At 50.8% G+C, this 57671-nt stretch carries 47 protein-coding genes and 1 tRNA gene (1 of these 48 running past the window's edge); 21 read left to right on the top strand and 27 right to left on the bottom strand.

Features of this window, described 5'->3' with window-relative positions; genetic code table 11:
- From KKH67_08930 to KKH67_08910, 5 genes are all read right to left on the bottom strand, one after another.
- A protein-coding gene (locus KKH67_08930; protein ID MBU1319306.1) for a PQQ-binding-like beta-propeller repeat protein crosses the window boundary here: on the bottom strand, positions 1-725 show its beginning. 1951 nt of this gene lie to the left of the window's left edge; 725 of the gene's 2676 nt are visible here — the first part of the coding sequence; the start codon lies at positions 723-725; its stop codon lies beyond the left edge, outside the window.
- Between the two features lie 254 nt (positions 726-979).
- Positions 980-1840, bottom strand: coding sequence for a kinase/pyrophosphorylase (locus KKH67_08925; protein ID MBU1319305.1), 861 nt, complete (start codon positions 1838-1840; stop codon positions 980-982).
- Positions 1837-3495, bottom strand: a complete 1659-nt coding sequence (locus KKH67_08920) for a dockerin type I repeat-containing protein (protein MBU1319304.1) — start codon at positions 3493-3495, stop codon at positions 1837-1839. Before KKH67_08920 ends, KKH67_08925 begins: the two co-directional genes overlap by 4 nt.
- Positions 3496-3551: 56 nt before the next feature.
- Positions 3552-5672, bottom strand: coding sequence for a C10 family peptidase (locus KKH67_08915; GenBank protein ID MBU1319303.1), 2121 nt, complete (start codon positions 5670-5672; stop codon positions 3552-3554).
- Positions 5673-5932: 260 nt separating this feature from the next.
- Positions 5933-6005: transfer RNA gene (locus tag KKH67_08910), tRNA-Thr, on the bottom strand.
- A 160-nt stretch (positions 6006-6165) separates the two neighbouring features.
- On the opposite strand from KKH67_08910, the gene KKH67_08905 reads away from it, so the two are divergent.
- From KKH67_08905 to KKH67_08805, 21 genes are all read left to right on the top strand, one after another.
- Positions 6166-7341, top strand: coding sequence for a hypothetical protein (locus KKH67_08905; GenBank protein MBU1319302.1), 1176 nt, complete (start codon positions 6166-6168; stop codon positions 7339-7341).
- Positions 7342-7348: 7 nt separating this feature from the next.
- Positions 7349-9058 (top strand): peptidoglycan-binding protein, encoded by a 1710-nt coding sequence (locus tag KKH67_08900; protein ID MBU1319301.1) that lies wholly within the window; start codon positions 7349-7351, stop codon positions 9056-9058.
- Positions 9059-9081: 23 nt separating this feature from the next.
- The gene (locus tag KKH67_08895) at positions 9082-9963 is read left to right on the top strand and encodes a HEAT repeat domain-containing protein (protein ID MBU1319300.1); all 882 of its coding nucleotides are present in this window, start codon (positions 9082-9084) and stop codon (positions 9961-9963) included.
- Positions 9964-9965: 2 nt separating this feature from the next.
- On the top strand, positions 9966-10412 hold the full coding sequence (locus KKH67_08890; protein MBU1319299.1) for a DUF1795 domain-containing protein: 447 nt from the start codon (positions 9966-9968) through the stop codon (positions 10410-10412).
- A complete protein-coding gene (locus tag KKH67_08885) occupies positions 10405-11271 on the top strand; it encodes a hypothetical protein (GenBank protein ID MBU1319298.1) in 867 nt (288 codons plus the stop codon). The genes KKH67_08890 and KKH67_08885 overlap by 8 nt, the downstream gene beginning before the upstream one ends.
- A gap of 24 nt (positions 11272-11295) precedes the next feature.
- Positions 11296-14478, top strand: coding sequence for a metallophosphoesterase (locus KKH67_08880; protein MBU1319297.1), 3183 nt, complete (start codon positions 11296-11298; stop codon positions 14476-14478).
- A 58-nt stretch (positions 14479-14536) separates the two neighbouring features.
- A complete protein-coding gene (locus KKH67_08875) occupies positions 14537-15622 on the top strand; it encodes a pentapeptide repeat-containing protein (GenBank protein ID MBU1319296.1) in 1086 nt (361 codons plus the stop codon).
- 171 nt (positions 15623-15793) lie between these two features.
- On the top strand, positions 15794-17251 hold the full coding sequence (locus tag KKH67_08870) for an ATP-dependent Clp protease ATP-binding subunit (protein ID MBU1319295.1): 1458 nt from the start codon (positions 15794-15796) through the stop codon (positions 17249-17251).
- The gene (locus KKH67_08865) at positions 17251-18348 is read left to right on the top strand and encodes an AAA family ATPase (protein MBU1319294.1); all 1098 of its coding nucleotides are present in this window, start codon (positions 17251-17253) and stop codon (positions 18346-18348) included. The genes KKH67_08870 and KKH67_08865 overlap by 1 nt, the downstream gene beginning before the upstream one ends.
- Positions 18349-18379: 31 nt before the next feature.
- A complete protein-coding gene (locus KKH67_08860; GenBank protein ID MBU1319293.1) occupies positions 18380-18820 on the top strand; it encodes a type VI secretion system contractile sheath small subunit in 441 nt (146 codons plus the stop codon).
- Between the two features lie 16 nt (positions 18821-18836).
- Positions 18837-20264 (top strand): DUF5458 family protein, encoded by a 1428-nt coding sequence (locus KKH67_08855; protein ID MBU1319292.1) that lies wholly within the window; start codon positions 18837-18839, stop codon positions 20262-20264.
- Between the two features lie 110 nt (positions 20265-20374).
- A complete protein-coding gene (locus KKH67_08850; protein MBU1319291.1) occupies positions 20375-20779 on the top strand; it encodes a hypothetical protein in 405 nt (134 codons plus the stop codon).
- Positions 20780-20850: 71 nt separating this feature from the next.
- Complete coding sequence (locus KKH67_08845; protein MBU1319290.1) at positions 20851-22569, top strand: hypothetical protein; 1719 nt, start codon at positions 20851-20853, stop codon at positions 22567-22569.
- A 10-nt stretch (positions 22570-22579) separates the two neighbouring features.
- A complete protein-coding gene (locus KKH67_08840) occupies positions 22580-22954 on the top strand; it encodes a GPW/gp25 family protein (protein ID MBU1319289.1) in 375 nt (124 codons plus the stop codon).
- 23 nt (positions 22955-22977) lie between these two features.
- Complete coding sequence (locus KKH67_08835) at positions 22978-24648, top strand: hypothetical protein (GenBank protein MBU1319288.1); 1671 nt, start codon at positions 22978-22980, stop codon at positions 24646-24648.
- Entirely contained in the window at positions 24645-25553 is a 909-nt protein-coding gene (locus tag KKH67_08830; GenBank protein MBU1319287.1) for a type VI secretion system baseplate subunit TssG, read from the top strand. The genes KKH67_08835 and KKH67_08830 overlap by 4 nt, the downstream gene beginning before the upstream one ends.
- A gap of 70 nt (positions 25554-25623) precedes the next feature.
- Positions 25624-27072 (top strand): hypothetical protein, encoded by a 1449-nt coding sequence (locus KKH67_08825; protein ID MBU1319286.1) that lies wholly within the window; start codon positions 25624-25626, stop codon positions 27070-27072.
- A 28-nt stretch (positions 27073-27100) separates the two neighbouring features.
- On the top strand, positions 27101-28018 hold the full coding sequence (locus KKH67_08820) for a hypothetical protein (protein MBU1319285.1): 918 nt from the start codon (positions 27101-27103) through the stop codon (positions 28016-28018).
- 39 nt (positions 28019-28057) lie between these two features.
- Positions 28058-30253 carry a hypothetical protein gene (locus KKH67_08815; GenBank protein MBU1319284.1) on the top strand — a complete coding sequence of 732 codons (2196 nt, stop codon included), beginning with the start codon at positions 28058-28060 and terminating at the stop codon, positions 30251-30253.
- Between the two features lie 33 nt (positions 30254-30286).
- Positions 30287-30820, top strand: coding sequence for a hypothetical protein (locus KKH67_08810; GenBank protein MBU1319283.1), 534 nt, complete (start codon positions 30287-30289; stop codon positions 30818-30820).
- A 133-nt stretch (positions 30821-30953) separates the two neighbouring features.
- Entirely contained in the window at positions 30954-32141 is a 1188-nt protein-coding gene (locus tag KKH67_08805) for a glycosyltransferase family 39 protein (GenBank protein MBU1319282.1), read from the top strand.
- A 43-nt stretch (positions 32142-32184) separates the two neighbouring features.
- On the opposite strand, the gene cysS is transcribed toward KKH67_08805, so the two are convergent.
- From cysS to KKH67_08695, 22 genes are all read right to left on the bottom strand, one after another.
- A complete protein-coding gene (gene cysS, locus KKH67_08800) occupies positions 32185-33582 on the bottom strand; it encodes a cysteine--tRNA ligase (protein MBU1319281.1) in 1398 nt (465 codons plus the stop codon).
- Positions 33583-33681: 99 nt separating this feature from the next.
- Positions 33682-34758, bottom strand: a complete 1077-nt coding sequence (locus tag KKH67_08795; GenBank protein MBU1319280.1) for a M42 family metallopeptidase — start codon at positions 34756-34758, stop codon at positions 33682-33684.
- A gap of 114 nt (positions 34759-34872) precedes the next feature.
- Positions 34873-35904, bottom strand: coding sequence for a D-alanine--D-alanine ligase (locus tag KKH67_08790; protein MBU1319279.1), 1032 nt, complete (start codon positions 35902-35904; stop codon positions 34873-34875).
- Positions 35901-36533: a DedA family protein gene (locus KKH67_08785; GenBank protein MBU1319278.1), complete on the bottom strand. Its 633-nt coding sequence runs from the start codon at positions 36531-36533 to the stop codon at positions 35901-35903. Before KKH67_08785 ends, KKH67_08790 begins: the two co-directional genes overlap by 4 nt.
- A complete protein-coding gene (gene ispF, locus KKH67_08780; GenBank protein ID MBU1319277.1) occupies positions 36526-37068 on the bottom strand; it encodes a 2-C-methyl-D-erythritol 2,4-cyclodiphosphate synthase in 543 nt (180 codons plus the stop codon). Before ispF ends, KKH67_08785 begins: the two co-directional genes overlap by 8 nt.
- Entirely contained in the window at positions 37055-37762 is a 708-nt protein-coding gene (ispD, locus tag KKH67_08775) for a 2-C-methyl-D-erythritol 4-phosphate cytidylyltransferase (GenBank protein ID MBU1319276.1), read from the bottom strand. The genes ispF and ispD overlap by 14 nt, the downstream gene beginning before the upstream one ends.
- Entirely contained in the window at positions 37759-38784 is a 1026-nt protein-coding gene (gene queA, locus KKH67_08770) for a tRNA preQ1(34) S-adenosylmethionine ribosyltransferase-isomerase QueA (GenBank protein MBU1319275.1), read from the bottom strand. The genes ispD and queA overlap by 4 nt, the downstream gene beginning before the upstream one ends.
- 100 nt (positions 38785-38884) lie before the next feature.
- The gene (locus KKH67_08765; protein ID MBU1319274.1) at positions 38885-39421 is read right to left on the bottom strand and encodes an epoxyqueuosine reductase QueH; all 537 of its coding nucleotides are present in this window, start codon (positions 39419-39421) and stop codon (positions 38885-38887) included.
- A 5-nt stretch (positions 39422-39426) separates the two neighbouring features.
- Positions 39427-40452, bottom strand: a complete 1026-nt coding sequence (gene ruvB / locus KKH67_08760; protein MBU1319273.1) for a Holliday junction branch migration DNA helicase RuvB — start codon at positions 40450-40452, stop codon at positions 39427-39429.
- Between the two features lie 111 nt (positions 40453-40563).
- Positions 40564-41145, bottom strand: a complete 582-nt coding sequence (gene ruvA / locus KKH67_08755; GenBank protein ID MBU1319272.1) for a Holliday junction branch migration protein RuvA — start codon at positions 41143-41145, stop codon at positions 40564-40566.
- Complete coding sequence (ruvC, locus tag KKH67_08750) at positions 41129-41641, bottom strand: crossover junction endodeoxyribonuclease RuvC (protein ID MBU1319271.1); 513 nt, start codon at positions 41639-41641, stop codon at positions 41129-41131. Before ruvC ends, ruvA begins: the two co-directional genes overlap by 17 nt.
- Entirely contained in the window at positions 41634-42383 is a 750-nt protein-coding gene (locus KKH67_08745) for a YebC/PmpR family DNA-binding transcriptional regulator (protein ID MBU1319270.1), read from the bottom strand. The genes ruvC and KKH67_08745 overlap by 8 nt, the downstream gene beginning before the upstream one ends.
- Positions 42384-42533: 150 nt before the next feature.
- Positions 42534-46481: a hypothetical protein gene (locus KKH67_08740; protein ID MBU1319269.1), complete on the bottom strand. Its 3948-nt coding sequence runs from the start codon at positions 46479-46481 to the stop codon at positions 42534-42536.
- Between the two features lie 428 nt (positions 46482-46909).
- Complete coding sequence (locus KKH67_08735; GenBank protein ID MBU1319268.1) at positions 46910-48481, bottom strand: T9SS type A sorting domain-containing protein; 1572 nt, start codon at positions 48479-48481, stop codon at positions 46910-46912.
- An 87-nt stretch (positions 48482-48568) separates the two neighbouring features.
- Positions 48569-49228, bottom strand: a complete 660-nt coding sequence (locus KKH67_08730; GenBank protein MBU1319267.1) for a hypothetical protein — start codon at positions 49226-49228, stop codon at positions 48569-48571.
- Positions 49225-51366: a T9SS type A sorting domain-containing protein gene (locus tag KKH67_08725; GenBank protein MBU1319266.1), complete on the bottom strand. Its 2142-nt coding sequence runs from the start codon at positions 51364-51366 to the stop codon at positions 49225-49227. The genes KKH67_08730 and KKH67_08725 overlap by 4 nt, the downstream gene beginning before the upstream one ends.
- A 296-nt stretch (positions 51367-51662) precedes the next feature.
- Complete coding sequence (locus KKH67_08720) at positions 51663-52751, bottom strand: DUF362 domain-containing protein (protein MBU1319265.1); 1089 nt, start codon at positions 52749-52751, stop codon at positions 51663-51665.
- 82 nt (positions 52752-52833) lie between these two features.
- Positions 52834-53682, bottom strand: coding sequence for a DUF3473 domain-containing protein (locus KKH67_08715; protein MBU1319264.1), 849 nt, complete (start codon positions 53680-53682; stop codon positions 52834-52836).
- Positions 53683-53685: 3 nt separating this feature from the next.
- On the bottom strand, positions 53686-54396 hold the full coding sequence (locus KKH67_08710) for a CpsD/CapB family tyrosine-protein kinase (GenBank protein ID MBU1319263.1): 711 nt from the start codon (positions 54394-54396) through the stop codon (positions 53686-53688).
- 1 nt (position 54397) lies between these two features.
- Positions 54398-55522: a hypothetical protein gene (locus KKH67_08705; GenBank protein ID MBU1319262.1), complete on the bottom strand. Its 1125-nt coding sequence runs from the start codon at positions 55520-55522 to the stop codon at positions 54398-54400.
- Positions 55519-57090: a hypothetical protein gene (locus KKH67_08700; protein ID MBU1319261.1), complete on the bottom strand. Its 1572-nt coding sequence runs from the start codon at positions 57088-57090 to the stop codon at positions 55519-55521. Before KKH67_08700 ends, KKH67_08705 begins: the two co-directional genes overlap by 4 nt.
- Before the next feature lie 10 nt (positions 57091-57100).
- Positions 57101-57671: hypothetical protein (locus KKH67_08695; GenBank protein ID MBU1319260.1), on the bottom strand; the 571-nt coding region annotated here is incomplete at its 5' end.

Below are 57671 nucleotides of genomic sequence, written 5' to 3'. Positions count from 1 at the left end.
GAACCGTCGGTGCCATCAAGCATGCCGTAATAATTGTCGTATCCCGCTAAGTACTCATGAGCATAAGCTACATCATCGATGTTATCGTTGTTGACATCTGCGGCGGCGACCGCATTGACAAACATGCTGCCAATTTCGTTGCTCCAGAGCAGGGCGCCGCTTTCTCCATCGACAGCGTAGACATAATCATCAAAGCTGGCGGCGACCACATCCATATTCTCATCGCCGGTAAAATTGCCGATCACAACATCTTCGATTGTTGCGCCGATAGGACAGGTGAAGATCACTGCACCATCCTTGCCATCGAGCGCATGAATCTGTCCATCGGGTGTACCGGTCGCGTTGTAGGAGGCGCCCAACACAACATCCGCGACGCCGTCATTATTGAGATCACCGATTGTCATCGATCGGATACCATCCTGAATCAAATACGACCAAATCGTATCGCCGGTAGCGCCATCAATGGCGAGCACCCGTGAGGGCGTTCCGTAGTAATCGGAACTGTACTCACTGGCGATAACATCTTTGATATTGTCAGCGTTAAGATCGGCGGTTTCGACGTGAGTTACAGTGAGATCAGAGTCGTAGATCCAGATCGGATCGGCCGAGGCGGATCTCGCTCCGGACAGTTCGCCCGATTGAAGCACGCTTGTACCGGCGCAGAGCAACATAAGTGTCAGCACTGCTGCAGAGATGAAGCTAATTCTGGCATCGGTTGGTTTCATGGACTGCCTCTCTTCCAGATTGTGTTACAATGCTTGTGTCGGCCGGAAATGTATGTATGAGAGCCTTTTGATGTGAGCCGGTGGAAGGTATCGTACTCTTGATGCACTTACCTCCGATTATTCGAAAATGCTGCTATATCGATGTGCTCCGCCAATGAAGTAATGACGGGATGCAGTACCATTCTTAATATAGCGACTCCAGAGTTGCAGTCAATGAGAATGTGCAGGTGGGGACCGTTGTCCTCATCCTCATTTCAGCGACGGGACGACCCGCAATCAGCCTTCAACCTGTGCATGATTTCGTTGGAGATTTCCTCTATCGCTCTTCGCGTTACATCGACGACCTGCCAACCTTGACTGCTGCAGAGATTCCTCAGATATGTGATCTCCTGCCGCACATACGATGTGTCCCGGTAGACATCAAGCGCCGCCTTGCCTGCCTCGCTGCCGCCAAAAAACTCCGCCCTGTCTTCTCTCACAAATACGAGAACATCAGGATTCATGGTAACGCCGAAAATCCTGCAACTCTCTATCTCTTCGAGCCTCTTGAGCAACCTGCTCTTCATTTGATCGTTGGGGAAAATCGGAATGTTGGCGACCTTCAGTCCCTCATTGCATGCCAGGTACATGCTAATAGGTGTTTTGCAGGTTCTCGATGGTCCGATGATAACCAGATCGGCTTCACCGAGCTGGTGCCCAAGACCGTCATCGTGTTCGACAGTATACCCGATTGCATCAATCTTGTTGTAGTAGCTGTCATCTATGATATGAAGCAGTCCCGGTTTGTACTCGGGATGGAGGCCGAGAAACTTCTCCATTGTGCTGAGCATAGGTTCGAGAATATTAATGTGCAATATCTGTTCATCGTGAAGGCGGTCATGCAGGTAAGTCCAGACATCGGAGGAGATAATCGAGAAAATGACAAGGCACCCATCAGGAATCTCATCGAGGATATTGTCGAGCTGCTCTCTTGTTCTGGCCGAGCTGTATATCTTTCCAAGCCGGAATTCCCCTTCGTGACCGGAGTACTGGGAGAGGACTGCGTCCATCAGCCTCTTGGCCGTTTTACCGGTACCATCCGAGATGATGATAATCTGCTTAACTTCGTCCCTCATTCGCAGTCGGCGCACGGCGCCGGTCCACCAGTAAATATGTAAGCTATCATATAAACAACATCATCAATGTCAATCTGCCCGCTGCAATCTACATCTCCTATTTCCAGCGGATCGGGGGCTGAACCACCCAGGAAAATATAGGCGATAAGATAAACAACGTCATCTATATCGACGCCACCTTCGCCGGTAACATCGCCGCACGGCCTAGGAGGTTCGATAACCGAGACTGACACCGCGATCGTATCAGAGTTCGGGGGCGAATCTGAGTCAGCCAGCGCAATGATCAGGTAGTAGTCACCAACCCATGTCGGCGTGCCAGTGATAGTACCTACCTGACCACCGGTGAACACACAACCATATGGCGGCTGGCCACCTATTTTTTGCCAGTAGTAAGGCTCCACTCCTCCTACCGCCCAAAACTGGTAGAAATAAGGCTCATTGACTGTGCAGTCCGGAAGTTCGTAGCTTTGAATGTGAAGATCCCCATCGCATGCGTCGCCCGTTCCGTCGGAATTCTCGTCATATTGCTCCGGATTATACGTGTCGGGACAATTGTCACAGATGTTGCCGATTGCATCACCGTCATCGTCGAGCTGAGACGGATTCACAGTGTAGGGACAGTTGTCCTCTTCGTTGGGGACTGAGTCATCATCAATGTCTGGGTCGCATACATCACCCAGCCCGTCGCTATCTGTATCTGCCTGATCAAAATTAAAATCAGAAGGACAATTGTCTTCCGGGCACGTGTTATCAGGATAGCCCGGATCGCCGAAACCATCGCTATCACTGTCGACACAAATGACATCGAGTCCAAAGGTCGTCAGTCCGAAAATCCCCCAGGAGTTGCCGGGTGCAAGTGGTCGCCATCGATACCAGTGGACCTGATAATCCCATGTGTCGTATATGCCATAGTAGTTCAAGGTGCCTTCGTCATATCCGATTCCAGTCACGAAGTGATCGGTTCCGCCGTCCCCGTCAGTGTCGACCAGCAGAACAACAGGTCGCCTGCTATCGATTTCCTCTTTGTAATCATCGAAGGTTAAATCTTCATACATGTCCGATTGCGCATAAGGGTTTGCCTCCGGCAGCACCAGGTCGACATATTCAACGAAACCGAGATTATCATCGCCAAACCAGCTCCATCCATATGCGTTCCAGTAGCTACTCATTGACGTGTGCATGAAGTCAGCCACACAATTGTCCACATGTGCACCACCAGATTCGGATCGATCCGGAACGATGTTCGATCCATTATCTATCGGACATGAGTAATCCTGATAGTGATCGTACCAACTTTGACCACAACCGGGATAATCGCTGTCGTCGGCAATCATTGCCCGCACATCCGACGTCATCGTGCTCGCGTCCCCCTCTACAAGATCAGAGAAACCATTGCCATCCCAGAAACCGACTACCATTCCGACAGCCGTAGGTCCGCAGCCATGATGCCATATATAGGCTGGTACACCTGTTATAACAACTTGCGATCGCGTCGGAGGTCGCAGTCCCGGGTCGGTTCCCGGCAATGGTTCGGGTCCGGACGTGCTCTGCTGAGCATAGAGCCCACTCGACAGAAGAATGATTTCAATAAACTGAGTCAGGAAAAACAGAGTCACAACTCTCGACTTGATCATGTTGTATTCCTCCGGTCTCATTGAAATGAGCCGCCCGATCAATAGTCACATTTGCAGGCCTTCGCAGGGCAGGGAGACTATGGACAGCCTGCGCAAGGCTCCGCGCCGCCAGAGAATATGTACTCTACAAGATACACTATGTCGTCAATGTCGACACCATCGCTACAGTCGACATCCGCAATCTCAACAGGATCGGGAGACGAACCTCCTGAGAAGACATATGACACGAGATGGACGACATCGTCAATGTCGACAGCTAAGTTATTGTCGGCGTCGCCACAGAGAAACTGCAGTTCGTAAATAGATATACTGATCGCTACGGTATCGTAGTTTGGCGGAGTATCAGAATCCTGCATCGCCACCTGTAAGTAGCTCTCCCCCGGCCACGATGGAGTGCCGGTGATCGTGCCGATTTCACCAGCCTGGAATATGGTACCATAAGGAGGCTGGCCGGAAACCTTGGTCCACGTATAAGGTTCCACTCCACCAACCGCCCAGAATTGATATGAATAAGGCTGACCCAGATAGCCGTCCGGCAGGATGTAACTCTGAATATGCATCTCGCCATCGCAGGCGTCACCGACACCGTCGAAATTCTCGTCGTACTGATATGGGTTTTGAACTTCAAGGCAATTATCGCATGCGTCGCCGACATCGTCGCCGTCGCCATCCTGCTGAGCCGGATTGATTACGAGATCGCAGTTGTCGGCCTCGTTGAGAATGCCGTCATCGTCGGCATCGGGATCGCAGACGTTGCCCATGCCGTCGCCATCCACATCTCCCTGTGAAGGATTCGGGTCGTTCATGCAGTTATCGCAGACATCGCCGAGTCCGTCGCCGTCAGTATCCGTCTGATCAGGGTTATATTCAGTCGGGCAATTGTCATCGGAATTGAGCAAGCCGTCGCTGTCTGAGTCGGGCTCCGGCTGAATGCCGATAATAGCGTATTCGACCATCGGATCGCACCCGCTCCAATTGCAGTAGAGGTTGTCGATCGAGTACCATGCTGTATGGCTATCGGCCCATCCATAATTCATGTGGTACTGCTTCGTTTCGCCGACCGTTTGCCAGCCGTCGCAGACGATCGAATGAGTGTTGATTCTGTATTGTATCGGCCTTCCCGCGGAAATCTCTTCGCCAATCAGCGCAAACCAGGAACTGGGTGTATGGGAAGAGCGATTCTGACGGGAAACACCTGAGTCAAATCTGAAGTATGTCGGAAAAACCATCTGAGCATCGGCAGTGTAAGCTCCTGAGGCGCATTTGCCATAATCCATCTCGAATGCAACGCCGACTTCATAGCAAATCTCAGCGACGGCCTCTTTCTGCGCCTGCGTGCAGCTACTACCGCAGACATCAACAACATTGTTCCAGTCATAGAGATCAGAGTAGTCGACCCCCAGAGTGTGACCGGGTGTGCTGCCGCCGCAAGAATTGTCGCCGCTCCAGTAGTAGCTCGAGCTTCCGGAACCAGATGAGGGCCACTGCCAGTAAGCGAGAATCTGCGCTGATGCTGTCGCCACACAGCCTACTATGCATCTGCCACCGTCACCATCGGGACAGAACAAGTTGTATGGGCTCCCCTGATGCCAACTCGTGGTCACCAACGGACCAAGGGTTTCCATCGGAGCTCGGCTGGAGCTCTCCAGGCTCGATGCGAATATATCGGTATCCACGTTCAGACGCGTCCACTCCGCCCCATTTGCTTCACCGAATAATTCCGTGTCCATTCCGGATTGCGACACATCAAGGCTGCCGTAGGTATTCACGAATAGCCGCGCATGATGCTCCAGCACCTCGCGAATCATCGCAGCGAATCCATCGGCGTCTTTCGGATTGAAGCTCGACACTGTAGAGTAGGCTTTTACAGGTGGCAACTCTTTGAGAACAGGCACTATGACATAGCCTGACGGCTCTATGGCGTACACATGCGCAAGCAGCGTGTCATTCATCAGAATGTCATCGACGGAGCTAATCGATGGAGCTGTCCCCCCTGCCCACGAGCCATGGGAATACGTTATTTCCGTAATCCAGTTTTGGCAGACTTGCTGCATTTCAGATGGTGCCGCGCGTTCGGCGTTGGCCACCGGAGTTATTGTGACTGTAAGAATGCAAAATAGGATACAAGAGATGATGCTGAGATTTTGGAGTTCACGTCTCTTTGGCGGGGTTGCTGGTGCGAAGTTGCTGGAGACCATATTTGAAGCTCCTCTCATATACAGGATTATTGCGATCTACTTTAGTCGAGTATATTATCCCACTTGCGATAATTTACCACAAATCTCAATATTGTCAATAACTTAAGAATGGTTCAACCCAAGTGATGGCGCGGACTCTTTCGCATAGACCATCTTGTGGTCGGAGTAAGTCCTCTCGCGCCGAAGAACATCCAAAAGCGATGGACTAAGAATCCAGTTGCTGTCTGATCTGATGCAGGGAAGTCACAGGCAGTCAAAAGAGCCGGCGAAGGGACTTGAACCCCCGACAGGCTGATTACAAATCAGCTACTCTACCATCTGAGTTACGCCGGCCCAAACTATTTGCCCAGCTATTATACTTACGCTGTCGGCACTGTCAAGTCGAATCTGAGCACAAATGGTGAAACACCCCTGACAACTATTTGTTGACTCCTGCCGCAAACATTCTTAACTTTTCTGCCGTTGATTGAACGAGAGACAACTCCGGGGAACCATGGGAAAACCTGCCGCAAGAATGGGCGACACGGCGATGACCTGCAACGATCCGACTGACATGCCGGTCGGTACGGTAATCGGTACAGCGGTGACAGTTCTGATCAACAATATGCCTGCTGCCAAGCAGAATGATCAAGTCGTCGGTGTCGACGTTCATATCGTCATGGTACCGACCCCCGGCGGTCCAGTACCTACTCCCCTGCCACATCCATTCATGGGAATGCTCGACAGCGGACTGAGCTCGTCGGTCAAAATCGAGGGCTTGCCAGCGGCAACTGTCGACAGCCAGGCATCGAATACTCCCCCACATATCCCTACACCTCCAGGCACAGCATTTCAGAAACCTCCGACAAACAAGGCGAAGATAATAATCGGCAGCCCAAATGTTTTGATCGGCAATGGCGGCGGGGGCGGCGGCGGTGGAGGCGGCCAGGCAGGCGGCGGGCAGAGCGAGGGCACCTCCGACGAGGCGGAGGTAGAAGAGCAGCATTATCTCGATGTTAATTTCGTTGATGGTGGAGGGCGACCAATCACGGGAGCCAGATATTCTGTGACATCCCCCGATGGCGAGACAACCGAAGGCGCACTTGCAGGCAGAATCAGACAGAGCGGCGTGCAGGAAGGCAGCTATGAAGTCTCGGTCAGAGCCGTAACCAGCGCCACATGGTCAGCCACTACGGCCAGAGTCGGTGAGGCGGTCACCCTGCAGGCTGGGATATCGGGCTTCGAATCGGGTACAGCGGCCGTGTTCCAGATATTCAAGAAGAATGCATCTGCTGCGGATGAGCTTGTGGATGCGGTCGAAGCTGAATCGAGCGGCGACAACGTCGAGGCCGAGTGGACATTTCGTTACAGAGGTAGGACGGGTGATCCGACTCTCGGCAGATCTCGCACGCAGAGCTACGCCTTTCCGCGATTCTACTTCATCGTTGATGTCGGAAGCTGCCGGGCCCGTTCAGGCATGCTCCAGATCAGCGACAGCCTCAAGATAGTGCTGAAAGACGAAAATGGAAATCCGATCGCATCCGAGGCCTATGTGGTGCGTTTCGCAAACGGCGAGGTCCGCAGAGGGACTCTTGACAGTAACGGCGAGGCAATTGAAGCGAACATCCCGCCCGAACAGAGTCGAGTCGAATTCCCCAACTTGTCAGGAGCGAGAAGACTCCCGAGGTAACTGATTCATGTGTCACCAGGAAGTTGAGGCAACGACCGCTGATGTGCTGCTAAGCTTTCAGAAAGTACCCGGCGTCGACGCCGACAGCATTATCAATGGTGGCGATGCCACACTTGAAGGTTCGGATACGCCGGTCAGGCCGCAAGGCAACGGCTACTATGGTCTGCGCATCGCCCAAGGCGGAACCGCTCGATTGACGGTCCTCGGCACAACTTATGTCGTCAAGCAGCTACATGGTGAGATCAATGAACCTGCCCCAGGCGAAGATATCTGTCTGGCAGCCTGGGATACTCTCGGCGATTGCAATGCAAACTCAGGCGTGGGGCACGGCACCATGCAGGCCGGTATACAACGCAGACTGCAGCTTCTCGGTTACTACACGGGCAAAGTCGACGGCACCTTCGGCAAGGCATCGGAAGAAGCCATTCTGAGATTTCAGGCTGATACCGGATTGAGAACAGACGGCATTGCCAGGAATACAACACGAACCAGATTGAACTCGGTTACCGATGATGACAATACGACTGATGACGTCTTCATTATTCGTCGTTCGCTGGTTCGATTCGAAAGGGCACCGTCGAACACTGATGCAACGGTTACATCCGGACGCCCCTGGGGCAGAGCTCCCGAACCGGATGTCAGAGGATTCATAGAAACTAAATGTGCCAATATTGACTTGGAGGGGCCAGTTGTGACGATGGCACGCGAGACGCCGTTTCGTCTCAAGCTGACCAGAGAGTGCCTCGCAAGCAATACGTCACTGATGGCGGAAAGTGAGGACACTGCCCTCGTGGAAGTAGTGTCACCCGACCCTTTGCCGACAGGCAGGGAAATCATACTTCAGCTTCGGACCAAGACTCCCAGCGGAGCGGTTCCGAGAAGCACATCGGTCAAGATCAAATTCAAGCGCGGTCGGGAGCGAATAGAAATTGCTTCGCTTCAGGTGGTTGTGCTTCCCCTGATAGTCAAGACTATTCGCCCCTATTGGTTGACAATAAACGGCTCCGACCACGATACGGGTGGTGTTCATTACACCGGCGCAATGGCGCCAGTCGGGAATCAGGCACTGATCAATGATGCTATCGCCGTTGCGAACGAAATTCTCTGGCCAATCGGAGTCAGATTCAGAACTGCAGCCTGGCGTGAAAAAGCTGTGACACTGTCGCGATCCGGCATCATAACGTGGGGATCGGTAAATGCCGAATATCGCACGATCATGACGACGAATGACTCCGAGGGACACGCCACTGAGGATAATAAACTGAATCTGTATGTAGTGCGAAATATAGAGGGTGCATTCGGAATCACCTACTCGACAAAGCGATATCGAAATTGGCCTCTCGTGGGGATTGCCCTTGCCAGCACGGGTGGAGCCTTCAATTCGACTGCGGTCGAAATCGGTAGGACACTCGCCCATGAACTTGGCCATGCTATGGCGCTCGCAAATGGATTCAGAAATCCGTCGCTTGCGCATTCAGAGGATGATCCCGACTCTGCACACAAGAAGACCGATTTCTGGTCACTCAAGAGACTTATGTACGGTCTCTGGCCTTTTCAGTCGCGAGCGGGTGATCGATGGTGCCATAACGTCGGGTACGGTAATCGGAATAAGGGCGCAGATATCAGTATTAGAGACAATCCAGCGGATCGAACTGACAATGAATGTCATAATGCGCGGAGGCATGCGTCGTCAGCCAGTTTTTACAGGAATCCTTGATTGATAGGCACAGCAGGAACAGGATGAAATTCGTGAGAGTCAGCACTTGGTATCTCTTGGTGCTGACGTTGGTAGTTGCCGTCCACATCGCATGTGGTGGCCGAGATCAGCAAAGAAGCAGAGGGGAACACAAAGTGGAACTCGATAGCCTTAGAAAAGCCGTTCTGGAAGATAGCGATGACGCACTCCTCCAGGCCGAGGAGATCGGTTCACCTGCAATGCCGGTCTTATTGGAGCTGCTTAAGAATGAGAACCCCGAGACCAGAGAGCTTGCTCTCAGTTGCGTGGTGCTCACCGACGATGAGAGTGTCCCGACTGTTCTGGTCGAAGCCCTGTGGGACAAAGATGCTCAAGTCCGCGCGTCGGCTCTGCAGTCCATCCGCTCTCGCATCAGCAGTGCTATCCTGCAGGGTTTGATAGCAAACCTAAGCAACACAGATGCGGTGGTGAGGGGCGGCGTAGCTCGATTGATCGGTAGAATCGATGATGCGAGTGCGATGAAGCCTCTCCGGAAACAACTTGATCAGGAAGACGATGCAAACGTGGGAAAACAGATCAAACTGGCCATGGCCAGGCTTGGCGACGAGGAATTCAAGAATGAATTTGCGTCTCAGATCGATACTCCCCCTCTTGAGGGTCGCTATGATGTCATTCTTGCTCTGGAATACATAAGTGATAAGCGACTCGCTTCACGTCTCCTCCCAGCCCTCGCCGATACTTCAGATGCGTATGACATCGGCCATCCCGAAGCGGACCCGGAGTTCGCCCGTGTATGCGACGCAGCAATCAATCTTATCGCTGTATGGTATGACAGACCCTTCTCGTTCGAAACAGATGAGTTTCTGATATATAGTGAAGGACAAGTTAAAGAGGCGGAACGCTTCATCAGGTCATTAGAGAAGTAACTATGAGTGAGACTATTTTCAAGCTGGACATTCCCCGTGGCTGGGAAGATCAAACCGTTTATCATTTTCGAGGACCGAGCGACGGCGAGACTGCACATCAGGTGACACTTGTGCTGAACAGACAGCTTCAACATCTCGATGTTGCCGACTTCGCGAAGGAGTGGATCGATCCGATAAAATCGACTCTTCAAGGAGTTGATGTTCTCAAAGATGAAGCTATCACTCTCGATCGAGGCAATCAGGCGCACGAATTCGTCTATAGGTGGACACCATCCGGCGGAGTACAAGCTATCCACAAATATGTCTTTGTGATAAAAGACGGAATCGGGTTCACATTTTCCGGTGAGTTTTCGAAGAAGACATTGAAGACTGTCGGCGTCGGAATGATGAAACTGATCGAAGCCCTCGTACCCGGAACGTACGAAATTGCAGAAGTAGACGATGCCTGATCTGACTTTCAACAAAAGCACCGACGAAGAACACGAGATCGAGCTCGATTCGTCGCTGATCTATGCGGTCTGGAAACGGGGCGCGGCTATTGCAGGTCAGACTGCCGGCTTCACGATTGGGACGGCGTTCGTCGGTAACGGCGCTAAGATCAAGATCAAAGGTAAGAGCGAGAATGGCGAGAATCTTGGCAAGATCAGCGCCACAATCAGCAACAACGTTTACGACGGCGAATTCGAGATCCCGGAAGACACCGAAATAGACGATCAGATATACTTCGAGGTCAAGCTTCCAGACAACGGACTGGACGGTGAATCGGACAGAATACCCGTTGTGCCTCCTCCGGAGATTTCGAACATGAGATGGAGTCAGAGCGAGGCTCGCAGAGGCGACACGCTCACACTCTCAGCCGATGTGAGGAATGTTCGCCCCCATACCGAGGTGATGCTTACCATCTATGAATATGATCGCGACAGTGCTCATGACAAGATCACTGAGCTGAGGGCTGAAGTGATCGATGATAAAATCGAACAGGAATGGGAATACGAATATCACGAAGATACTGACGAAATTCCGACAGAAGAAGAGATGCAGGAGTACGGTCGCAATTACAATTCCCCGGAGTACTTCTTCACGATCAAGCTCAATGATATTGAGTATGGGCGGGAGCAAGAATCGGGGTTATTGATCTTCAAGGATTGGATTGAGATCAGAGTTCTCAACTATACCGGAAACGAGAGCTACATTCTCCATCTTGCTGACGGAAGCCAGCGACGAGGTACATTTGGCGGAGATGGCACTGCGAGGGAGGAAGATGTTCCGCCCGGAAGATGCTCCATTGAAGTTGAAAGAGAGAACTGACCAAATGCGCACGGTGTTGTCAGCATGAGTCCACAAGGTACAACCGGAAGACGTCACGATGTAATTTATGCCATTCCCGCAATGATATTATATCCGTCGCTGCTAACCCCGCAGGTAGTCGTGGGCACGCAGAGTCCCCGGGATATTGAATTGCTAATACTCCTAAATGACGGTTATACACTATCCAATGACAACATCGATTATCAGATAAAGATCACCGGAGGCCTTGATCCGGCCAAAAGTTTCTCAGTTAATCCTCTTTCGCAATTGGATGGGTCGGTTGAAATATCTTTCCGCAGTATAGTCTTAGATGAAAATGTCATAGCCACTGACACCAGATTCAAAGGGGTTCTTGACAGCCAATCCCTTCAGATGCTTCGTGACGCGGCGTACACGCAGTTGTACTGCGTCTCCATCAGACACACTAATCTGCTCGCCAACGGTGTTAATAATCTATTCTGGCTCTATCCGCATGATCAGACCTGGCATGAGATAACATCCGCCGGTGCTGCTCCCGCATCCGGACCGGGTGTCGTTCCAACACATACTCTAAATCGCGTCGAACCGGGAAAGATTACATCAAACGAGATTCAGGATGATCAAATAAGAACTGTTCTCCGAAATATGAATGGTCCCAATATAATCGAGGGTGGACAGTACTGCTATAGATTAACTGAAGATGATGTTGACCACACAGAAGCGGATCTGATGAACCCTATTCAGGCCTATCATCCTGTGGTCTATTACGAGCAATGCCCACCATACTTGAACATGGGACATCTGACAGACATTCACCTTGCCGCAAGGCAGACCGTATTGTCCAGATGCGAAGCAAGGGTCATTGAGTATCCATTTGAGACGGTCGCAGCGCAGCCATCCGAAGGCGCACCGCCATCATCTGAGACACCATCGGAGACTCAATCTGATTCTCAGTCTCCCCCCTCTCCCGCCCCGACATATGACATCTATGTCATTGTGAGCGGCGACTGGCTTTCCAAGATTGCCTCACGCTATGGCATGACATGGCAGCAGCTCTGGCACTATGACGGCGGAACAGGTATCCCGAATTCGCAGCGTCTCAGAAGCGGCGATCCCGATCTGATATATCCGGGAGAGGAGATCGTCGTGCCTCCCTCCTCTCCGCCACCACAGACTGAGAATCCTCCGCACCTTCACGTTTCTCCCGAGTCGGTTGCGATTGTTGCACATCCGGGCGGTGCCGACACAGGACCTCAATCGGTCACCATAGTCAATACCGGAGGCGACACACTGAATTGGACTGCAGCTCCAGATGATGACTGGGTAAGCATCAGTCCTGCATCGGGCGTTACTACATCCGACAATCCAAATTCAGCTCTCATTTCCACCAATGCCAGCGGCAGGGAACCAGGCACATATCAGTCTTCGATTACGATCTCATCTGCGGAGGCGAACAACTCGCCACAGCAGGTTCAAGTGACGCTGATTGTCGCTGAGGAAGAAATCCCGCTGGAGGATTCTCCCAAAATAGGTTCTATGATTGGAGTCTCCACGCGCATCATAAAGTCCCTGCTTGACCGCGTAGGAAGTGATCCTGGGATCCACGCGCTCATGCTTACAGGAGATCTCATTGATTTCAACAAAATGCTCTATCCGGACAGGACAAGTAGAACGGTTAAGCAGATTTGGGATCAGGTTGCCCTCGACGATTCATACGAATCAAGATATCAGGATTATGTTGACGCTATCGCCCTATATACGCTCATAGTCTATTTCTACAAGAGATATCAGAAGCCCGTTTACGTTGTCACAGGAAATCACGATGCGTATGCGCTGCCATACGGTATCTCTCCTCGAGTCGCATGGGTCCGTGCCAATCCCGGCATCGCTGCGGATCACAATCTGACCATCTATGAAGCGACACTCGCATTCGGAGAGACTTATGGGGTAGTCAAGGAAATGGGTACGTTCCATTACGAGAAACTTCAGTGGTTCTATACTGTGTTCACTCCTTTCTCTGATTTCGCTTCAGGATTTCCTGACCAAAACCTTGTCGGAATGGCGTGGGGAGATGAGGAAGATGTGCTAGATTTCCCCGGAATAGATCAGGGCTTCGGCCATCTTCCGAGAGCCGATGATCCAGTGACCGACACTCAGCTTGCACTGTTGAACCGCGCAATCGAAGATCAGAAGAAGATCATATTCACAAGCCACTTCACATTTGTCAGCTATCTCGAAAGCATCCCCATGAGCACTGCTGAAGAGGGAGATGTGGAATTCGACACATACTGGGATGCAGACGATCATGATCAGGGGACATTCGAGACCAACAGACAGCCGCTCTATGAAGAACATCTTGTCACTCGCCGCACCATACAGGTCGTATTGACGGGGCATTCGCATCGAAGAGGCTTCTACACCATTAACCGACTAGATTACAGCGGTGACAATTCGGTGAAAACCAGCTACTACGATTTCTCAGATTATCCTGCGCTTAGAGCTACCGGCAGGCGAGTCACTCCCATAGTGATAGTGTCAGACTCCGCAGGGCCGCATCCGAGACTCAACAAGGCAGGCGAGTTCAACGGCGTGGGAAGTGACCACTCGGCAGGTTCGAAGATCTGCTTCGATTCAGCGGGTGATGTCGAGAGGATGGAGCCTGTCAAGGCGGCTACAAAGCCGCGAATAGCGGTAGCAGTTGACTATTATGACATACTTGAAAATAACCCGACAATCGGTCACCATGATCGAGTCCTTGAGACATTCGAATCGGACAAGTTCCTCATCCGCGACGAACATCGCGGGACGGTCGACTACAGATTCAGATTGGTTATTTTCCAGCATGTACGCAATTTAGTGAATTTGGAAGACATTGTGATTTATGTCTATGCCGCCGATGGAGAGTGGAAAAAGATTCAGATGCAATATGACGGCTCAAGCCGATGGATAATACCGCGCGGCAGGGATGCGCAGACGTTCTTCAATTTCGTTGCCGGCAACAACGAGCGATCAATCTTCATGTCGATAAAGTTCAATCAGAGAAGCCCTCTCGTTTCCCATTACGATTTCGACAGCAGGTGGAACTTCGAGATTCAGATAGACTCGGACACCTCTGGCGGAGGGATATTCGGAACTGACACTCACAAAGTGTATACAATCGAAAGAGATGTGGACCGAGCCGAAATACCCGACTATGAGTGGAGAAGGCGATTTGAGAAATACCGTTAAGCCCTTGCGGATATGGCTCGTATTCGTGGTCATGATCAGCCTGGGAGGAGTTTCCTGTATGACGTCCGAATTAAGCGACAAGGAAAAAAGTGATCTCAAAGACATTGAGAAATTCAATGCCGAAGTCGGTCAGTTGGGGTGGCACGTCGAGGATAAGCTGATTGAGGAACTGGACATATCCGGCATCGTGCTTAATCAGTCATCGTTGAAGAACATTGGATTTAAGAATGTCGCGGGCAGGGAAGCCCGGATCACAAATTCGGAGTTCAGAAATGTCAAGTTCGCCTCCGACGACTTCTCGAATTCCCAGTTCACGGATGTCCGTTTTATTGAGTGTGAATTCGGAGGTGTATCTTTTGAACAGAGCACATTCAACAACTGTTCTTTCACAGACTGCCGAAGCGTTAGAGCAAAGCTAAGTGATGCAGCCTTCAGAAAATGCACATTTAGCAATTGCGCCGATGATTCCGGTATATACACCAGGGCAGAGTTCATTAACACCAAGCTAATCAAACCAGATTGGCACAACACAAGTCTCTATCATGCCAGATTCGACTTGACTGAGATCATTGACGGCAAGTTGGAACTCGTTGTATTCGGCAATGCCAAAATCGACGATCTAAAGATTTCTGAGTCGAACATCATGTCAGGCAGCTTCGGTGAAAGCACTATAAAGAAGCTCCTGTTTGAAAAATGCGAAAGCAAGAGCATCTCCTTTGGAAAAGCGAAGATCCAGCAGTTGATCATCCTCGGATGCAGCGGTTTCAATGGCCTCAACATCGTCAACTCTGACTGCCAGCTGCTCACGATCGACAGTTGCGAGAAGATGTCGGAGCCGAAAATCTACATTTCCAAGGTCGATAGCCTCACCCTACGCAACAGCAATCTCGCGTATCTCTATTGCGTAGAGTCAGTTTTCGGATCTGGTGGAGAGATTACCAGCTGCAAGATATCAGGTGCGAACTTCGAGGGAGCACAGATGACTGGCGTGGCGATCAGCGACTGCGAATTCTCTGACTACCTGGTCATTTCAAACGGAACGTTCAGGAGACTCTCTCTGGCTAGGGTGACCTACACTGATGGCATTGAGATAGACAGCGAAACTGTGAATTACATTGAGTCCGATAGATTTGCGCCGAAGTAACGGAAGGCCTGGAATGCCCTATGTTGGGTCATAAAAGCTCTTGACATAGGATTTATATAACGCTATTATCGGTTCGGTCGTCAGACAGACACTTTGAGCGCAGAGATGCATCTACGGGGCTGATACAACTGCGGAATATCGAACTAGAAGCATGGAGTGCTATAGTCTAATATGGATATCGCAAGTTATTCGGCTGATTCCCGGGCGGTAATTCGAGTCGCCCGTGAAGTAGCAGCATCATTCAAGCACCCGGAAATCTACGTCGAACACCTCCTTATCGCGACGATTCGACATGATTCCTCTGAAGTCGAGTCGATACTGAATCAGCTTGGCAAGAGTGTCGCATTCATCGAAGCGATCGCGGAGGAGCACCTGAAAGAGATTCCGAAGAGGTCATCGACCAAAGAGAACCAGACAGTCTCCCCTGCCGTGCAGGATACTTTGACCGATGCTCTGGAAGAGAAAGCTAAGCTGTTCGATCCTCTTGTTGAGCCCGAGCACATTTTCATAGCAGTATTCGATCCGAAGTCGGGCCTCTCCCCTTATGTGCGTGAAAAGGTCGATATCAAGAAAGAAGATATCTATCGAGCAATAGCAGACACCAAGTCTGTTGAGGAGATCGCAACGGCAGGTGCTGCTTTGTCCGGGACAGGCGCCGAGGCGCAAGGTAAGAAAGAAATCGCAGGCACGCTCAAGTATTGTATCGACATGACTAACCAGGCGGCTGCAGGCGAATTCGACCCGATGATCGGCCGCGAAAAGGAGCTTCAGCAGCTGATCCAGATTCTTCTGAGGCGCAGAAAAAATAGCCCCTCACTGGTAGGCGGTGCAGGAGTCGGTAAGAGCGCTATTGTCGAAGGCTTTGCTCAGGCGGTCATCGCTAACGAGGTTCCGAAAGCCCTCCAGAATGTTAAAGTCATGGCTGTCGACATGGGATCGCTCGTTGCGGGTGCGAAGTACAAGGGCGAATTCGAAGAGCGATTCAAGTCATTAGTCAGCGAAGTTGTCAAATCCGGTGGCAAGATTATCCTGTTCATCGATGAAATCCACACGTTGGTAGGTGCTGGTAACGTATCGGGCGGCATGGATGCGGCAAACCTCATCAAGCCGGCCCTCGCGCGCGGCCATATGCGGCTGATCGGTGCTACCACCGAGGAAGAATACACCAAGTACATCGAAAAAGACAAGGCACTCGACAGGAGATTCGAGCGGGTGAAAGTCGAGCAGCCTAATTTCGATGACGCTGTAAGGATAGTTAAGGGCGTGATAGCGAAGTACGAGGACCATCACAAGATATCGTTCACGGATGAGGCTATAACAGGTTCAGTAAGATATGCGATGCGATATCTCAGCGAACGGAACCTCCCTGACATCGCCCTCGACCTCGTTGATGAATCTGCATCAGAGCTTGCGGTCAAAGAAGAGTTCAGCAAAACTCGAGTCGTTGAGATCGAGACCAACATCGCTGAGTTGAAAGGACTAATAGAAGCTTTGGAAGGCAAGAATCCCGACAAGGAGAAAGAGAAATTCGATGAACTTCAGGAGAAGTATGATGACTTCTCCAGAAATTTCGATCGCCTTCAGGAATTCTGGGGACATCGGGTCGAAGCTTCTGAGGGGGTGGAATAATGCCTATAGATGTCACAAACATTGAACTCCTGAAGAAGGATTTCGACGAGAAGGTGAGGAAGTTCGCGCCATTGAAGAAAGTGGCTGAATCCATAGAGCGCACAATTGAGGACGCTGATGTTGCTTCTGTCGTCGCCCGCCGAACCGGCATACCTGTCTCCAAGATGTTGACAGCAGAAAAAGACCGTCTGATCAATATGGAATCATTCCTGTCCAGGAAAATCGTCGGGCAGGAGAAGGCGATTGAAGCTATAGCCAATGCGATTCGCAAGGCAAGGGCTGGACTGAAGCTTGCAAACAGACCAGTCGGGTCGTTCTTGTTTCTCGGACCTACCGGCACCGGCAAGACATATCTGCCAAAGCTGCTTGCGGAGTTTCTCTTCGACGACAAGAACGCAATGGTTAGACTCGACATGTCGGAATTTATGGAGTCGCACTCTGTCGCCAAGCTGATAGGCGCTCCGCCCGGATATGTCGGATATGAGGCTGGAGGTGTTCTGACGGAAGCGGTGCGACGGAAACCGTTCTCTATCGTGCTTTTTGATGAGACCGAGAAAGCTCACCCCGATGTCTTTAACGTTCTGTTGCAGCTTCTTGATGATGGCAGGCTGACAGATGGACAGAATCGAACCGTCGACTTTTCCAACACGATCGTCGTACTAACGTCGAACTATGCCGCAGACAAGATTCTGGATGCTGATAGAGAGGGTCGCGATGTCGATATGGATGAAGTTCGCACTTTCCTTTTCAGCAAATTCAGACCGGAGTTCCTGAACCGTCTCAATGACATCATTATCTATCACACATTCACGCCGGAGCAGGTAGAAGTGATAGCGGGTCTTGAATTCAACAATCTCTGCGGTATGCTATCTGACCAGAATATCGAGGCCACTCTCAGCAAGGAAGCGAAGTCGAAACTGGCGAAGGATGGTTACACATTCGAGCTCGGAGCAAGACCGATCCAGAGAATCATTGAGCGAGATATCGTCAACAGACTGTCAGTTGATATAATAACCGGTAAGATAAAAGCTGGAGATCGTGTTAACATAGGAGTAAAGGACGACAACTACACGTTCACCACTGAGAGAAGTAAATAACAGTTCATTCCTTTCGAACCTGGAGGGATAAATGGCGAAGTTCATTTTGGGAGCGACCGAGAAGATCCAACGGGATGATTCTATCCCGGTCGAACTTCTCCCTTCCAACAAGATGTTGTACGCGGCAAAACTCAACAACAGCGAGGAAGCCGACGTAGCACCGAAGAGATGCAACAACCTCAAAGAAGTCTTTGAGAAATTCCAGCCGTCTTTCTCAGTGGAGATGGAGACTGCCGACGGCGAGCCTGTCAACGGCGACTTTGATATCCGGGCGATGAAAGATTTCACGTCCAAGGAACTCATCGAGAAAAATGAGCATCTCCAGAAAACATATTACAGCAAAGAGATGATGTCCGATCTCGACAAGCAGCTTAAGAAGAACAAATCCCTGCAGAAGATCCTTCAGGACAGTGACAAGAAAGAAGCTCTTCTGAAAGTCATGGCTTACTACATCGATCTTTTGAGCGAATAGAAAGAGGTGAAGATAGATGGGTGAAGAAGAGAAATTGGAACCACAGGCAGAGGCTGCTGAGGCGGCCGCGGCAAAGCCAGCACTCGAAGTCGAGAAAGTATCGGATGAGGAATTTGCGGCGATACTGGGGGATACATTCGGTGATTTCAAGAAGCTGGCAGGACTGCTTCCGTCATTCAAGACCACTGATGGCGATCTCGTTCGGGGCGTAGAATGGCTCGATCCGAAGAAGGACTTTCAGCGCAAAGAATTCCTGACCAAGAAGGACTTCGAAACTCAACGGAAACTTCTCGCCGAGCGCCTGCGAATCTGGATAGACAATTTCGCGAAGGAAGAAAATATCGAGACCATCCGCAAGAGCCTTAATGAGCAGTCTACCAAGCTCGAGGCGAATCTCGAAAAGAATATGAAGAAAGTGCACAGGGAGTCACGCGAACTTGAGACGACCTATCGCGCTATTGACAAGTTCTTCGCAAATGCCCAGCAGGAACCGGACGAGAAGGTCAATGCCTACTTCGCCAATGTCAGCGGAGAGGAACTGGTCGATCCCGATGACAAGGAGAAATTCGAGGAATTGTCGAAAGCTGTCGCCGATCTCTATCGCGAGTGGAGTATCAAAGACTGCTTCTCGATGGCCGTGATCCCCGGTTATCTCGGCAGTGTCGAAAACATTGACACCGTCGCGCGACAGCTCGGTCTCCCGAACAAGCTGCACATCATGACTGACCTCCCCAATCTGGAGAGTGTCGAGGAAGTCATGGACATGCTCGACGATCCAAACTACGCCAACCTTCCCGGAATCGACAACTACAAGCAGTATGTATCGGTGTTCGCGAACTACCTTCTGGCTCGCGAGCAGAACCAGTACGAAGACGAGGACATGTGGATACCACCGTCAGCGTCAGTCGCCGGCAAGATGTACCAGGGTGACACAACAGTCGGCATGCAGCAGCCGATGGCAGGTTTCAAGCATGGGAAGATTGCCGATGCGAAGTATCTGAGGTTCAAGGCGAATCAGCCGGATGCCAGCAAGATAAATGAAAAAGGCGTCAACCCGATGGTCAGCTTTGAAGGCACGGCAGTTTCTATGGGTGCCGCGACACTGTTCAGCAAGGAGACGTTCAACGTCTACTCCATTCGTCGCACATACGATTATGTGTATAAGACTCTGCGCAATTACCTGAACAAACAGACGTTCTCCGTGATCGATCAGAAATTTGTCGACACTATGCGTCGCGACATCGACAAATTTATGAAAGCGATTAGCGGCGGTGACAATATTCTTCAGGATTATCGCGTCGAGATATTTGCTGATGAAGAGATGCGCAAGCGTCAGGAGATCGATATTAAGGTCGCGCTCAATCCGAAATATCCAGCGAGGACATTCAATATCGAGTTCACTGCCTGGAATCAGGATGACCAGACGAGCGTAAAGGATAAGTAAGCCAATGTGAGTCAAGATAGCTTCCTGTCAGGGTAGTTGTTGCTGCCAGGAACAGGATGTTAAGGTTTTGTTGCGAAACATAACACTAATGAATTCTAAGGAGAGAAACTATGGCACGGAGACCGACTCTCGAAATCGACGGCGTCGTCTACAAGAACGTCTATGAGGTCAGCTACAGGCTGTACACAGCCAAGGATGAAACTGGCCGTCCATCAGACCGCGCTCATGCCGGCACAATCAAGGTCAGAAGAGAATCAGACGAGACGTCAGACATTGCTCGTTGGGCAATGGATTCGAGCGCACCAAACTGGAAGGCCGGCAAGGTGACCTTCAAGAATCCAACAGATGCGATGATGAAGGAGCTGACGTGGAACGAGGGGTTCATTACGGAGTACATCGAGATGATCCCTCACGTCAAGAACAGTCCTGATGACCAGATTCACGAGTACTTCGAGATATCTTGTCATGACCTTACGATCGGTGACGCGACGATAGATAACCGCTGGGAAGAATAAGTTTCTTTCGATTATGCCCGGGCAGGAGGACATCCCCTGCCCGGCTGACAATTATCTGAATAAAGGTTCATATGCCTGTACTCGAAACCCCAGCTGACTGCCAAATCAGAATCGCCGGTAACGAAATTCGCCATCTCATATCCGGGGTTGAATTAAACCAATCCATTAATGACCATCACGTACTAAAAGTAACAATCAAGAGAGTCGCTCGTACGGCTGCCACCGCTGACTTTGACGATCCGAGCACATATACAAACTTCCTCGGTCAATCCATCGCAGTAACAATATCTCCGACTGGTGGCACGGTCGACGCCTCCAAGGAACTCGAATTTATTGGAGTTGTCACCGAAGTCAGCCTTGACAACAGCATAGATGGGCTAAACAGAGTGATTGTGACGGCGCACAGCCCGACGATTGCGATGGAAGACTGCAAGCGCAATGCACTGTATCACGAAATCTCAGCAAGCGATATAATCGGTGCATTGGTCAGAGGCTATCCCATAACGGTTGGAAATATGGAATCATCAGCCAGGACCCTGAACTTCGTTGTACAATACCGCGAAACAGACTGGGATTTCATCCAAAGGCTTGCCTGTGTAGATGGCAAGTTCGCTCATTATGATGGCGGAGAGTTCAAACTGATCGAAGCCTCCAGCCGTGAGAATGAAGATCTGATATGGAGGCAGACGCTTGGAGCCTTCGCGCTTGGCGTCGGCACTCAGCAAATGGAATTCAAGTCGACCGTATACAACTATGAGCAGACGAGAAGCTATTCCAATGATTCCTCATCTATCTCAAGGACCGCCGCTCTCTCCGATCTCTCCGACCTCTCCCCCACTGCCTCGGCACAAGTATATGATAGTCCCAGCTTTGTAGAATCCCCTGTGGTTTCGGATTCAAGATCGCTGGATCAGGTTCTCACGACGGCTCGTTCCAGCGCTATGGGCAGGATGATTAATTGCCAGGGACAGTCGATCATGCCGACTGTTGCGGTCGGTCATACCATCACTGTCAGAGAGATGGCTGATCTGATTAACCGACCTTATTGGGTCAAGGGCGTAAAGCATATTTTTGATGAAAGTGGGAAGTACCATAATACATTCATATGCACTCCTCTTGATCTGGCTTTTCCCGGCATGTCCCGAAAGGCTCCCCAAATTACTCAATTACAGCCAGCAATCGTTGTCAACAACCATGACCCGGATATGCTCGGTCGAATAAAGGTGAAGTTTCCCTGGAGCGGTTCCGATGAAACACCTTGGGTGCGTTATGCCACAATGCACGCTGGCTCAGATCGGGGATCCTTCTGGATACCGGAACTCAATGACGAAGTCCTTGTCGGCTTCGAATTCGGCGATCCATCGAGGCCAGTGGTGGTCGGCTCGGTTTACAATTCCGAGGGCGCTCCACATTCGAAAGCGAATAGTGAAGAGAATCTAATCAAGCTGTTCACGACAAAGTCAGGAAACGAGATTATATTCAATGATGAATCGGGCAAGGAGTCTATAGAAATAACGTCGCCTGATGGCGCCAATCAGATAATTCTAACCATGGATGGACCGAGTATAACAATTAAGAGCATAGATGGTGACATTTCGATCGAGGGCAAGAATATAAAGCTGAAAACTGACGAGAAGGTCACTGTCGAGGCAGGAACCGATCTCGAAATGAAATCCAGCGCCAATATGAAGCTTCAGGCTTCGGCTAATTTCGAGAGCAAGGCATCCGGGACCTTCGACGCAGAAGGTGCAATGGTGAATGTTAAGGGCAATCCAATAAAACTGAACTGATGACTACTCAATGGAATACCTGTCACTACCTCTGGTACTGAGAGAGGGCTATCTCTCCAGAGCGGCGCTCGATGAATCAATAAGATACTCTATCGGGCTGATTCTTTCCACAAGAGTCGGCTCAATACCATTCGATCCGGGATACGGCTGCGAAATTTGGGACAAAGAATATTCCGACCTCTATACCGCCAACAAATCCGATATCAGAGCAGGTCTACGCAATGCAATTGACCGATCCCAGAAAATGCTCTACAATGTGTCGGTCTCTTTCGCAAATGTGGAGGGGTCGAACTCACATCCAATAGGACTTGCAATCAAAGTCTCCGGCAGCTACCGTGATAACGATGAAGAGAAGAAGTTTGAGGGCACCTTTGTGATTGGTTAGGCTCTGGACGAAAGCTATTCGCGATGAAGACTGAGAAATCGAGAAACAAAGATGAGATTTTTGCAGAGATGCATCGGGAACTCCGGAAGTGGAATCCCGACGTTCCTGAGTCATCGGAGCGGTTGGACCCGATCCTGCGAATGCTACTCCAGATGCAAGCGCATCAACTGGAGAGAATCGAAGATCGGGTAATGTCGGTCTGGGAAGTCGCCAAGAGCTCACTGATCAGATCCCTGTTCCCGGAATGTAAGCGCTGGCCAGTGCCGGCATTCACGATCATGAGCTGTGAATTGACCGATCCGACTGTCGAAGTCGATCCTCGGACGCTTTTCATTTACAGAGAAAAACGCGATGGGGGCGAGACATTCTTCTTTTCGCCGCATCGGACAGAGAAACTAATGTCCGCAAAGGTTAGGCATGTCCTGTTACGATACGGTGACGAGCTGAAGGATGTCTGCGAAGATCTCCCCCCTGTCTCGCAGGCTGGGCACAAAGCAGGCTCCGCTTCATCGATTGTAGCCGACCGGATTTATGTTGCGATCGAATACTCGGGCATCGCTTCCGATTTCAAGGACTCACTAATATATCTGAACGGATCATCCGAAGTACTCAGGCAGCTACGATGGTCATACTGGTGTCCCGGTATGGAGTCTGGAGCGTTTTCCACCGTGAATCGATTCTGCCCTGGGCTGGAGACATCCATCGAAGATATCTTCAGATACGATGATGAATCCACTCCGGATTGGGGTGGGCTGCGCTCCAGCGGTGACCTGTACAGTCCCCTCGAAGACAGCTTTGTGATTCCTACCGAGAGCTTTGTGTCGGCGTGGGAAAGGGGTCCTGCGAATCGCGAGATAGCTGATTTGATGTTCAAGAATGGAATCGAGATCACTGCATCGGAAAAGGACCTCTTCTGGATGAGGCTTGATCTTCCCGAAGGGGGCGACAGGGGCAAATTGACATCTCGTTTCGGAATCAGGTTCAATTGCTTCGTCGCAACAAACAAAAACGAACTGACGCTTTTCAAACATACAGGCGGTAACATGCTTGTCGAGATAGAACTTCCGGATCGCAGTTCAAGTGTGCTCGAAATCGTGGAAGTGACTGATTCTTCCGGCAGGACATATCTACCCAGCTACGAGGTCCAGACGGAGAAGTCGCCGCGTGTTTATTCAATCGAAGAGCGGGAAGATCGTCAAGTTCTCTGGTTCGATTTCTCACCCTTCTTCGAACCCCCTCCCGATTCACTTACCGTCAACTACTCTGTAACTGCGGAGAACAGGGCGAACGGGATAGAGGCGGGCAAGATTGATGAGCTTTACGAGAAGCATCCCGGACTGACGGCTGTGACGAACATCCTCCCCACCCGAGGGGGCGTTCCGGCTAAGACTGCGGAGCAGATCATGATCGAAGCAACTGGAAGGTTGCGCAGTCGTGATCGCGCAGTCAATTTCAAAGAGATCTCGGCCTGGACGAGAACATTCGATCCGAGAATACAGAAGGCCGAGTGCCGCAACTCTACGGAGAGAACCAAACGCGGTGTCCGCCGATGTATAGCGGTTACCGCCACCGTGAAGGCGGATGACTTTCTATCGGAAGATGAGGTGGCGTTGCTTCGCATTAGGCTGACGAGTTTCCTTAAGGCCAAGTCGCCGGTGAACACCCAGTACAAAGTGGAGATCACTCGTCAATGACCGATGAAATGATAATGCCTGAGCTCTGCAGTAGACGGCACCCGCTTCACTTCGCCACTGCTCTCAACATTCTCGGCAAGACCTGCATTGATATCCGCAGTGTAGATATACTTGCTGTCGGCGAGTACGAAAACTACAAGGGCGAAGTTATTGAACAGAATCCTTCGGCGGGAACTCCAGTCGGGCCTGGCTCCAAAATTGTCCTGATGATAGGCTACAATAGTGCAGTTGATTATATGCCGTATCAGTTCTTTTACGGACTCAGTGGCTCCACTGCCCGCACCGACGATTGGGATATGCAATCCCGGAAACTGATGGCACCTTTTGATGCTTCGGTGATAAGATACACGTCCATTGCGAAGAGAGATGCTCTCACATTCAGCCTTAGTTTTGTCGAAGAGGAGCATCTTCACCGCTTTCTCAAGTTATTCGACTTTGATTCCGATCGACATTCAGGTTCATTTTCGGAGCTTATGTTTTGGTTCACTCTTCTCCCCATGTACCATCATTGGGCAGGCAATGCTGAGTTGGTCGAGAAGGTTCTCACGCATCTGGCCGGATATGAGTGTCAAATCATCGAGAACGTGTCATCAACATTTGAAATAGCGAGAGGGATTTGTTTCAGTCTTGGGTCGGCAGAGAGCAGACTCGCGGTGAACTCGCTCGTGGGACGGTCATTTTCAGAGTGCGATTCTGCCTATGACGTCATCATCAGAGATGTGAAGACTGAAGACATCGGCGAGTTTGTGCCGGGTGGGCGTATAAGAGAAAAAGTGGAAAGAGCGCTCGACCTGTGCATGCCAAGCAATCTTGTCAGCCAAATAAAAGTTATGGGCGAGCAAAAACGTATGCAGATCGGGAGAAAAGCAGATTGTGGTTATCTCGGCTATTCCAGTTATGTATAGCATGAGATATTAACCTTGACATCTTCTATGAGCATCAGTAAATTTTCGGATTAACGATAGAGGCAATGCCATGAGTGACTTGAAGTTATATTCTGTAAACTGGAAGGATGGGATGCTGATAACCCAGCAGCATCTCAAGGACCAGGAAAGCTACTTTGAAGATCTAGCACGCTGGCACAATCTCGATGTTGCCGACAGCTACGGCTTGGTACGGAAGTCACTGTCTGGCAAGCCTGCACTGAGCATTGATATGATGGCCAGTGGCGACAAACTGCGAGTCACCATTACGCGCTGTCAGGCACTGACTCCGAATGGCAGCTATATTGACATCAGCGAGTCAGAGAAACTGAGCTTGAAGGCGGAGACTGATCTAACGGACGGTCCAATGCCGGTTTACATCAGCGTAAAGCCATCGGAGAAGCGAGAGGTTGGAGATCCTGATCCTGAGGAGGAGATCCCGAGGATGCCCTATTTGGCGGCAGGATATGGCCTTCATTTGGGGAAAAGGCCGAATATGCCCGAAAGTATGTTCGTGCAGGTTGCTGAACTAAAGGTTACGGGATCAGAAGCACACTTCTCCGTTGGATATTGTCCGCCTTGTGTGACGATCAATGCCGACGAAAATTTGCTTAAGACCGCAACGGACTTCCGCAACAGGCTTGAGAGTCTGCTCTCACTGTCGTCTCGAGCCTTTGCAGCTATAACGACTGAGGGATTACTCGCTGGCGAGAAGACTGATCTTCAGGCAGCATTCAAGGATACTGTCTTCTTGATGGCATATCACATTTCCTCTACTCTCGACAGCTTCGTACTTGGCAGGAACGCATCGCACCCGCTCAGCATGGTGGTTCATTTCAAGAGTCTGTTCCGTGTTCTCGCTACTCTTTTAAATCTACAGCCCGGCCTGAAGGACTATCTGAACGAGAAGCACTTCACGAAGGAGCGAAGCACTGACGTAGGCAGGTTCATGGCTGCGATAGACTCATTTCTGCTTTCTGAGTACGACCACCAGAATATCAGGGACCAGGTGGGCATGATCGACTCAATCCTGAGCGATCTCCGGGGCGTGCTTGGCTTCTTGGCTCAGATCAGGAAAGATGAACTTGGAAGAGAGGCCTCCGCTGAAGACAGCCTGACATATAACAACCGTACATACAGACTGGTCCCATTCCAGTCGTGCAATCTGGAACAGGTTGGAGAGCTCAGCTACCTGCTGATAAACATCGAGAATCCTCAGGCTGTTTCGGACACAGTCGTTCTGATGTCCAAAGACTTGTTCAGCACAGCGGAATGGACCAATATGCAGGTCAGGTTCGGAGTCAATGAGGCCAGAGGCTTGGGCGAGACAGATCCGGTTAAGGTTGACGCTGTCACCTTCGGCGCGAAGGTCGCGCTGCGGCCGCAGGATATGCTCCAGTCGCCATCTGTGAACAAGGTTACTTTGATATTTAGGGGAGTTGGCGATCCGAAGAAGTTCTCCGGACTCGGCAAGCTTGATCTTATGATATATGCAGTCTGACAATTGACCAGGCAAGGAAGCCATGAAAATGAAGAACTACGTAGAAGACTTATTTAAATACATCAACACTTACGAGACTAAGTACTCGAGCTTCAAGACTGAAGCGTTCTTTCAGACCTACAACGGTGTCTATACTGTCTTCCAGCCGCTTCGTCAGCAGCGCGACCAGGCTGTCGAGCTTGATTACTTTCTGCTTGACCGGGTGCGAGAGAATCCTCTGACAACATCGGACCTCAGGCAGTTTGCAGTCCAGATACTTATCACGTACTTCGAGTCTGAGGCGGATACTGACGGCCGTTCGAATCAAGCCTATTCGCATTGCCGCGGGCTCAGAGCCGTGAAGCAGGATGTGCCATTCTTCGAGAATCACCTCGTACCCATGCTCTGCAAACCGGGAAGCCTTAAAGACAACTATCAGTTAAACGCATTTTTCCTGCGGGAGATAGCCCGATTCCTTAACACCTTCGGCAAGCGCCTGAGAGGCGACCTCACGCCTGAGGCATTCAATTCGATGAGCGATCCGATGAAGTTTCTTGAGCTTGCTCGGCGACGCCAGGAACTCGGTGAGGATCTCCTTAAGGACAGAGCATCCCTCGAGTTTCACCTGCTGAGGATCGATTCATTCACGAAGCTCGGTTCGAAGAATAGACTCTTTAAGCAGTTGTTGTCGGAGTGGGGTTACCTGAAGAAAGGCGATTTCTGGGCACGAGTTGCTGGCTGGTTCGGTGAGCTGTTCCGTAAGATCAAAGGAGCGTTCCTGAGTGGACGTTACCTGAGATTGATTATCTCGCAGCGCAAGCCGGCATATTTGTTTTACTCGATGATCATCATACTCTTTCTTCTTGCTGCAGTAGCTGTTCCCGTTCTCTGGAGTACATATACCGACACCAAGCTTGAGCAACTCAGAGAAAGAGCCACGAATGTAGAGGAAGGAATCGGAGGATAACACGGACAGAGACCCTAAATCCGGTGCCGTGAACATACCATGATAAAAGCAGCTACCAAAGTATTCAAGTTCTTCAAGAAGATATTCAAAGCCTCCTCCAGGAAGAAGGGGCCTGCCCCGGTAGCCAAGTACAAATGGCCTTCAGGAATCCGAATCGGCGTTTATGGTCACACAAATTCGGGCAAATCCGTTTATTTCACTACGCTGCATGAGGACAGCAAGGTATCGAAGAACCTTCAGATATCGGTGACAGACAGCGCTACAGCAAGCGAATTCCTTGTCAACTACAGGCACATCTGGGGTCTCGGCAGCACTTCAGCCGTCGGAACGATAGTTGACATGCGAGGCGATCAGAAGTTTCCCGATCCTACCGAAGGTGAGAGACTGCTTCAATTCAACGCTATCCTCGATCGCGATGAGAAGCTATCTGTAGTGACATATGACTACGAAGGCAAAGCGGTCTCCATCAGGGAAGGCGGTGAACTCAAAGAGAAGGTCATCGACTTCATGGATGGTGCCCACGGCATCATGTTTTTCTATGATCCCAAGCTGCTCGGCGCAGAATTGGAAAGCCAGGCGCATGTCGCCTCCTTCATCACAATGCTGGAACGATTGGCACCTCTAAGTTCTCAGATGCCAATTCCGGTTGCGCTCGTGATCACAAAAGCGGACGTCCTCCCCGGCTTCACAGGTGAGAGCCAGACAGTACTTGTACGCCCCGAAGACGAGCAGTTCTTCTCTGAGGAATTTGAAGTTTTTCTCGACAAAGTTCTCAGCAGCAACAAAATCGCGTCAAATTCCGAATGGGCAGGATCGGTCAGAACTATTCTGGTCAAGATGAAGGAGTTCCTTAAGATCATCGTCCGAAGAACGCTTAATTTCCAGGTCTTCTTCCTCTCATGCACCGGGCAATCGCCGGAGAAGGTCGGCACTGATGTCGGACGGTCGATTTACAAGCCTCCGAGGATACTCAGACCGGTCGGTCTGCAGGAACCGTTCTACTGGATGCTGAAATCGGTAATGAGGAACCGGGCGATCACCAGAGTTCGCAAATTTACGAGATTTGTCGTCACTGTCAGCATCCTATGGATTGTGCTGTATTCGATTCCGAATCTGTATCACTTCCAGTTCCTGCTTCCGCAGACAACGAAGGTTGAAGACAACATACTTGAAGGACACTCCGGCCAGTATCTGAGTGTCACTGACAAGGAGCGTCCACTCATAATAAGCAAGTTCGATCGGTATTCGAGAGCACTCACGGTGAAGTGGCTGTTTCCGAAGTTCTCGCCCGTGGCAAGAACGATATCGGAGACTTACAGAAACTTCAATATCCGGGATGCCATAGAGAAGCTTGATGGTGCGATAAATCGTTTCGCGGCGGTCGTGGCAGATTCATCACAGTGGCCGACAGCGAATCCGAAGGATACCATCCCCAAGCTCAACGAGAATCATATCGCGCTGGAAGGCGATCTCGCAGAGTTTCATACGGGTGACTCAAGTTCCGTTCTTTTCAAAAGAAGTGATCGATCGCTATGGTACTGGAGCCTGTTCAAGATCTATATCAATGCTAAAGCCGACACTCTCCCTCTATCGCAAATCACCGAGCAGATCGAATCGGACAAGACATATTTCGAGGGCGAACTGAGCAAGGGCGAAGTAGCCCTGATGGGTGCGCTGCAGGCTCTGAAAGTGACCAAGGTACGCGTGGTGGAGTCAAGACAGGCTGGATCTAAGCTTGAGGACCTTGTTGACGTGATAAACGGGAACAATGAACCAGGATACCGCTTAGACGACGCCGTGAGGACTCTTCAGGATCTGCAGGGGCAGCTCGGTTCCAGTGACGCTGCCAAGGTGAGTCGCTATCTGAGCGCGGCAAAGAACTGGTCCAAAAAACGACAGACATTCAATTACAAAGTTGTCACTGTTCCGGATCAGGGTGCGCTCTACATCGAAGTCACCGATGACGGGAAGGCTCCGCAGTGGGAAAAGTTGGGAGAGACTTTCCAGGGTGATACTGGGGAACTGGAATGGAAGATAGGAGATGACATTCACATAGTTTTCTGTGCCGCCGACAAGAATTGCGACAGAGGCAAGGATCCTAGCGACATTGCTCTTCTGGATGACAAGTACTCACTGTTTGATATGGAGAAGGGCGTGGTCTTCGACAATCTCGGAAAGAGTGTCAAGATTCAATTCAATCCAAGCCTCGGTGATAGACTTCCGGTACTCGAATAGGAATCAATCTCACACGTACGGAGGGACATAAATATGAAAATGGTAACGATCACAAGACTTGTTTTTTCGGCAGTTCTGCTTTTCCTGTTCTCAGCAGCCTTCTTCGTGCCCAGCGCAGACGCTGGAATCACGGTCAGGGTTATAAAGGACACTGAAGTCAAGCTCAGGTTTGTCAGTGATGATAGGATATCGTCAGAAAATCTGGAGAAAGGTGATTCCCTGGTACTCGCTCTTGCAGAGGCGATAGTCGTTGATGACAGCACTATTGTCGCCGAGGGAGCCTCCAGCAGAGCCGTTGTTACGAAAGTGCAGAAGAACGGCAAGCGAGGCAAACCGGGCTACATCGAAGTCGCATTTGTCAGTTTGTTGGCTGAGGGAGCATTCAAGGCGACTGACGGAGCCCCGATCAAACTTGCAGGCAAGCTCGAAAACAAAGGCAAGAGCAAGAAGTTTATTTCATGGCTGCTTGGGCTTGGCTTTCTGATCAGTGGCGGCAATGGTGAAATCGACCGGGATGCAGTCTACACCACGAAAACTGTCGAGACTGTGAAACTGACCAGTGAGTGAACCGCTCGATAAGTACTAGATATGAAGGGCGTCTGGAAGCGACGCCCTTTTTGCATAGTCAATCACTGTACATGCGGCACTGTGCGCATTCTCGGGTTAACCAAGTTTGGACATTTGTAGACGGAGATGCAATTTGTGGATACTGACCAAGTATAATGGAGCTCTACTCGTAGGCCTTCTGCTAGTACTCTTGATAGAGGTTTGCGGCATCGTTCTCATCGACGACACTCTTAGAGGCGATGCACTTCAGTATATGCGAATAGCAGAGAATCTGGACCTGACTGGAATCTACTCGTATGATGGTGTCACCCCATCGAGAGCGCTGCAACCAATCTACCCTCTGTTTCTGACCGTCATGTATTGGAGCCTCGGAGAGCATTTCATGGTTGTCAGGATGGCTCAGGCTATTCTTGGACTGATCTCCTTCGCTTTGGCTCTTCTCATATACCGCAGAATCCATGGTAGCCGGTTCATTCTGATTGCAGCATTGGTACTATCATTGTATGTACCTCTGTGGGTTAACGCCGGACTCATACTCTCGGAGATGATGACGATCTTCCTGATGCTGCTGTTCATGTGGGCGTTTCAATCCGCGCTCTCGCAGAATTCCTGGAGGCGGCTCCTCATCGCTGGCGCTCTCCTCGGTTTAGCAGTTTTAACAAGGCCGATAGTCGTGTCCATGGTTGGCCTCATCTGGTTACCGATTGTTGCCGCCAAAACAGGCTGGAAACGAAGACTCAAGAATCTTGCTCTCGTTGCAGTCGGCCTTGTTATTGCCTTGCTGCCGTGGGCAATCAGGAACTATCAGTCCTGTGATCGTTTCACGCCACTCCCTCCAAGCGGGGCCGGAAACCTGCTGTTTGCTTCATCTGAGGATAGTCAGCAATCGAGGGATTCACTGCTGTATATCGGCGCAGGTGAACAGGAGCAATCTTTCAGCGAGACAGAGATGTACTCGACGGCCTTCAAGAATATTCTAAAGGACCCAATTAAGTTTGTTTGGAGAGGCGTTCGCAGGATTGCGTGGGTATGGTCATTCATTCCGGGTACGAGACATTTTCTTGAGACTCCTCCATTGCGTATCCTCACTCACTTAGCCGCAGGTGCTATTCTGCTGCTCGCCTTCGTCGGGCTCTTCAGGCTGCCCGCAGGAACACGCCTGCTCCTGCTCTATCCGCCGCTGAGCTTCACGCTTCTGTTCTTCTTCACGCACACTACCCCGAGATATCTCCTCCCGGTCATGCCTTTCGTGCTAATATCAGCTGTAAGCAGTCTAATGTACCTGCCAGGACTATTCAGACAGAGACGGCAACTGCGTTAGCAACGCGGATGCAGACTGCGCGGTCTAATCGCCTTGGCAGCGCTTAGAGCTTCCTCTTCCACTTCGTTCCACCGGCGGTATCTTCCAGGACAATACCCCTTGCGAGAAGGTCGTCACGAATCCTATCTGCCTCAGCGAAATCTCTGTTCTTGCGAGCATCATTTCTCTTGCTGATCAGATCTTCCATCTCGCTGTCGATGTCATCCTCATCCTTCTGAATGACTCCGAGCACCGTGTCAAACCGTTGCATGACTTCAAGAGCTTTCGCTCCGTCGGCAGCCGATATTGCCTTCTCATGTATCAGGCGGTTGATATCCCTGACGAAATCAAACACTGCCGCCAGTGCAGGGGATATATTCAAGTCATCATCAAGCGCCTCTTCGAATTTCGCAGCTGCTCTGCTGATACAATCATCCACAGCTGGATTCGACTCCCCACCACTGATCGACTTCACCAGCTTCATGAAATCCCAGAGTCTCTCGATACCGCCCTTAGCGGATTCGAGTCCGTCAAAAGTGAAGTTCAGCTGCTGACGATAGTGCGTCGCCATCAGCAGGTATCTGACGGCGCATGCCGTGTAACCCTTATCTAGAATCTGTCTGAGCGTGTAGAAGTTGTCGAATGACTTCGACATTTTCCGACCTTCAACGAGCAGATACCCGTTGTGCAGCCAGTAGTTGACGAACTTCTCCCCGGTTGCCGCCTGTGTCTGCGCTATCTCATTCTCGTGATGCGGAAAGATATTGTCGACACCGCCGCAATGAATATCGAAGTGATTCCCGAGGTACTTGACAGACATGGCAGAGCATTCCAAGTGCCATCCGGGACGTCCCTTGCCTATTTCAGTTTCCCAGAACACCGGTCCGTCCGCTTCGTCCCAGCCCTTCCAGAGCGCAAAATCGGATATCTGCTCCTTCTCATACTCGTCGTCGGCGACTCGTGCTCCGACCTTGAGCTGGGCCATGTCCATATGCGACAATTGCCCGTAGTTCTTGAACTGCGATATCTTGAAATAAATGGAGCCATCAGTCTCGTAGGCGTATCCCTTGTCCAGAAGCACCTTGATCATTGCGACCATCTCGTCGATATGACGGGTCGCTTCGGGATACTTATCAGCGCGATCAATCTTCAGTGAATCCAGATCCTCGAAAAACGCCTTCTTGTAGCGTGCTGTGTACTCATCCAGCGATATGTTTTCCTTCTGCGATCCCCTGATTGTCTTGTCATCGATGTCGGTAAGGTTCATGATCTGGGTCACTTTGTAGCCCTTGTATCTGAGATACCGCTTCAGAAGGTCCTCAAACATATATGCACGAAAATTGCCTATATGAGCGAAGTCGTAGACAGTCGGGCCGCACGTGTACATTTTAACCTGTCCATCCACAATAGGCTCAAAAACCTCTTTCTGACGTGTAAGCGTATTAAAGAATTGCAGTCCCATCTCAAAATCCCTTCGGGTAATCAACAATGAAAGAACGCCAGGCCATTAGACTCTCACTTATGCACATATACGGCAAATCCGAGCCGAGAGTTCAGAAATCTACGGCTGCGTCAGACTCTTTACCGTCTTCTTATCAAGGCGTTTGATCACCTCAGTAACAAGCTTCACCGTGTTGAGATAGTCATGACGATATATGATGCTCGTGTGACCATGAATATATCGGGTATTTACAGCGATACAGATCGATGGGACGCCCTGCCTCACCATGTGAATCCGGCCGGCATCCGTCGCTCCACGCTGCAATGTCGACAGACAGTACGGAATTTTGTTTTTCTTCGCTGTATCGATAACCAGCTCTTTGAGCTTGACATTCGGGATCAGCCCTGCATCATAAACGAAAATTGCGGCTCCTCCTCCCAGCTTTTCCTCGTTATCACCCTTGATCCCCGGCGTGTCCTTCGCAGGTCCGACATCGAGAGCGATTGCGACATCGGGGTCACATGCCCACGCAGACGTGATCGCACCGCGAAGACCGACTTCCTCCATGACCGTGCCTATTCCGTAGATAGTGTTCGGATGCTTCACTTTAGCGAGCTTCTCCATTGTCTCAATTACAATGGCACAACCGACTCTGTCATCAAAGGCCTTGGCAAGGTACATTTTCTTGTGATTCATTATGGTGAACGGACTGTACGGTACTATGACATCGCCAACAGTGATACCAAGCCTCTTCTGCACATCGTAATTATCCATGGCGCCCACATCAATAAACATATCCTCAATTTCGATCACCTTCTTGCGCGCCTCAGGATCGAGTATGTGTGGCGGCGTTGAGCCGATCACTCCGACAACAGGGCCCTTCGCGGTCAGAATCGTGACCCTCTGAGCGAGAGCAACATGTCCCCACCAGCCACCGAGAGGCAGGAACCTCACAAAGCCTGATTTCGTGATAGAACCTACGATAAACCCGACTTCATCCATGTGTCCGGCGATCATGACTCGTGGTTCCGATGTTGCCCCTTTCTTCTCTGCGATTATGCTACCCAGCTTGTCGTACGAGATTCCGTCCGACACCGCCTCGAGGTGCTTCTTCATTATTGCAGCGATCGCAGCCTCATGCCCCGGTGCGCCACAGGCATCAGTCAGTTCCTGCAGCAGAAGTTCTGTCTTGTCCATTTCGACTCCACTTTTCTTGATATGATAAGGTGTTCTCTTGTCTCCTTAATCCTCGATTCAGATGCGAGGCTGCTCCGACACGAGCTGCGACATTTCGTCATTACGGCTTCGCTCTCACTTCCTGAACCGCGCTATTGCATCATTACAAATAATCTCTATGAGTTTATCGAATGAGATTCCGTCTGCCTTCGCTGCTTTGGGAACCAGGCTAGTAGATGTCATCCCCGGCAGTGTATTCACTTCGAGGCAATACGGTTCTCCCGTCGCATCTACGCGAAAATCGATTCTCGCATAACCCGCGCATTCGAGTGCCTGAAAGGCCTTAACTCCCAACTCCTGCAATCGCCCAGCCAGGGCGCTGTCAATCTCAGCCGGGACAACATATTGAGACATCCCCGGCAAATACTTACATTCATAATCATAAAGCTCGTGAGATGCAATTATCTCCGCAACCGGAAGTGGCTTCCCGCGAAGTATCCCCACTGTCAATTCCCTTCCCGCAATATATTTCTCAACCATGATTTTGCGCGAGAGTTCACCGGCGAGCTGAAGCGCGGAGCTGAGTTTATCAGCCGACTTGACAAGTGTCAGACCGACAGTTGAACCACCATCGGCAGGCTTCACTATGACAGGAAAGCCAAATTGATCTGCGATTGGTTTCAGGAAATTAACGTAGTCTCCCCCGTCGATTGACTCGACAATGGTCCAGTCCGGAGTCGGAATCTTCTCTCGCTCAAATATCTTCTTGCTGACATCCTTGTCCATCGCAAGAGCTGACGCCAGAACACCTGAACCCGTGTAAGGAATTCCAGCCAGGTCGAGAAGAGCCTGGATAGTACCATTCTCGCCGGAGCCACCATGCAGTGCTATGAATACCACATCAATGTCGGACAGATCAGTTTCCCTGATTGTCCGCAGAGTACTCTTCTTGTCAAGTGCAGTTAACGCAGCTACAGCGGGCGGCTCATGGCGAACCGCGGCCTTGATGCTCTTAGATTGAGCTTCCGGAATTAGTACTCCCGCCCCTGTGTCTATCGCTATCACATCATTCCCTGAGTTCTTCAATGCTTCGCACACCGCGCTGCCCGAATCGAGAGAGACATCCCGTTCTGGTGAGAGTCCACCGAGCAATACAAGCACTTTCATTTGGAGCGTACCCTTCGCGCTATTTTGAAAATGACGAACGTGCAGACTGCTATTACTATGACTGCGAATATCACCTGATTGTAAGTCATAAGGATGTCGTAGACCGCTTCCCAGTTGCTCTTGAGAAAATACGCAGAAAGGATTATCAGACTATTCCAGATCACAACTGAGATGCCTGAAAGCACGGCCATTCTGGAGTAACTGATCCTGCCAACACCGGCAGAGAATGCGACCAGCGCCCGTGTCCCTGCAAGGAATCTCGACGCAACCAATAGTGTGTCGCCGTACTTTTCGAACCACGTCTCTATCCTGGGAAGAGCTTCCGGCTTCAGAAATTTGAGCCGCCGACTCTCGAAAACAACTCTTCCGTAGCGCCGCCCGATATAATGCAGCAGCATAATCGATGCGATACTCCCAATCATTGACAGAATAAGCAGCGGTACAACACTCATCTTGCCGGAGCCGCTGATGAACCCGGCCGCAAAAATCACTGCATCCCCCGGGTAGGGCGGGAACACGTTCTCGATAAACATCGACACAAATACGAAAAGCAATATCCAGCCGGTACCGTGCTCGGTTACGAGCCTGATCACATTGTCTATATGTCCCGGCGAAAGGAATTCACTCATCCTCAAACTCTTCCTCAGAGCCGACACCATTCTCTTCATCCTTATCCTCAGGTGAAATCTCGTGCAGACAGACTACTGCCGCAGCAGCCGCTCCCTTGCCTCCGGCTGTACATCCAAGACCATCCGTCGATGTCAACTTGATAGAGACTTGATATAGATCCACTCCCAGTTCAGTCGCGATTGCTGAAGCCATATATTCTCGCAAGTCGCGAAGTTGTGGCAATTCCGCTATGATAGTGGCATCTATATTCTCTATCTCATAACCGCCATTCGACAGCTTGATTTTCACAAGCTCCAGCAACCTGAGACTCGCTATGCCAACATACTTGGAATCTGTCGAAGGGAAATTCTCTCTGATATCGCCCAGATTCGCCGCGCCGAGCAGAGCATCAACGATTGAATGCACCAACACATCGGCATCATAATCACCTTCGAGGCTGAGAGGAACATCAATTTCCAGACCTCCAATTACGAGCTTCGTCCCCTCGACCAGCCTGTGGGCGGCGAAACCGTATCCTACCCTAAACTCCGGCATTTGATTCCTCCGCCTCCGATGCCAGAAGAAATCGCATTAATTCAAGGTCCCTCGGAGTTGTTATCTTCATGTTGGCCTCATCGCCATCGATAATCCGTACTTTGTAGCCGGCAGCTTCAACCACATATGAGTCATCACTGAAAGTGACTCCCGATGCGGCGATCTTCCTGTATGAATTGAGAATCAGCTCACGTTCAAAAAACTGCGGAGTCTGAGCCAGATACATTCTCTCTTTGTCCAACGTTGCAAGAATGTAGTTATTCTCGACGCGCTTGACAGCATCAGTGGCCCGCAACGCGCATACAACGGCTGATTCATCGCGACAGACGGCAATGCCCCTGGAGATCACTTCAGGTCTCACCATAGGCCGCACACCGTCATGGATAACCACTATTTCACAACTTGCGGGTAGGCTTTCCAGCACGGCTGCAATCGATTCAAACCTCGTTTCCTTACCGGGAACGATTTTCCTGACCTTGGAAATCTCATACCGATCCACCACGGCATCGCTTGTATACAACAAGTAATCCTCAGCTACAACCACGATCACGTCAGTGATATCCGGACAGAGATCAAACTTCTTCAATGTATGCGCGAGAACCGGTCGGCCTGCCACGGGCCGAAACTGCTTTGGAACAGCACCCGGAAGCCTCGCACTTCTTCCTGCAGCAGCAATTATTGCAGTAGTTTTCATAGAATCAACATCGCATCGCCGTAGCTGTAGAAACGGTAATCCCTCGACACAGCCTCGCCGTAGCATCTCAGGATGTTTTCTCGTCCTGCCAACGCCGAAACAAGCATCAGCAAGCTCGACCTAGGAAGATGGAAATTCGTGACCAATTTGTCAACCAGATTAAACCTATATGGGGGATATATGAACAGGTCAGTCAGCCCGGAGCTAGCGTATAATTCGCCAGATGTATCACGCCACCAGCTCTCAAGCGCTCGTGTGGATGTCGTCCCGACAACGACCATTCTCCCGCCATTGTCGCGAGTTCTTCGAATCTGCGCTGCGGCCTTTGCATCGACCGAATACCACTCTTCTTCCACTCTGTGATCGTTCGCCTCCTGAGCAGTCACCGGCCTGAATGTACCCCATCCGACATGCAGGGTCAGTTTTACCAGCTCGACACCCGTTTCGCTTATGCGATCGAGGAGTCCCTCGGTGAAATGAAGCCCCGCCGTCGGAGCCGCTACTGATCCCAAATGCTTGCTGTAGACCGTTTGATAGCGCACCAGATCGCTTTCCTCCGCGGATCGTTTGAAATATGGGGGCAAAGGGAGCTCACCGATCTGCTCGCAGATGCCGAGAGGGTCCTCAGAGAACTGCACGACTCGCTCACCGCTCTGCAGATCTTCGATAACAACTGCCTCTCCACTCTCTCCAAATCGCACGCGAGATCCGATTCTGATTCGCTTTGCGGGGCGGCACAGCACTTTCCAAGTATGGTCCGACACTCTGTTCAGACAAAGGAACTCGACCTCTCCACCAGTCTTGACTTTGACTCCATGCAGCCTCGCCTTGAAGACCCTGGAATCATTGACGATCAGGGCATCGCCCTCCTTCAGGTACCCGGTAATGTCCGGGAATCGACGATGACTTATCTGACCACTTGATCGGTCAAGAATCAGCAACCGCGAGCCGGTCCGCGACCTCGCTGGATAACGCGCGATCAGGCGCTCCGGAAGATCATAATGGAAGTCAGCAACCTTCATTTTCTACCGATCAGATTCAGGATGAGGGTCGCGATTGCACTGTGGATTATTGAGGTGACAATCGGAATGATGACTATCTTTCCGGAAGATGAGAGCGGGCTCATGGCTTCTTCTTTTCGTATCTTTCTCGTTCTGAAAAAATGCAGCCGCAGTATTTCTGCATGTAGAGTCCCATGTCGTAAGCCTTCTGTTTACCGTCGCGGAATCCGGGCGTGAAGTCTATATCGAGAAATCTCACTCCAGTCTTCTCCTGCACGGCCGCGCCAACATCACGTATCCAATCCTGGTCCTGATATGGGGACACGAGCAGAGTCGAACTGAACGCGTCAAATCCATTTTCTTTTGCGTACGTTGCGGTTTGCATTAGACGAAGGTCATAGCAATGCATGCAGCGTCGATCGAGATCCGGCATAACGCTCTCCAGATATTTCTCGAGATCGTAACTATCGAAGTAAATCATCTCGAATCTTGTAAGGCTTTCGAGCTTCTTCAAACTTTCAAGTCGTTCTTTGTACTCTCTGTAAGGATGGATATTCGGGTTGTACCAGTATCCTGCTACCCGGTGCCCTTCATCGATAAGCTTCTCAAATGGATGCACAGCGCACGGTCCGCAGCAAATGTGAACCAGGATGTTCATAGGGTTCAAAAAAGATCGCCTTGTGATTCACTCTCGGCTCTCGTAATGCCTAGATGCTCGAAGGCCTTCTGTGTGGCGACGCGTCCTCTTGGCGTTCGCTGCAGCAGACCTTCCTGAATCAGAAATGGCTCGTAGACTTCCTCGATCGTACCCGGCTCTTCGGCGACAGCTACCGCTACGGTTGAGATACCGACCGGTCCGCCATTGAATTTGCAGATTATCACGTCGAGAATCCTCTTATCCATCTCGTCGAGGCCAAGATCGTCCACGTCGAGGCGCAACAGCGCATTCTCTGCAATCTCGGCAGTGACAATGCCATCACCGGCAACCTGAGCGAAATCGCGTACTCGACGCAACAGCCTGTTGGCAACACGAGGTGTGCCACGCGACCTGCGTGCGATCTCGAAGGCGCCTGCGGCATCGACCTCGATTCCGAGTATTCCTGCTGACCGGATGAGAATCTTCTGGAGGTCGTCAGGGTCGTAGTAGTTTAGTCTGCCGACCACGCCGAATCTATCTCGCAAAGGTGATGTGAGCAATCCGGCTCTTGTGGTAGCGCCTATCAACGTGAACCGCTTGAGCGGCAACTTCACTGACCGTGCTGCCGGCCCCTTGTCGATCATGATATCAAGGGAGAAGTCTTCCATTGCCGGATATAAGTACTCTTCGACCACGCGACTGAGCCTGTGGATTTCATCAACGAACAGAATCTCGCGATCTTTCAAATTTGTCAAAAGACCAGCAAGATCGGCAGCCTTCTCCAGCACCGGACCAGATGTCGATTTGACTTTGACGCCGAGCTCCTCGCCCATAATGTATGCGAGCGTAGTCTTTCCCAGACCTGGGGGCCCGCAGAAGAGCGAATGATCGAGAGCGTCACCCCGCTCAATGGCGGCCTGAATAAAGACTTTGAGATTCTCTTTCAGCTTGAGCTGGCCGACAAAATCGTCGAATTTCTTCGGTCGAAGACTCGCGTCAAACTCGACCTCGTTAGTCATCTTGTCGGGTGTTGTCAGTCGCTCTGAACTCATGGCACATATTCTACGAAAAACAGCGGGAAATACCAACTAAAATCAGGATTTGGAGGGCAGAACCCATGAGGATTTAATGAATAGCAGACCATCAGAAGACCTATGCAGACTTCAGGCGCTCAACGCAGCCTTCAGGAAGTCCTCTGTCGATAGTTGGGCGAGTTTATCTCGGCCGATTTGCGAAGACAGCTTCTCGATCACTTTCTTGACCTCGTATTGGGAATAGCCAAGCGACTGAAGCGCCAGAATTGCCTCCTCAGGCACAACGCCCTGCTCCGATGTGGCTGTCAATTGCGGAAGCTTACTCTTAAGCTCGACTATTATACGTGCGGCGGTCTTTTTGCCAATGCCGGGAATCGCTGTCAGATGAGCGACATCATCCGCCGCCAGCAACTCTGCAAACTGATGCGTCGAGACACCCGATAGGACTGTCAGCGCGAGCTTAGGACCGATCCCGGATATACTGATCAGATTCTTAAAGATGTCTCTCTCAGCCTCTGTCAGGAACCCGAATAGCTGCTGACCGCTGTCGGTGACATGAAAGTGGGTCAGGACTCTGACGTCTGAGCCGACATCGGGGAGTGAACGAAGGGTCGATTGCGGAACGGCAATCAGGTAGCCAACGCCTCCGACATCGATGACCACATTGCTGGCCCGCTTGAGCGCGAGTCTTCCGCTAATGTACTCGTACATCATGCGACTCCATATCGAGCTTCTGGGCAGCGCACAGCGCCGCACCGAGGCTGTCGGTGATATCGAGACTGTCGATCACGCCATCCTCGATCTGCAGTCTGGCCTTGACCATGTATGCGACCTGCTCTTTTGAAGCTGAGCCGCGCCCGGCAACTGCCTGTTTGATCTCGCGAGCTGCAAAAAGCTTTACCTCAAGGCCACATTCAGCGCAGGCTACCATTGCAGCACCTCGCGCCTGCCCCAATCCGAGAGCAATCTTGACATTCTTGGAATAGAAGCCCTCCTCGAGCACGGCCAGTGATGGTCGATGATTCTGGACTACTTCTCTGATTCCTGAATAGATCCTGTGCAGTCTGTATGCAAGTTCGTTGCGGTCGTTTGTCCGTATTTCGCCGTAGGAGATGAGCCGAAGATCGTCACCGTTTACACCGATGATTCCATAGCCAGTTACGGATAGTGCTGGATCAATGCCGAGGATCAGGACCTCATCAGGCACTGAGCTTCTCCATCAACTCGTCGCTGATATCGAAGTTGGCATAAACCTTTTGTACATCATCATGATCCTCAAGCTCCTCCATCAACTTGAGCATGGAGTTTGCCTTGCTCTCATCGAGCTCGACAGTCGACTGAGGAATCATAGTGACTTCGGCGTTCACCATCGCAATTCCGGCATTCTCGATGGAAGATCGAACCGCCTCGAAAGACTCGAACGGTGTGGTAATCTCAAAGATATCCCCCTCGGTGGACATATCAGAAGCGCCCGCTTCCAGGGCTATTTCGAAGAGCTTCTCCTCGTCAGCCGCGCTTGATTCAACCTGGACCAAGCCCTTCTTCTCGAACATCCAGCCAACACATCCTGTCTCACCAAGGTTTCCACCCCGTTTGGTGAGCGCATGCCGGATTTCGGCCACGGTTCTATTCTTGTTGTCAGTTAGGACCTCAAGCAGAATCGCTACTCCGCCCGGACCGTAGCCTTCGTACGAAACTTCATCGTATGTGACTCCCGGAAGCTCTCCGGTGCCTTTTTGAATGGCCTTCTTGATGTTATCCTGAGGCATGTTGGCGGCTTTAGCCGTGGCGACTGCAGTCCTTAATCTAGGATTGCCTTCCTGGTCTCCACCGCCGGCTCGGGCGGCCACCGTTATCTCTTTGATGAGCTTAGTGAACATCCGGCCACGCTGGGCGTCCAATTTGCCCTTCTTCCTCTTAATGGTCGCCCATTTTGAGTGTCCTGACATTTACAGTACCTCCTGAGAATCTCTATTTGATTAGTAATCTAAATAAGCCGCACTAAAGACGCAACAGAAATCTAATCGGGCCGTATCACATATGAAAAAGCACCGCCCGAAGGCGGTGCTTTTTCATCGAAATAACTCGAGTTTGCAGTTCTAATGCAGTGCTCCGCAGGCGGCTACCCATTCCTCGCATGTACAAGGTGCTGGACCACCCGAGAATATGTATGCAATCAGATAAACTACATCATCGATGTCGACCGCGCAGGAGCAATCGGCATCTCCCGATGCGACTGAGTACGGCGCAGGAGCGGGTCCACCTGAGAAGATGTATGCGATCAGGTAGACAACATCGTCGATGTCAATCGCGCCGCTGTTGTCGGCTTCGCCAATCAACGCATCACAGTCAACCGGGCATATCACCAGAGCATATTCGATAAGCGTGAATATCGGACCGCCCTGATACCCTGCGGATGGGATGTCACCATCGTTCAGCCATTCGAAGTTGATTATGTCTATCGGGTTATTCGGATAGCCATACACTTCTGTCGTAAACGGTGGCTGACACGGCCACATGACCGGTCCCACAAGGTACTTGTCGTGGAAGATTGTACCGTGCGGCCCGGAAATGAACTGCGCATCATTGTGTACACCAGCCGGGTGCGCGGCACCTGCGGGTGGCTCACCCTCATGCATATCAAAATATGGATCAGAGATACACAATCCGAAGTCGTCGGGGCAGACACCGGCAACTGTCACATAGTGTCCGCCGATGCGGCTACACTGAGCACCGAGATCCTCCCAGAACCCGAGTAGCAGAATGACATCCTGGCTTATGAGCACCTCTTCCATGATGTACTCGAACATCATCGGATTATCACCCGGCATCAGCGTTACCGTATAATTAGCAATGAGTCCCATCGCGGTCAGCCAATCGATAACGCCGGAAGCCATCATATGGATGTTTGTTCCTCCGAGCGGCATCATATCGGTATTCAGCGCTGTTCCCAAGGCACTTATGAACGGTATCACATTATTCGGATCGTGATCGTCCCACGGACCGTACGCCGAAACTAGCGGGTAATGATCGCTGATTGCAGGCGGTACCATCGGAATTGTTTCGAACTTCGAATCAAACCACCAGAAGCAGTTTGCAACTGCAGCAGGACCACAATAGCTCCAGCCTCCCGTGAATGGGCTCAACCAACCAGCCTGCTTCTGATCAAAGTCAGGCATGCCAAACGGTGCATAGTCCTCGAAAGGCTCCTTGTAATACGTACAGGTATCGACGTCGGGAGCTTCGAAGTACGGCACATGCACTCTATAGCCATAGCCATCCATATCGGCAGTGTGATTCTCAGACGAATCGACTACGCCGACATATGGATCGCAGAGACCCGCCGGATCTGCCGTAGTTCTCCAATGACCCCAGACACTGGCATACGGATTGTCGAACGAGAATCTGAATGTAGCGAATATGGCGTCGGTACATCCCGGATTGCAGAACGACATCCACCAATCGTTACCAACCTTGTGTAACTGGTGGGTCCAATTGACAGGCTCGACAAAGTTGCTGTAGTGACTCAGCACACTGTCAAACACCATCACGTGGAAGTCGCAACGTCCAAAGATGGTCGGAGTAACATCATACCAGTATGTGTCCGGATGTGTTGGATTCGGATCACCCTGAGGCTCGCACACGACTGTATCATATGGTACCGGTTCTTCCGGTCCGCCAGTAATCACAAAGGCAAGGTCAAGCGACTCGCCACTTAGACTGTATCCAGAGCAGCTGTGAGATATGATACCCTGAGGAATCATGAAACCTATGCCTCTGACATCGACTGAGACCCACTCCGGATTGTATTCCGGTATCACAAAATCAAGCGGCATAGGTCCAGGAGGAATCGGACCGGCATAAAGGATGGCTCTGCCGATGTAGAGGTCCTCGTCAACGCCCGGAAGAGGCGGAGCGCTATCTCCTATCGGTTGGTCAATTGACCACTGATCAGTCGACCAATTCAAGGCAAACTCCACAAACCCGCCCGGCATTGTCTCAATAAACTCGACATCAAAGTGAACCTCTTTATAGCGGGTCGGATCGTATGGATGGTCGTAGAACCAGATGTTCCACCAATCATACATTGGATAATAGAACCAGCCTTCACCAAATGCGTTTTCGCCTCCGCCGATGAATTCACCGGTCGGGTACATTTCTCCCCAGAAGGCATTGCCGAGCCAATTCTGTTCAAACACAGGCTCGCGCAGCTCATTCCAACCAGAGCCACCACCCTGTATCCAGCGACTCGTGCCCACTGTAGAACCAGACATGGCATCCAGAACCGAGCCGGGAGCTCCATCAAAGTCAATCTGATATGTGATATCGAAGAAGCTGTCGATATGGTAAAGCCCGCCTCCAATATCGGTGATCTCAAACTGGCCGGGACTCGGAAGGCCGTAGGCTGACCCAGCCTGGATTGCCAGATAGTCGAAATCCGGATCGCCCACTATTTGACCGGAGAGCGACCAGAGTTCAGCCGCGAATGCCTGAACAGGATCACCCGGATTTCGGGGGCCGGTGTGAATTTCGACATGGACATCCATCGAAATATGTCTCACAAATCCAGCAAGGTCGCCTGTACCAGTCATTTCAAGGGTCAGCATAGCGTCGAATTCGTGAATATCACCACCGAGAGATCCACCCGGATATTCTTGCTTATTATAGTACTCATCGAGTGTTGGATCACAGATGATCGAAGTGCCCGGTGGAAGTCCATCCATGATCATCAAGGGACTATCAACATCAACATATGGACAGTCCGCAGGCAGATCAACTGTCCCTGTGCCGTTATCGGGAGCAGTGCATGTACCCCCGCCCATATAAACGGCATCATCCATGAAATGTTCGAGAGACGTCTTCCATCCCCAGGTCTCCGCAGAACCGTCTGCCAGGTACGCTGTGATGTCCAGCCAGTAGATCGTACCGGCATCCTGCCAGAACCAGTATGGTTCATCGAGACAAATATTGTACTGGAAGTACTCCTGATGATTGTCAGGCAGAACTTCACCGGTCACCGGATCGAGCCAGCCTTCCATGTACTGGCCCATTATGGGCTCTTCAGTCCACAGTGTGGCTACATATGACCAGAGCAGGTCGCCCGGCATGCTGTAGCCGTCTGGGTTTTCTTGCTCAGTTATGTTGGAATGGAGTGACAGACCAAATGAATCGATTATACCGGTAGCGCCGAATTTCCACGATCCCCAGAAGTGGATGTCTTTTATGTATCCGGATTCGATACATTCGAAGTCATCGGCCATGACAGCTGGGAACGTGGCATTCACATCCCATCCAGCTTCATCTGGAGGCTGCGGGAAGTGCATCTTGTATTCATCGCCGGGATTCCAGTCGCACGGCCCCTGGTCGCAGTTTGCTGACTCAGTTTCACCGTCAACCCAGAACATCGGATACCCGGGTGTTGGCGGCGTCCAGATATCGTACCACTCGTACCAAGCACCATCGGAATAGAAGAACCAGTTGATGCAGACCTCTGGTGGAGAGGTGTCATCATAGCATATCGAAGGAATTGATCCCACCGCGCCATTCGTGTACTCGATACCAATGAAGAATGGCCCATTCACACAGCACGGCGCCGGGAATGCTGCCACACCCACATTCGGGAACTGAAATGTCGCCTGATCACAGACAACCGTGAACCGACAGAGCTCGACTCCCGGCCCTGCGCACGAATCGGGGGCATCAAAAACAACGACGTCAAGAGAAACCGGCCAAACGAATCCGCCCGGATCATACAGGGGGAACGAAAAAGCAGTGATCTCAAACGGATATGGTGCAGCACAAAAGTCAGCTGGATTGAAATAGCTGACATTGAGCATACCGGGTGCAAAGCCACCGAAATATGCTCCGATCGTCAGACTGCTGTGGGTCATCGTACATGCCGCACGGCTTATATCCTCCCCCATCTGAACCGTTTGCGAGCCCGAAACAACGGTGGCAGTCTGATTCGGGCCTGCAGCCATCGCTATCACCCAGAAGAGTGCGACGATAAGCAGACAGGCCGCTAACAGACATAATTTCTTTCTCATGGAATAATCCTCCCTAAGGAATCTCAAACATTAACCTGTTGGTAATTGGCGTGATGTCGTCGCATTAAGAGGTGTCGTGCGCATGCTTTTCTTTGTGTTCCAACCCTTCCTCCTTCTCATTAATATGTTACATCATGTACCGCTTTGTTTATAGTCCCAGTGAGCCGATTCTGACATAATCTCTCGCGTCTCCAGTTTTTTGTTCTGACCGAGTCGTGTCCCTCTAAGCAATTGATTCGGTACGATGAAAATGTATTTCACACACCCATTCAAGAATGGACACATAGTGACTCTTTTTGTCAGAACTCTAATGGAGGATACGATCATAATATAAGGAGAATAAGCACATATTGTCAAGCCATATTACGCATAATTTTGTCGATGGGCATCCGCTTCTGTCCCGGTTAACTTCGCTTGAGAGAACAGGTTTATCGGATCATGAGCATCTTCTGCCATGTCGTGTTCAGATTTGAAACGGTATAGAAATACACACCGGAGGGGCATAAGTGGCCATTCCCATCACATCCATCCCACTCAAACAAAGAGACTCCAGACATTGACCGGGCGGGTGCAATATCTGCGACCCGTCTTCCGAGGATATCGACTATCCGAAGCAGCGGCTCCGTAACAAGAGCCGGAGATTCCAACAGAATCACCGTCTCGCCATTGAATGGGTTAGGGGAATTTTGGTGCAGGAAACATGATCGCGGGACGAATTCATCGATATTATCGACTGAAGTGAGCTGATCGATAACGACGTAGACCGACACATCCTCCGGGGAATAAACCTCGAGTGAATCGCTGAAGCCGATGCTTCCGACCTCCATATAGTCACCGAGGCCGAGGTTCGCTGAACCAATCAGGAATACAATCGAATCTGTCCTTCCCGGATAAATCAATCCTGAGCCATTCAGAATTGTCATCGGAAAGCCATCAGCAGCTTTCGCAAACATAGGATCATCTGAGTACTGATACTGCAGTGTCGCATAGCCCTTGTTCTTGATTGCCATGTATGCAACCGTGTCGGAACCGAGCGGTACTGCCAGCTCGATATGACGAGGAGTAATGCTTGCGGGCGCCGATGCCCCGCTCGAACCCTCAATGTGTACGATATCGCTGGGGGAGCTCTCCACTCCATCCAGCCAGGCCGTCACACAGTAGTAATTGTCTATATTGTAAGGTATGACACGCTGGTTCAGCACAAATCCCGCAGTTGACGTATCGAAGAGACTCCCACACGGATAAAGAGGCAGCCTGTCGCGAGAGTATACTCTGAAGCTGTCTGTTTCAGATTCATCTGGTGCAATCGGCGAGTCCTTGCCGTTGTTGAGAACATGCAGCCTCAACATGATCTCGAAATCGCCGTACGGCACCCAGACATCCCCACCTTCAGTCGCGTATCCGACATAAGAGTTGTACGTCGGCATTCCACCATCTCCCCCAAGTTTGGGCATGAAAGGATTAGAGGATGGCCATCTCACCTGCAGCCACAGAGGATCACTGTTGTCGTGCAAATACGATAGACTCGCAGTGACCCACTCGCCGCCACCTGTCCATTCGCCCGAGGCCGCCACTGTCACCGGTCCGGAGACCATCTCTCCCGGAACACCGGCATTATCCCGATGCAGCGATATCTCAATTGTTGACAACGGGTCACCCGGATTGGACGGATCAGGATCGAGGTTCAGAACGAAAGCTGAACCCGCTGTCACAAACACCGGCACCGAAAAATCCGAGAATTTGACTGCGGCACGATTGTCCCGATCATCATGACGGACCGCGACCGCCGCCTCCCAACCCCCATCATCGTGTGCGGCAATAGAATCATTGATATTGGAGCAAAACCAAAGCAGTTCGGCGCGGTAGGTCGACACTTTCTTTATAGTGATACCGACGGGCATATCTGATGCGTAACCTGTGATGCAAAGAGCAACGCACAATGCAACAGCAAGAGTGAATGCAGTGACAACACGCCCACGAATAATCGTGATATCAGACATCTCCAAACCCCTTTGTCATGTTTTGTCGCGCTACGAGTGAAGGCTGCGGCAGATCGCGTAAGTTCAGTACTTAGCCCAAATCCTGTGTCAGAAATACAACGGTGTGCACTCGATCACAGCGGGATCGTTTAAGATATCGGACATGATATCTCTCAGCTTCCTTGACCGATCGTATGAGGCTCTCACCTCAGAGTATCCATACATCCTTTCAATAACGTGTTGCGGTGGTTTGGAGCCGGGCTCTATCCGAGAGAGCTGCTGAACTCCAAGTTTCCAGCTATCGAGACGCTTTAGAATCTCGTCGTCTGACAACTGCTTTTTGAACCGAATGACTATCTGCCCTTCCAGAAGGTTTGCTGTGAGCGGTTTAAGATCAGCTATCAGCTCGAAATCGTAAACCCCACCCTCTCCGATCTCAACTCCCGAGAATTTGATGGGGTAGTATCCAACAACCAATACTAATAAGTCATACTTCCCTGGCTCCACATCTTTGAACCTAAACGGTGCTTCACTCTCAATCTGACTGGTGCCAAGAATCTTTTCACCATCCATCAGGACGGCTTTGCTGCCAGATTCGAAGTTGGGGTGCTGTTTGCAGCATTCGGCCGATGCGCGCACGATGAGGTCTTCGGCGTAGGCTGTCTCGCACGGAATCAATGACATCGCCGCAAGTAGTGAAATCAAAACTGGGACTGCGATCAGAAGCCCTGGCCTCTCGAATCGCAAGAAGGCAATTGAGGTACTCATTTCATTAGGACCATCTTACCACTAGCTGACTGTTCTCCAACCACCACCCTGTATAGATAGACTCCCGATGGGTGACTGCCCGCATCCCATAATACGAAATTCAGGCCAGTTCCGCAAGTGCCACGAAGCTCGTCGACTTTCTGTCCAATGATGTTGAATATCTCTACCGACCACTCTGCCGACGCGGGAGTATAAAAGCAAATCTCTGTAGTGGGATTGAACGGATTGGGTCGATTTGCGATCAACCTGAGGCTTTCCTCGCGGGCATAGGCGCCCAGCTCGGTCTGAATTGTATTGCCGTAGTAGTCTGAGGCAGAAACCTGCATGATTGTCGGCGTCTTGGCTCTTTCAATCAGCAGCAATTCTCTTTCACCGGCCGGAATCCGCGCAGTCGACATCGAGTAGATCATAACGCGGAGTTTACCCTTGTCGAGATTCCACTTCATTTCCATCTGGTCCGCCAGCAGCACAGGGGACGCGTCATTGCTGCCAACATCGAACTCCAGAAACAAGGCACCAACATCGACGTCAGATCGCACACAGATAGCCACAATCTCATCGCGGGGACGGCACTCGATGTACATCTCTCCACCACCCTGATCCGGCTTCAATGGTGCTGTTATATCCCCCACGATAATCCTGACCATATAGACAACGTCGCCGGAGGTCAGGACACGACCGTCCTGATTAACATCGGAAGTTGCGATCTGAATTTCCGGGTTGATGACAAATACCGGCAAGCCAAATATGAAGTAGTTCAGATACAGCACAAGATCAGAGATCTCATTCGGAACGCGATTGAGATTCAGATCGCCATACAGGACCACATCAGCCACGCACTCCGTTTTCAAACCTCCACCCCTGTAGATTATGCCTTCCACAGGTCTACCTCCATGGATACTCCCCGCAAGGCAATCTACGTCTGGAATCCCGCTGTGTCCCCCATAGCCCTTAGCTCCCGTAACTTCAATGTACGTCGGCGTGGCGGTCGCGTCAAAGACGTATACACTCGATGAGATCCAGAGCGTATCACCCGATACACTGGACACACCATTGTCACCGCAGTCGTTCCAGTAGAAGCTCACGGGCGTGTACTTGCAGTGAAAGTCGGCACTGCCCGAGACAAGAAATCTCATGTTCACAAGTTCGAGCGAATCGCCACCGTAGCAGAGAGGGTACGGAGGCTGCAAGTCAGCTTCGGCCATAGCGACGAATCTTAGCATATGAACCGGACACCAGCCGTCGCATTCAGATTGGCTTACGTACCTGTACGTGAAATACTCCCAGCCGCATCCGTCAGATCCCAAACCTTCGCCAATTTCGGCATCTATGAAATTAAGTATTTTGCCATCATATGTAATGAGGAAATCAAAACCAGCGAGGTAGTCGGACTCATTTGACACATAGATCGGGACTATGGTGTATTGCCCCTGAGGATGCATCAAGTCTGTGCCGATCCAAATATCGAAAGTCGGAAGCACAGTGATTGTAAACGTGCACGTCTCCGAATTGAAGCCATCTGTTACACCGACCGTTACATCAAAATCACCAAGGAAATCATCGGTAGAGTGTGTGCGCCAGGACCATTCTCCAGTCGCCGAGTCTACCTCAAACAGACCGGGACCTCCAAACGAAATCAGTGAATAAGAAAGAGGCTCGGGACAATTGTCAGGGTCCGAAGCCAGTAGTGAGCCGCGCACGGTCTCACCTATCACGGACGTTACGGCTGAGCTGTCGCCCCCGCAGCCGATGAAATATGGAGCAGTGGAATTCACGAATACTTCAAAATGGCATGCAGCAGAGGCACCGAGTTCATCGGTAGCAATGATTGACAAGTCATGGAGTCCAGTGGCGCCACCATGACCCCATTCCCAATAGCCCGTCTGAGCGTCTATAGAACCGCCCGTGCCGGGGCCTAGTGAGTAGTGAACCACAGATCCGGAGTCATCATCTTCGGCATCAAAATCATAAGCAACCTGAAGAGTGCATTCAGCCGCTATATACGTATCTGGGCAGTTTACGAAGTGAGGAGGACTATTCGCTGAATCACCCAATGCAGTCATGAAGAACAGCAGGAGAATTGCGATCAGTGCAGCAGGATGCAGGATTCGTGTCGAAACAACAGTGCCGCTGATCATGATAACCCCGTAAATTCAGCAGAAATTCACTTGCCGCAGCGCGATTCGCGAGACCAGGATGACCGTTACCGAGAATCATTTGGTGCGAATAAATCGAGTACAAATCAATTATACAACATCACTGCCAGTTGTCAAGGAAATTAGATAAGTCTGTCTACAGAAGCAGCCCAGCAGAGCCTGCGGCAAACGCATGCCGCACATAACATATTGTGCACCTGCCCATTACATGCAGTTACTTTATTTGGCACTTTAAGTTCTCCCAAAGCTCTGAGCCACACAAGATGACATGAAGGAACTCAGTATCTCTTGAAAAGCTCACCCCACTCTGTCGACTCAAGCCAATCGACGAATATCTTCTTACCCTTCGATGGATACCAGATTCTGTCGTGATAGATCGATGATCCGAATACGAAAATATAGACGATTGGAGTGTGAAACAGCAGCTTCTGAAGCACTCTGAGCGGAGAGAACCAGAACATGTCTCCGACGCGCGATGCCGCGTTGTCACCAACTTCGAATTTGAAGTTAACATTGGACAGGTCTTCGCCGATGACCTCGATTTCGCGAACATCGCCCTTGCCTAGGCCATGCTCGTGGGCAATGCTTATGTACGGCAGTGTCATCGGGTCAAACCCCATCATCTTGGCCGCTACAGCATCTATAGCCACCTGATCAGAAGAAGCGAGTATGTAGTTCTTCACATGGGGTATCATAGTTCTCGGGCCGGGTCCCGATCCAGCGGTGGTCCCGTCCATGAAGGCAAATAGTCCCGAATGGATCTCTTTCTGGATGTGCAGGAGATCCACAAGCGTCTGGTGAATGACCGAATGCGTGTAATGACGCTTGGTATTGAGCAGGCCGCCGAACGCGTTCTTCATGGCGCCAGTCGTGGTTGTATAAATGTGAGTTTTCACCGTGGGCAAATGGACGATGTTCTTGCCAATGAAGAACTCAGGGATCTTGATCCCTTCTGGGAATATCTTGTCAAGCACGAGCATTTTCGCTTTCGGCCTGTACTCGACCCATTTCAGGTCATTGGGATCGCAATTGAAACGTTCCGGAATGGCGTACTTCTCATAAATCGGCTTCAACTTGAGAAGCTTCCCGCCTACATATGGATTGGTTACAACCGTGTTATTATGAACTGCCACAAGATCGTCGAGGCCGTTTTTCTTAAGCCCGCGTATGGCGCCTTCCAGTTGCCACGGTACTGTGTTTGCACCCGGAAACGGAAGATGCCACGATATGTTGTCTTTGAGAATCGTAGTGCTGCCGCCATCGAGAGCCTCTTTGAGACCAGCCATCTCAGCCAGCCGCACATAATCATCAAGCACCCTCTCTGGGTTAGTCTTGATGACTGCTACAATTGACTTCTTAGAGTTCATCATCATTTCCTGATAACAGTGATTTAATCGTCATTGTTCATACCATACCTACATCGTCAAATATCATTCATTAACCGCCCGGTCAGACTGCCGCACCGTCGGCTGCCCGGATGAAGACATCGCTAATCGTAGAGAATCTGAAGTCAGCCAAAAGGCGTCTCAGCTTCCCTTCGAACGCTTTCAGATTAGTATAGTGCCGCATCCTGCTTCTAAGTCCTGCGTTCACGCGCTCCTGATCAGCATCAAGCTCCCATGGATGAAAGTACATCACTGCCGGTTGCCCCTCGGAGTTGATCCGGCGAATGGACTTTCTGATGAACCAGTATGGAAACATCCTCAGGTATCCTCCTCCTCCGACGGGCACATTTGTTCCGAATATGCGCACAGTCGATGGGGGAATCTCAAGAATGGTCTTTTCATTGTCGAGTTTGATGCCATAGGCGAATCTCGGTGCCGAAGGGGTCCCGTATGTGTCGTGCCTGACAGGGAAGATGGATGAATCGTATTCAATTCCGCACTCAGACATCACGTCCCATACCCAGCTTTGATCAGGACGAATCGAAAAACTCGGAGCACGATACCCCTTGATCGTTACATCAGCCGCACGTTCGATCTGCAGAATAGACTGCATGAGATCACTCTTGAATTCTTCCGCGCTGAGATTATAGACAAGCCTGTGAAACTGACTATGTGATGCCAGTTCGTGGTCGCTGTCATGGATCAGTCCGACTATCTCCGGAAATTTCTCCGCTACCCAGCCAAGAATGAAAAAGGTGGCTTTCGTGTCGTACTCTCTCAGAATCTCCAGCGTACGGATTACATTCCTGATGATCCGTGCTCGCTGCTGGTCCCATTCACTGCTTGGGAAAATGTGAGCGAAAGCCTGAACATGAAACCAGTCCTCGACATCAACAGTCAAAGCATTTAACATCGTTTACTTCTTGGAGGCGTAATGATACCCGTAATAACGGTAGTTGAAGTAATAAGGCAAGGCTTCTTTGACATTGTTGAGAGCTACACCGAGAAGATTCGCACCCGCCTCAAGCACAAGATCGCAGGCACGCTTGCAGACTTCCTTGGGAGTCTCACCCGCCTTAACAACCATGAGCAACCCGTCCACGTCTCTACCCAGGATTAGCGGATCGGAGACAGGGATTATAGGCGCGCAATCGATAATGATCAAATCGAAGTAAAACTTCGTGGCTGCAATGACTTCCGGAATCCTCGGCGTATCAAATAGACCAGTAGGATTCGGAAACGGGCTGCCGGATGCCATCACCCATAGATTCTCGAGATTGGTAGGTCTGAACGTATCTTCGACTTTGAGTCCATTCTCAAGGATATCGCTCAGCCCCGGGGAACGATCAAACCCGAACAACCTGTGCACAGTCGGACGTCGTAGATCGGCATCTATGAGAAGTGTCTTCTTGAGCTTGTACTGCGCAGCAGTTATGGCAAGATTGGATGATATGGTCGTCTTGCCTTCACCGGTAGTGGAGGACGTTATTAGAAACGTTTTGCCATCTTCCGGGAGAGATTTGTGATTCAGCATATTGTGAAGCAGACGACGGAATTCGGTACCCGTAGCCGATTCACCTGAGAAATTCTCTATGATATTACCATTACCACGTCCATTCGACGCCATATCAATCCCTCATAATCGCTCTCAACAGCACATCAAAACCCTTAATTTCATTCTCAGCCAGCTTGAGATTTCTCCTGGCTCTATCAAAATCAGGGTTGATGGCGAGTGCTTTATTGTATTCTTCGACAGCTTTCGTATGAATGAAGCTGCCTAGCAAAGTGTAGGCGATAGCCAGGTCGTGATGAAGATCGGCATAGTGCGGATTGACCGCTATTGATCGCTTGAGGTTCTTGATCCGCCGTGTCAGGAGCTTCTCATTAATCTGACTCGACCCCAGCATGAATTTCAGATATGATCCCGAGAAATCTTTGTGTTTCTGCTCGCGATTCATCTCTCTCACGTTCAGGAGCTTCTGAAACGCTTTGTCGAGATCACCCTTGCCGATGAAATTTCGACCGTCAATAAAATCCTGATTAATCGCTTCAGGCATGATCATCTCAGCTTTGTTCAGCATTTCAGTCGTCATCTCCGTCTGCGTCGAGAATAGCTTGAAGTCCTCACGTCGGATCGCATTCAGTATGTAGGCCAATGCAAGGTTAAGGTACGCCTCACCATAATAGACGTTAATTTTGATGGCCTCTTCAAACTCTATGACAGCTCGCTTGCAAGAATCAAGCGCCAGGTAGGTCTCTCCGAGTTGGTTCCGGTAGTCGGCAAAATACGGCCGCAACTCAACACACTTTGTGAGTGCTTCACATGACTCCTGCCATTTCCCGATCATGAAGTATGTTGCACCCAGATGAGCCCAGGCGGAGTGAGACTCAGGATCCAATTCAGTGGCACGCCGGAAGAGGTTGCTGGCTTCTGAAGGCATTTTCTTGTAGAGCAGCGCCTGACCAAGATGGACCATGCGATCGACTTCCTGACCTTTGATCGCTTCCTTGTACATTTCGATCAGGTACTCCAGCTCCTGCGTCTTCTCCTCGTGCGCTTCCTTCACACGCCGCAGGATTTCGCCTGTGTCAATTCCATTTTCGAGGGGCTCTTCCGATGCCTCTATCAGTTCGCCTTCTGAGAAGACCGATGATAGTACGCGATTGCGGTGCAGATCATTGATCGTCTGCACGAGATACTCCTTTTCGGTGCTTGCCAATCTGCTGTTTAATCTGTACGTTTGATCGCTCATCTTCTTATCTCCACAGGCTTTGACTTCGGATTCTCTTTCTGCTTAGGTACAACTGCGAACCGAGTATCCTTTCTCGATTCTATTTTCGGGATTGTGCCGAGTACCTTGAGCCCGAGGACGGACTCAGTTTCATCGATGCTGCGAAGGCTATTATCCAGAATTTCGGCGAGCAGAACTGCCCCGACGCCCAGCACCAGCCCCAGTGCTATCCCCAGCGCAGTAATCCGGATTCTATCCGGATAGACTGGCTGCAGTGGAAGCGTCGCAGGCTCGATTATCTTGTACCTGTTCTCAGCTTCTTTGCGAAAAGCATCTTCATTGATACGTGATCCAAGCAACTGCGTAGTAAACTTCAGATAGATGTCCTTCTTTGTAAGCGCCCTTTCTTCGAGCCGTTTCAACTCTATCTCATAATCAGGCCACGTAGTGAATTTCGCCTTCACCTTGTCCAGCGTACGATCCAGAATAATCTGCTCCTGCACCGCGAGATCTATTCTCACACTGAGCGCCAGATACTTGGCAACATCTGTAAATGCCATAGTACCAGCTGCATATCCAAGTTGTGCGGCCGCCCTCTCACTGAAAGTCTGCAACGAGTCCAGGCCACGTCCAAGTCGACCGACAACATCGAGTACCTTGGGATCGGTCCGAATATACCGCTCCAGGAAGGATGCCTTCTGTCTGATAAGCCCATCGAGTGTAGACATATAACCGACTAGTTCTTCGGTAATAATCAGCAAAGAGGTATCAACACCGGATTCAGCCAGTGAAGATGCCACGAAATTGCGCCGGTCGACGGCATCCTCCATCATGAGTCCCGACTGGTCTTTCTCCGAAGTAAGACCGTCTAAAATGCCGGCACCCACTTCCTGACCGACGTTGCGTCGCGTATAGTCCTTCTTGAAATTGCCCAGCTCCTCTTCAGCATCTTCCCACTCTTTTTTGTAGATCGTAAGCTGTTCTGTTGTAAATTCCTGCATCGCACGAATCTTGAGAAGGTCCTCCCTAATCTGTTCCTCTCGGAAAATGTCGGCCAGAATCTCTGCCATCCTTCTGGCCTGGAGCGGATCCTCGGAGTTGCACATTATTGCCACAAGATTCTGTCCGGCGAAGCCAACTTTGACGTTCTCGTCCTGCAACTTTCGAATAAGCCTGATATTCAGGAGATCTTTCCTGGAGTATTGCGGATAATTTGCGACGAGGTCGTCGACCTCAGCCTGCAAAGCGGGGTCGTCCGCCAATCCCAGATCAGCGATCACCCTCAGGAGGGTTGCCGGAGATAGTATCTCGCTCTTCACTGACTGCTGCCACAACCCTAAGTCGCGCTCATTTCGAATAGCGCCTGCTCCGCTGACATTCGTAATCCTCTGAATCTCCGGCCCAAGGACTTCACTCTCTTTGACCAGAATCGAGACACGGGATTCGAACTTCTCGGTCAGGAGATGGCTGCCACCATAGGCTGCTGCAACCGTCAGGACAAGCGGAATCATGAGGAGCCATTTGCGTCTGTAGACTATGTGCCAGATATCTCTCAGATTAATATGTCGGCCGTTTGATTCTCTCTGCATCACGATCCCGCTACTTGTTTCCGAGTGCGTCTATTAATACTATCGTCGAGGCTACACTTGCGGTCAATGCAACGATGTCTCTTATGGTTCCCCATCCTTCGCGAAGAACGCCACCCCTCTTCGACGGAACCACCACTGTATCTTCCGGCTTCAGCACATACCTACGAGGGGCGCCGGTCGCAGAGTATTTCTCGAGGTTTACAGTCATAACACTTGAATAGCCTTCCAGCTTCGAAATCACACTCACTTTTCTCAGATCGGCGCCAGGCGAGCTGCCACCAGAGAGCACAATCGCATCAAGAACATCCATGCCCTCCTCAATGCCCACGGGACCGGATCTTAGAACAGCTCCTGTAACATAGACTACGTTCCTCTTCCCCGTTACACTCTTCGGGAGACCTGTACCGGTTATACCACCCGGCATGGCAGGAACTTCGACTATATCGCCCGGATAGAGATCGGGAACTTCGTCGTATTTCGCACTTGCAACCAATTTCTCAACATTGATCGTTTCAATCTTCCCGGCATCTTTGGAGCCCCTGATGACCGTGACCTTTGACAGGTCAGCAAGAAGTGTGACT

The sequence above is a fragment of the Candidatus Zixiibacteriota bacterium genome, from assembly GCA_018820315.1.
Taxonomy (GTDB): Bacteria; Zixibacteria; MSB-5A5; order JAABVY01; family JAHJOQ01; genus JAHJOQ01.
The sequence above is the reverse complement of the archived record's forward strand: the minus strand, read 5'-3'. Positions and strand labels throughout refer to the sequence as shown.

Excerpts from the sequence above, each read along its gene's own strand:
- KKH67_08925 (MBU1319305.1), bottom strand. The coding sequence starts at position 1,840 with ATGAGGGACGAAGTTAAGCAGATTATCATCATCTCGGATGGTACCGGT.
- KKH67_08920 (MBU1319304.1), bottom strand. The coding sequence starts at position 3,495 with ATGAGACCGGAGGAATACAACATGATCAAGTCGAGAGTTGTGACTCTG.
- KKH67_08915 (MBU1319303.1), bottom strand. The coding sequence starts at position 5,672 with ATGGTCTCCAGCAACTTCGCACCAGCAACCCCGCCAAAGAGACGTGAA.
- KKH67_08905 (MBU1319302.1), top strand. The coding sequence starts at position 6,166 with ATGGGAAAACCTGCCGCAAGAATGGGCGACACGGCGATGACCTGCAAC.
- KKH67_08900 (MBU1319301.1), top strand. The coding sequence starts at position 7,349 with ATGTGTCACCAGGAAGTTGAGGCAACGACCGCTGATGTGCTGCTAAGC.
- KKH67_08895 (MBU1319300.1), top strand. The coding sequence starts at position 9,082 with ATGAAATTCGTGAGAGTCAGCACTTGGTATCTCTTGGTGCTGACGTTG.
- KKH67_08890 (MBU1319299.1), top strand. The coding sequence starts at position 9,966 with ATGAGTGAGACTATTTTCAAGCTGGACATTCCCCGTGGCTGGGAAGAT.
- KKH67_08885 (MBU1319298.1), top strand. The coding sequence starts at position 10,405 with ATGCCTGATCTGACTTTCAACAAAAGCACCGACGAAGAACACGAGATC.
- KKH67_08880 (MBU1319297.1), top strand. The coding sequence starts at position 11,296 with ATGAGTCCACAAGGTACAACCGGAAGACGTCACGATGTAATTTATGCC.
- KKH67_08875 (MBU1319296.1), top strand. The coding sequence starts at position 14,537 with ATGACGTCCGAATTAAGCGACAAGGAAAAAAGTGATCTCAAAGACATT.
- KKH67_08870 (MBU1319295.1), top strand. The coding sequence starts at position 15,794 with ATGGATATCGCAAGTTATTCGGCTGATTCCCGGGCGGTAATTCGAGTC.
- KKH67_08865 (MBU1319294.1), top strand. The coding sequence starts at position 17,251 with ATGCCTATAGATGTCACAAACATTGAACTCCTGAAGAAGGATTTCGAC.
- KKH67_08860 (MBU1319293.1), top strand. The coding sequence starts at position 18,380 with ATGGCGAAGTTCATTTTGGGAGCGACCGAGAAGATCCAACGGGATGAT.
- KKH67_08855 (MBU1319292.1), top strand. The coding sequence starts at position 18,837 with ATGGGTGAAGAAGAGAAATTGGAACCACAGGCAGAGGCTGCTGAGGCG.
- KKH67_08850 (MBU1319291.1), top strand. The coding sequence starts at position 20,375 with ATGGCACGGAGACCGACTCTCGAAATCGACGGCGTCGTCTACAAGAAC.
- KKH67_08845 (MBU1319290.1), top strand. The coding sequence starts at position 20,851 with ATGCCTGTACTCGAAACCCCAGCTGACTGCCAAATCAGAATCGCCGGT.
- KKH67_08840 (MBU1319289.1), top strand. The coding sequence starts at position 22,580 with ATGGAATACCTGTCACTACCTCTGGTACTGAGAGAGGGCTATCTCTCC.
- KKH67_08835 (MBU1319288.1), top strand. The coding sequence starts at position 22,978 with ATGAAGACTGAGAAATCGAGAAACAAAGATGAGATTTTTGCAGAGATG.
- KKH67_08830 (MBU1319287.1), top strand. The coding sequence starts at position 24,645 with ATGACCGATGAAATGATAATGCCTGAGCTCTGCAGTAGACGGCACCCG.
- KKH67_08825 (MBU1319286.1), top strand. The coding sequence starts at position 25,624 with ATGAGTGACTTGAAGTTATATTCTGTAAACTGGAAGGATGGGATGCTG.
- KKH67_08820 (MBU1319285.1), top strand. The coding sequence starts at position 27,101 with ATGAAGAACTACGTAGAAGACTTATTTAAATACATCAACACTTACGAG.
- KKH67_08815 (MBU1319284.1), top strand. The coding sequence starts at position 28,058 with ATGATAAAAGCAGCTACCAAAGTATTCAAGTTCTTCAAGAAGATATTC.
- KKH67_08810 (MBU1319283.1), top strand. The coding sequence starts at position 30,287 with ATGAAAATGGTAACGATCACAAGACTTGTTTTTTCGGCAGTTCTGCTT.
- cysS (MBU1319281.1), bottom strand. The coding sequence starts at position 33,582 with ATGGGACTGCAATTCTTTAATACGCTTACACGTCAGAAAGAGGTTTTT.
- KKH67_08795 (MBU1319280.1), bottom strand. The coding sequence starts at position 34,758 with ATGGACAAGACAGAACTTCTGCTGCAGGAACTGACTGATGCCTGTGGC.
- KKH67_08790 (MBU1319279.1), bottom strand. The coding sequence starts at position 35,904 with ATGAAAGTGCTTGTATTGCTCGGTGGACTCTCACCAGAACGGGATGTC.
- KKH67_08785 (MBU1319278.1), bottom strand. The coding sequence starts at position 36,533 with ATGAGTGAATTCCTTTCGCCGGGACATATAGACAATGTGATCAGGCTC.
- ispF (MBU1319277.1), bottom strand. The coding sequence starts at position 37,068 with ATGCCGGAGTTTAGGGTAGGATACGGTTTCGCCGCCCACAGGCTGGTC.
- ispD (MBU1319276.1), bottom strand. The coding sequence starts at position 37,762 with ATGAAAACTACTGCAATAATTGCTGCTGCAGGAAGAAGTGCGAGGCTT.
- queA (MBU1319275.1), bottom strand. The coding sequence starts at position 38,784 with ATGAAGGTTGCTGACTTCCATTATGATCTTCCGGAGCGCCTGATCGCG.
- KKH67_08765 (MBU1319274.1), bottom strand. The coding sequence starts at position 39,421 with ATGAACATCCTGGTTCACATTTGCTGCGGACCGTGCGCTGTGCATCCA.
- ruvB (MBU1319273.1), bottom strand. The coding sequence starts at position 40,452 with ATGAGTTCAGAGCGACTGACAACACCCGACAAGATGACTAACGAGGTC.
- ruvA (MBU1319272.1), bottom strand. The coding sequence starts at position 41,145 with ATGTACGAGTACATTAGCGGAAGACTCGCGCTCAAGCGGGCCAGCAAT.
- KKH67_08745 (MBU1319270.1), bottom strand. The coding sequence starts at position 42,383 with ATGTCAGGACACTCAAAATGGGCGACCATTAAGAGGAAGAAGGGCAAA.
- KKH67_08740 (MBU1319269.1), bottom strand. The coding sequence starts at position 46,481 with ATGAGAAAGAAATTATGTCTGTTAGCGGCCTGTCTGCTTATCGTCGCA.
- KKH67_08735 (MBU1319268.1), bottom strand. The coding sequence starts at position 48,481 with ATGTCTGATATCACGATTATTCGTGGGCGTGTTGTCACTGCATTCACT.
- KKH67_08730 (MBU1319267.1), bottom strand. The coding sequence starts at position 49,228 with ATGAGTACCTCAATTGCCTTCTTGCGATTCGAGAGGCCAGGGCTTCTG.
- KKH67_08725 (MBU1319266.1), bottom strand. The coding sequence starts at position 51,366 with ATGATCAGCGGCACTGTTGTTTCGACACGAATCCTGCATCCTGCTGCA.
- KKH67_08720 (MBU1319265.1), bottom strand. The coding sequence starts at position 52,751 with ATGAACTCTAAGAAGTCAATTGTAGCAGTCATCAAGACTAACCCAGAG.
- KKH67_08715 (MBU1319264.1), bottom strand. The coding sequence starts at position 53,682 with ATGTTAAATGCTTTGACTGTTGATGTCGAGGACTGGTTTCATGTTCAG.
- KKH67_08710 (MBU1319263.1), bottom strand. The coding sequence starts at position 54,396 with ATGGCGTCGAATGGACGTGGTAATGGTAATATCATAGAGAATTTCTCA.
- KKH67_08705 (MBU1319262.1), bottom strand. The coding sequence starts at position 55,522 with ATGAGCGATCAAACGTACAGATTAAACAGCAGATTGGCAAGCACCGAA.
- KKH67_08700 (MBU1319261.1), bottom strand. The coding sequence starts at position 57,090 with ATGCAGAGAGAATCAAACGGCCGACATATTAATCTGAGAGATATCTGG.